We start from the raw sequence: 55,257 nt of genomic DNA, 5'->3' as shown, positions 1-55,257 counted from the left end.
TATATTACGCTTTCCTCCTTCAGAGTCAACCTCTTTTTCAGAAGTTTTTCTCCGGCGGTTCATCTTACTGAACCTTCCGACCCGGTGGCCTGTAAGCCGTTGTTCCGTGTCAGTGGAGGCGCATTATAGGGAGTTTCTGACGGGTGACAAGTGTTTATTGAAAAAAACTTTCTGACTGATTTAATTTCCAGCAAAAGCGGCAAAAACGCCCTGATTTCGGCTGATTTTCAACCAAACCGCCGCCTGATGCAGACATTTACGGATAATTGTGCAGAGAAAGAAGATGCTATTCTTGCTGATAATAATAAATCCCGACGCCCCTTGATGCTTTATATAGAAGAATAAGGATGCTCAATGATCAAATCCGCGCGCAGTATGGCCGGTCTTCCCTGGATTGCCGCAATGGCATTCTTTATGCAGGCACTGGATGCCACTATCCTGAATACCGCCTTACCGGCTATCGCGCAGAGTCTTGATCGTTCTCCGCTGGCAATGCAGTCTGCCGTTATCAGCTATACCTTGACCGTAGCGATGCTGATTCCGGTCAGCGGCTGGCTGGCCGACCGTTACGGTACGCGCAAAGTGTTTATCGTGGCGGTTTCTCTCTTTACATTGGGGTCGCTGGCCTGCGCGCTGTCAGGCTCCTTAAGCATGCTGGTGATTTCACGCATTGTGCAGGGCATTGGTGGTGCCATGATGATGCCGGTCGCCCGACTCGCGTTATTGCGTGCTTATCCGCGTAGTGAACTGCTGCCGGTACTCAACTTTGTCACCATGCCGGGTCTGGTCGGCCCGATTCTTGGCCCCATGCTGGGCGGCGTGCTGGTCACCTACGCCACCTGGCACTGGATCTTCCTGATTAATATTCCGATTGGTATCGCCGGCATTATCTATGCGCGGAAATATATGCCGGACTTCACCACGCCCCGCCGTCGCTTCGACCTGCTCGGCTTTCTGCTGTTTGGTTTAGGTCTGGTGCTGATAACCAGCGGCATCGAGCTGTTTGGTGAGAGGATTGTTGCCGGATGGATTGCGGCGGCGGTGCTGCTGAGTGGTATTGTGCTGCTTCTCTTCTATATAGGACATGCGCGTCGACACCCAATGCCGCTGATTGGTCTGCCGATGTTTAAAACTCGCACCTTCTCGGTTGGCATCATCGGCAATATAGCCTCGCGACTGGGAACCGGCTGTATCCCGTTTCTGATGCCGCTGATGTTACAGGTTGGTTTTGGCTACTCGGCGATTCTGGCAGGTTGCATGATGGCTCCCACCGCACTCGGCTCAATAGTCGCGAAATCCACCGTGACTCAGGTATTGCGCTGGTTCGGCTATCGCAAAACACTGGTCTCGATTACCGTCATCATTGGTCTGCTGATTACCACCTTCTCGCTGCAAACACCGGGAATGGGAGTCATGATGTTAGTCATTCCACTCTTTATATTAGGTATGGCGATGTCGACGCAGTTCACCGCCATGAACACCATTACCCTGGCAGACCTGACTGATGAGAATGCCAGCAGCGGCAACAGCATGCTGGCGGTCACACAACAGCTGGCGATCGGCTTTGGTGTGGCGGTCAGTGCTGCGGTATTGCGGATGTATGAGAATTTCGACGGCACCACCGTGCAGAACTTCCATTACACCTTCCTGACCATGGGAGTGGTGACTATGCTGTCTGCGCTGGTCTTTATGCTGCTGAAACCCGGCGATGGCCGTCATCTGATTGCCGATCGTGAAAAGCGCAGCAAGAAGGCTTAACGTTCAGCGACCGATGCACGCTCTACCAGTTCCGGCGTCAGCACCAGCGTTTGCTGGCTGGCGCCGGGATCGGCCAGCCGATGAATCAGCGTATCGATGGCCAGTTCCCCTAACTCATCTTTTGGCTGATGAATGGTGGTTAATGGCGGCGTCAGATAACGCGCCAGTTCAATATCATCGTAGCCGATGACCGCCACATCCTGCGGCACCGATAATCCGGCCTGATACAGCGCGTGATAAACCCCGACTGCCATGGCATCGTTGCTGGTAAATACCGCCTGCGGCACTTCACTCAACGTCAGTAACTGATTCATGGCGTTATAGCCGCCCTGAAACTCAAAATCACTGTCAACAATATAGCCGGGCAGTACAGGTAGCCCCGCCGCCGCCATTGCTCGCTTATACCCTTCAAGGCGCAATCGCGCCGGGGTTTTATCCAGCGGGCCAACAATACAGGCAATGCGGGTATAACCGCGCGAGATCAGATAGTCGGTGGCCATCTCGCCACCCAGCAACGAATTATCCTGAATAATGTCGCTGCTGCCTTCAAACGGTGCCCAGTCCATCATCACAGAAGGAATAGTGGGATAGCGATTCAGGATTTCGGCGGAAGGCAGATGGCTTTCAGTACACATAATTAGCAAGCCATCGACACGCTTTTGCAGCAATGTTTCCAGGCTACGGTTCATGCGCTCTTCATCGCCAGCGGTATTACACAGCACCAGGCTGTAACCGCGTTCATAGCAACTATTTTCTACCCCACGCACCACTTCCGCATAAAACGGGTTACTGCTGGCGGTAAGCAACATACCGATGGTACGGGTTTGATTGAGTTTAAGACTGCGCGCCAGCGCCGAGGGCGCATAGTTCAGTTGCCTGATAGCGGCATCGATTTTTTCGCGCACTGCGTCACTAACAAAACGATTGTTATTAATGACGTGCGAAACCGTAGAGGTAGAAACGCCCGCTAAACGGGCGACATCTTTCATCGTGGCCAACGAACTTACTCCTGCTGCTGCAAGAAGCTATCAATCTCTTCACGCCACGGAACGGAAGGCTGTGCACCGTGGCGCGTCACTGCAATTGCTGCCGCAGCATGGGCAAAACGCACGGCTTCTGCCATCGGCTGCTTTTCCAGCAGCGCGGTAAGCAATGCACCATTAAAGGTATCGCCCGCGGCAATGGTATCCACCGCTTTCACCCGGAAGCCTTCAATACGCTGACCTTGTCCGTTATCACTCAGCCAGACACCGCGACTGCCGAGGGTAATCAGCACTTTCCCGATCCCTTTGTTATGCAGCACCGCAGCGGCACGAGCGGCATCGTCATCAGTGCTGACAGGAATGCCGGTAAGAATCTCGGCTTCGGTTTCATTCGGCGTGATCATATCAACCAGCGACAGCAACTCATCGGAAAGCTGCGTTGCCGGTGCCGGATTCAGGATAACTTGTGTCTGATGCTGACGGGCAATGCGCGCGGCCGCCAGCACACTCTCCAGCGGCGACTCGAGCTGCATCAGCAACGCCGATGCATCGGCAATAGTTTGCTGATGAGCGGTGACACGCTCAGGGGTTAACGCCGCATTGGCACCCGCATGAATTGCAATCGAGTTTTCACCTTCACCATTGACGAAAATCAGCGCCACGCCGGTCGCGGTAGCTGCCACCGCTTCAACCGGCGTGATATCAATGCGGTCCGTTGCCAGCTGTTTACGCACACGCTCACCAATATCATCTTCGCCAACGCAGGCAATAAAGGCGATATCCGCGCCGCTGCGACCGGCAGCCACCGCCTGATTCGCGCCTTTACCGCCAAAAGCGACCTGATACTGCGTACCGATCACCGTTTCACCCGGACGAGGAAACTGCGCCAGATTAAGGATGTGATCCGCATTGATGCTGCCAAGAACAGCCAGTTTACCGGTTTTCGTCATAACTCAATCGTCCCAAAAAGTGCGCCACCAGATAAGGTGGCGCTGTGCCTGCTTTTCTTTGATTTATTTGGTGACCAGCTTCAGGTCTACCGGATTGATCGCCTGCACTTTTTCGCCTTTCAGCACTTTATCAGCGGTTTGCACACCGATAACGCCAATCTGCTCCGGCATCTGAGCCACGGTCGCGGCCAGTTTGCCGCCTTCAACGGCTTTCACACCGTCATCGGTACCGTCGAAGCCCACTACCACCACATCAGATTTACCGGCAGTTTGCAATGCACGCAGCGCGCCCAGTGCCATTTCATCATTCTGTGCGAAGACTGCCTGCACATCCGGGTGCGCGGTCAGCAGGTTCTGCATAACGTTCAGACCTTTAGTCCGGTCAAAGTCAGCAGGCTGGCTGGCAAGAATAGCGAATTTGTGCGCATCGGCGGCCTGTTTAAAGCCTTCACCGCGCTCACGCGCCGCAGAAGTACCGGCAATCCCTTGCAGTTCGATAATTTTGGCGCTTTCGCCTACTTTCTTCGCGATAAAGTCACCGGCCATTTTGCCACCGAAACGGTTATCGGAGGCGACATGACTGACAACCTTGCCCTGCGCCGCTACGCGGTCGAGGGTAATAACCGGGATATTCGCCTGGTTCGCCATTTTCACTGCGTTACCAACAGCATCAGAATCGGTTGGGTTGATCAGCACCAGCTTCGCGCCACGTACGGTCAGATCCTGCACATTAGCCAGCTCTTTCGCCGGGTTGTTCTGTGAATCCAGAACCACCAGGTTATAACCCAGTTTGTCGGCTTCTTTCTGTGCGCCATCCTTCAGTGAAACAAAGAACGGATTGTTTAATGTGGACACCACCAACGCAATGGTGTCTTTTGCCAGCGCGTTGGCGCTGAGGGTGGCGCTGAGCAGTACGGCAAGTGCAGTCAGTTTTTTCATTTTCATTATGTTATTTCCTGTCCAGGTATAGAGAGTTATTTACTGCTTTTGTTATCCACCAGCACCGCCAGCAAAATGACCGCTGCTTTAACGATCATCTGGTAGTAGGAAGAAACACCTAATAAATTCAGCCCGTTGTTCAGGAAGCCAAGGATCAGCGCACCAATTAGCGTACCGACAATCCGTCCTTTACCGCCTGCCAGGCTGGTACCGCCCAGCACCACTGCCGCAATCGCATCCAGCTCGTAACCCGTACCGGCCGTCGGTTGTGCGGAAGAGAGACGCGCGACTTCAATGCTCCCCGCCAGTGCCGCCAGCATGCCGCACAGTGAATAAACGATGATTTTTACCCGATTAACATTAATGCCGGACAGCTGAGTCGCCGCTTCATTCCCGCCTAACGCATAAATGTAACGACCTAAACGGGTGTGATGCAGCATGTACCATGCCAGCAAAAATACCCCGGCCATCAGCCAGATCGGCGTCGGAATACCCAACGGACGACCAATACCAAACCAGCCAAACAGATCGGCGTTCTCGTTAAAGCCGGTATTGACCGGGCTACCATTGGTATAAACCATGGTGACGCCGCGCAGCAGTAACATCATCACCAGCGTGGCGATAAACGCCTGCACCTTGCCTTTGGCGACAATCGTGCCGGTGATCGCGCCGATAAACGCGCCCAGCGCCAGCGAAGCCGCGACCGCCACCAGCGCATTCACCTCCAGCCCGACCAGCGATGCCGCCACCGCACCGGTCAGCGCTAATAGCGAGCCGACCGACAAATCGATACCGGAAGTAAGGATCACCAGCGTCATTCCTACCGCCATAATGGCGTTAACAGAGGTCTGCTGCAGAATGTTGAACAGGTTATTGACGGTAAAAAAGTTCGGGCTGAGGCTGGAAACGATCGCGATCAGCACCAGCAGGGCAATCAGCGACTTTTGCTCAAGCAGCCACGCTTTGCTAAAAAAGCGGCGACGTGCCGGTAAGGTTTGAGTACTCATAGATGTGCTAACTCCTCGCTGTGTTGCTTACCCACAGCGGCAGCCATAAGGGCTTCCTGCGTGGCTTGTTCAATCGGGAAATTGCCGCTCAGGCGGCCTTCATGCATCACCAGAATGCGATCGCTCATGCCGAGCACTTCCGGCATTTCCGACGACACCAAAATGATACTCAGCCCCTCTTCTTTAAACTGGTTGATGAGCTGATAAATCTCTTTCTTCGCCCCGACATCAACGCCACGCGTCGGTTCGTCGAGTATTAATACATTTGGTCGGGTCATCAGGCCGCGGGCGATCGCCACTTTCTGTTGATTACCGCCGGAGAGCAGGCCAATCGGCTGTTCCATCGACGGCGTTTTCACCTTAAACAGGCGAATAAAATCACTGACCGCCATGACTTCTTCGGCATGCTTCAGTCGCCCACCGGCGTGGCTGAAGTAGCGCAGCGCGGTCAGTGACATGTTCTCTTTCACTGACATGCCTAACACCAGGCCATCGCGTTTACGATCTTCGGAGATATAGACGATGCCATTGGATAAGCCCTGCTGCGGCGAGCGCGTTTGCACATCGCGACCATCAAGCGTCACTTTACCGCCGGTACGCGGCAGCGCACCGTAGAGCACTTTCATCAGTTCAGTCCGGCCCGCGCCCATCAGGCCCGCGATACCGAGAATTTCGCCTTTACGCAGGGTAAAGCTGACATTTTCCACACCCGGCCCGCTGAGATTCTCCACCTTCAGGCGCACCTCACCCGGAGCCTTATCAAGGCGCGGATACTGATCTTCCAGCTTACGACCCACCATCATCTCAATCAGCGACTCTTCGCTCAGGCTTTCAACTGTGCGTTCGGCGATAAACTGGCCGTCGCGAAATACCGTTACGTCATCGCAAATCTCAAAGATCTCTTTCATGCGATGCGAGATATAGACGATGCCGCAGCCCTGCGCTTTCAGCTCATTGATGACGCGGAACAGCGAGACCGTTTCGGTATCGGTCAGCGCATCGGTTGGTTCGTCCATCACGATCACTTTCGACTCAAAGCTGAGCACTTTGGCGATTTCTACCATCTGCTGATCGCCAATCGATAAATCACCGACCAACTTATGACTGTTAAAGCGCAGATTCAGCCGTTGCAGCAGCGCATCGGCGGCGGCATACATTTTCTTCCACTCAATGCGGCCAAAACGATTAACGAATTCGCGTCCGAGGAAAATATTTTCCGCGATGCTGAGCTGAGGAATCAGGTTAAGTTCCTGATGAATGATGCCAATCCCGGCTTCCTGCGAGGCTTTCGGACCACTAAAACGGGTCTCTTCGCCCAGCCACTGCAGCGAACCGGCATCGCGGGCATAAATCCCGGTTAGCACTTTCATCATGGTGGATTTACCGGCACCGTTTTCACCCACCAGCGCCATCACGCGGCCAGCATAGACCGACAGTGCGGCACCGGAGAGGGCTTTGACGCCCGGAAAAGATTTATCAATGCCTTTCAGTTGCAGTAACGGTTGCATGCCAGCCTCAGAAGGTCACGCCAGCGCACAGGATGACATTCGCATAGGGAGAACACTCCCCACTGCGAATGACCGCCTGACTACGCTGAGTCTGTTGTTTGAACTGTTCATGACTGGTGTAACTAATGGAGATAATATTTCCCTGAAGTTGTTGCACGTTTTCGAGCAGAGCGACCAGCTCGCTATGAAGCTGCGGATTGTGCTGCTTAATCTCTTCCGCAATGATGGCACTTTCTACCTGCATCTCTTTCGTTACGGCTTCAGTGACCTGGATAAAACCAGGAATACCGTGCGTCAGCGCTAAATCAATGCGTTGCGGGCCAGCAGGAATCGGCAGACCGGCATCGCCGATCACCAGGCTGTCGGTATGCCCCAGTCGGGACACCACGTAAGAAATATCAGAATTCAGTAAGCTGCCTTTTTTCATTTTCCACTCCAGAGCGAAACGTTTCGCTGACCGGCAGTGTAAAAAAAGCACAGCGGAAAACAACGGGGATATGAAAGAAGTGTGATCGCCATCGAAACGTTTCGCTGGCGGCAGGAAAAATTTGCCTTAGGCACTAAACCTAAGGCATTAACGTGGTGATTACAGCAGCTGACTCAGGTGCAGTTGCCCCATCAGTAAGTGATTGTCGGCATAGTCTACCGGTATCGCCACCACCGCCGGGCCCGCCACATCCATGGCTTTGCGCAGCGTTGGCTCCAGCGCATCGGCACTTTCTACCGCAAAACCCGCAGCGCCAAACGCCTCGGCATAGGCTTTAAAATCAATCGGGCCAAATTTTACTCCGGAAACCCGCTGATATTTCTTCTCTTCCTGCATTGCCACCATATTGTAGGCATCATCGACCCAGATAATGTGCAGGATATTCGCCTTCAGTCGCACCGCGGTTTCCAGCTCCATGCTCGACTGCATAAACCCGCCATCACCGGACACCGACACCACCTTACGGCTCGGATCAACCAGCCAGGCACCAATCGCCCACGGCAACGCCACGCCCATGGTTTGCTGGCCATTGGAAATCATAATCTGGCGCGCCCGGAAGCTATACAGGTAACGCGCTATCCAGATATGAAAACTGCCCATATCGACGGTCAGCGTGACATCACTGTTAATAATGTCCTGCATCGCCCGCACGATGCGCAACGGATGCAAGGCAAACTGACTGAGCTGATGGCCGCGAAGCGCCAGTAACTCACGTTGCGTCTGCCGATCTTGCAGGATTTCCGCCGACGCACTGCTGAGTTGCAGCGGCGCGTTGATGCGCCGCGCCAGTTTATCAAGCGTCGCGGCAATATCACCCACCAGCTCGGCATCCGGCAGATAGCAGTTGTCGGTTTCTGCTGGCATCACATCTATATGCACCAGCGTGGCGCTACCGCTGTTCCACATCGCCGGCTCATACTCCACCGGACTGTAGCCGACGGTAATAATCAGATCCGCCTGGCGCAGCAAACGGTCACCGGCCTGGTTGTTAAATAAGCCGACACGCCCGGCAAAGCGCGAAAAGTGTGACTGGCAAACCGCACCGGCCGCCTGATAAGTGCTGGTCACCGGAATATGGCTGCGCTCAAGCAGGCGATGCAACGCCGCAGCGTTATCCGGCTGGCTGGCCATTAATCCCAGCAGTATCACCGGGTTTTTGGCTTCAGCAACTTTACGGGATACGGCTTCAATGGCGCTGTCCGGTGCCGGGCCGAGCAACACATTGCCGCGATGATTCAGCACGTTGCCACGCACCGGCTGATCAACAATATCCTGCGGCAGGCTGACAAAAGCCCCGCCTGGCCGCCCTAGTTCGGCGCTACGAAAAGCATTGGATAACACTTCGCCCAGCGCATCCGGCGCAGTGACTTCAACCGCGTATTTGGTCACCGGCTGGAACATGCCGACGGTATTCATACTCTGATGGACCAGCTTGGCACTGTCCGCACGTTTTACCGCGCCGCCGATAGCCACCAGCGGATCGCCTTCTGAGGTGGCGGTCGCCATACCGGTAATCAGATTCGAACAGCCAGGACCGGAAGTGACCAGCGCCACGCCCGCTTTACCGGTCAGACGGCCTACCGCAGCGGCCATAAAGGCAGCATTCGCTTCATGGCGCACCGGAATGGTTTCAATGGTGGAGTCCACCAGCGAATCAAACACTTTATCGATTTTGGCACCCGGAATGCCAAACACCTGTTTCACCCCTTGCGCCTCAAGCTGCGCTACCACCAGATCGGCCCCATGGGCCCACTGCCGGATATCAGTCGCCGTTTTCATATGCTCTCCGTTTCTGGTCATTAGCTCTCAACGCTGCGGATAGCATCGTCAAGGTCATCGGGATTAAGGTTGGCTTGCAGGAAATCAGCATCCTCAGGCAGATCAATCACCAGCTTGCTGATCTCGCCAAAGGTCAGGATCCCCTGATGTAGCTGGTAATCAAGCACGTGGCCGCCGCCCTGACGATCCTCAGTAATAAAGTGCTCGTGGTAACCCGCAACATTGATTCCCTGCATATATTGCGGCGTGCGGAAACCGATCAGCACGCCGTTACGCTGGTTGAAATGGAAGGTCGGTTGCTGCTCAACCGCCTGCATCATCGGTTTGTACGGACGATGCTGACAGGGCACGGTGCGGGTATCCACCTGCGAAAAATGGCCTTCAAGACGCAGCGCGCAGAACTGGTTATCAGATTTAACCTGCTGATTAATGACCTGATGCACCTCTTCACGACTGGCTGACTGCGAAAAGGGATGGCGATACTGCGGGCGGAAAAAGGTCATCACCGCAAACGGCGTTTTTTGATCGTGACGGGCTTCATTAGCCGAACCGTCAGCGCGAAGCTGATACACCTCACGATCGAAGGCAATCAGTTCGCCATCAAGATGATTAAAGGTGCCGAGACCAAAATCGCCCTTCTTCAATAGATCGCCAATGGTGGTACTGCCTTCATACACGCCACTGAGCAGAGCACTCATTAAAGAGGTCTGATAGATAACACTTTCTGGCCTTTGTTGTTGCAATGCTGTGACGGTAGAACTGAGCTCTTCAGCACAGAAACAATCAGTTAGATGATGCTCCATTGTTTCTCTCCTGCATTAAATATTAGCAAACGTTAACTGAATATTGACTCGATTCAGCTCAACATACCAATATAGAACTCCCGTGACTTTGAGACGTTTTCGATATGGAACTGCGATATCTGCGTTATTTTGTAGCGGTGGCGCAAACGCGCAACTTCACCCGCGCTGCTGAAATGCTGGGCATCTCGCAGCCGCCGCTGAGTCAGCAAATCTTGCGGCTGGAGCGTGAAATTGGCACGCCGTTGCTGAAGCGACTGACGCGTGGCGTGGAGTTAACCGAAGCGGGCGAGGTGTTTTATGATGATGCCTGCCAGATTCTGGAACTGACCGGCAATGCGCTGGAGAAGGCAAAAGGTATCGCCCGCGGTGTGTCAGGGCAACTTTCGCTGGGATTTGCCTGTTCAATCGCCTTTCATTCGGCAATCTTCAACCTGCTACAGCAATTCCAGACGCGTTATCCGGCGATGCGGCTGCTGCCGCGTGAAGCCAATATGGCGACGCTGATGCATGATTTACAGGAAGGTTTACTGGATGCGGCTTTTGTACGTCTGCCTTGTGAAAGCAGCAAAGCGTTTAATCTGAAGATTATCGCCAGTGAGGCGATGCGCATTGTGCTGCCCGCGTCGCACGCGCTAAATCAGCAGAGCACACTGTCGCTGGCGCAGCTGGTGGATACGCCGATGATCACTTTTCCGCGTGAGCTGGCCCCCAGTCTGTATGAATCGATTATCAGCGCCTGTCTGCGCAGCGGTTTTCAGCCACAAACCGGGCCACAGTCGCCGCAAATCTCTTCCGCCATTGGTATGGTGGCCGCCGGTTTTGGCTTTGCGGTGGTACCGGCGTCACTGTGCTGCATCAACTTTCCCGGCGTCACTTTCCACCACTGCGACGATCCGGCACTGACGACGGATATTGCGCTGGCATGGCGCAAATGGGATCGCTCAGCATCGGTGCTGCATCTGGTGCAGACGCTCGATGCGCAAAGCCGGGCCAGCTAATGCCAGCCCGGCGCGCTGGCGTCGGTTACTGAATTTTACGGACTTGCTTCACATCCAGTTCAACCGAGTTGAAGTCTTTGTCCAGCTCACCCTGCAACTCCACTTTGTCGCCAGGCGAAACGGTCAGGCCATTCCAGCGCTTGTGATCAATCTCAACCGTCATGGTGCCGGTGGCGTCGCGGAAGGTGTAATCCTCATCACCGACACGTTTTTCGATATTACCGCGCAGGGTCACCCAGCTGTCATCCTTCATATCCTGCGCCTGTTTTACCGTCACGACGCTACCGTTCGGGCCAGTAAAGCCACCTTTCTGCACGGAGGCGGCCGGGGCATTAGGGTCGACAAACCCCCCGTTTTGCGCAGCAAGAACCGGAGTGGAAACCAGAGCGGCGATGGCTAATAAAGCGGCTGTCTTTTTCATATTATTCACCTCTAATCCATGTCGAGTTTGCAGCATTTTGCTGCGCGGTAAGTTGTCTTCGGAAGTGATTAAAACAAAAGGTTCTTAACAGGATCTTAAGAACCCTGTCCGGGACACTCAATTTTTTCATATTGAAGTAAATAGCCGATTTTCCGCGATCCTGCCTGTACAAACTGCCCTGCCTTTACGTATAAAAGCCGTTAATCACGCGATGCAAAGAGATGCCGATGAGAATTTTATTGATCGAGGATGACCGTCTGATTGGTGACGGCATTAAAGCCGGGTTGATCAAAATGGGCTTTAGCGTCGACTGGTTTTTATCCGGCAACGACGGCTTGCTGGCGCTGGATGCCGCCCCGTATGACGCGGTGGTGCTGGATCTTAGTCTGCCACAGATGGACGGGCTGGATATTTTGCGGCAGTGGCGCAAAAACGGTCAGGATGTGCCGGTGCTGATCCTCACCGCACGCGATGCGCTGGAGCAGCGGGTGGCCGGTCTGCAACAGGGAGCGGACGACTATCTGTGTAAACCGTTCGCCCTGAGCGAAGTGGCGGCACGCTTGCAGGCGCTGATTCGTCGTCGCCACGGTCAGCTGCAACCCACATTGCAACATGGCGGCGTCGCGCTGGAACCCGGTTCACGCACCGTGACGCTGCACGGCGAGCCGCTGGTTCTGAAATCACGTGAGCTGGCAATCCTTGAACTGTTGCTGATGAACCCTGGCCGGGTACTGACGCGCGCCCAGCTGGAAGAGAAGCTCTACAGCTGGGATGAAGATGTCTCCAGTAACGCGGTTGAAGTGCATATCCACCATCTGCGCAAAAAGCTGGGTAGCGAGTTTATTCGAACCGTGCACGGCGTCGGTTATACGCTGGGAGCGGCGGTATGAGACGCATGAGTCTGCGTTTACGTTTAATTATTGGCTTTATTCTGCTGACACTGCTGTGCTGGGGCGCAGCCAGTATTGAGTCATGGTATCAAACCCGTCATAAAATCAATGAGTTGTTTGATACGCAGCAGATGCTGTTTGCCAAGCGCCTTGCCACCATGAACCCGGAAGATCTCAGCCAGCAACCGCACTCGCTGCCGAAAACCAAAAAGATGGTGCGCCATCATCGCGGCGAACAGGAAGATGATGCGCTGGCCTTTGCGGTGTTTACCCGCGATGGCAAGATGGTGCTGAACGACGGCGATGACGGTAAAGATTTCCTGTTTAACTATCAGCAGAACGGCTTTACCGACGGCCAGCTGCGTGGCGATGACGATTTATGGCGCATGGTATGGCTGGCAACGCCCGATCAACGTTATGTGGTGGTCGTCGGCCAGGAGTGGGAATACCGCGATGATATGACGCGCGATATTGTGCAGACTAACCTGACGCCGTGGCTGTTTGCCCTGCCGGTGATGTTAGTCCTGCTGTTCTGGCTGGTTACCCGCGAACTGTCGCCGCTAAAACGCATCGCGTTGCAGTTGCAGCAGCGCTCACCGGATGACGGCTCACCGCTCACCACGCCGCATCTGCCGCAGGAAGTCAGGCCGATTGTCGATGCGCTGAATGCCCTGTTTGCGCGTATCAATCAGATGCTGCTGCGCGAACGCCGCTTCACCTCCGATGCCGCCCACGAGTTACGCAGCCCGCTGGCCGCGCTGAAAGTCCAGACCGAAGTGGTGCAGCTGGCACATGATGATCCTCAGATGCGCCATCATGCGCTGCAAAACCTTGATGCCGGTATCGATCGTGCCACCCGGCTGGTGGATCAGTTACTGACCTTATCGCGGCTGGATGCCGAAGCGACACTGGAAAACAGTCAGCGCATCGATTTCCAACAGTTATTACAACAGGCGGTTATCGATCACTATAACAAAGCGCAGCAGGTCGGAGTGGAATTAAAACTGCATCTGCCGTCCGAAGCGGTAGAACGTAACGGCCATCTGTTACTGCTTACGCTAATGACACGCAACCTGCTGGATAACGCCATTCGTTACAGCGACACCGGCAGCACGGTGGATATCACTCTGCGCAACAACGGATTTGACGTGGCCGACAATGGGCCGGGGATCAGCGAAGAGGATTTGGCGCGAGTTGGTGAACGTTTCTGGCGACCACCGGGACAGGAGAAGTCGGGCAGCGGTCTGGGACTGTCGATTGTCACCAATATCGCCGAGCTGCACGGCATGCACGTGCATTTTGCTAATCGTCCTGAGGGTGGATTTATTGCGGTGGTTAGCTGGAATTAAGTCGTTTATTCCAGGGGCGGCGTTTTCGCCGCCCCCATCATAAAACCGTTAAATCTCGACCTGGGTTCCCAGCTCAATCACCCGGTTTGGCGGAATCTCAAACTGGTCCGGCGCACGCAGTGCATTGCGTTGCAGGGCGAGGAACAGTTTGCCGCGCAGACGCATATACCATGGACGATCACCGATAATCAGTGATTCGTGCGACATAAAGAACGAGGTTTCCATCATCCGGCAGCTCAGTCCTTCCAACCCGCAACGGTGGAAAATCTCTTCGACATTCGGCGTTTCGCGCCAGCCGTAACTGGCCACCACTCGCCAGAAGGTCGGCGAAAGCTGTTCAATCGTCACCCGGCGGATGTTGTGAACATATGGCGCATCTTCGGTACGCAACGTCAGTAACACCACCCTTTCATGCAGCACCTTGTTATGTTTCAGGTTATGCAGCATGGCAAACGGAATCACATTCAGCGCACGCGACATATACACGGCGGTGCCCGGCACACGCACCGGCGGCGATTTCTCCAGCGAGGCAATCAGCGCTTCCAGTGAGTTACCGTGCTCGTGCATCCGGCGCAGCAGGCGGAAGCGCTCGCTTTTCCAGGTGGTCATAATCACAAACATCACCAGCGCCAGGCAGAGCGGCAACCAGCCGCCGGAGAAAATTTTCACCAGGTTGGCGGTGAACAGCGGCACATCAATGCACAGCATCGCCACCAGAATCAGCCCCACCGCAAAACGGTTCCAGTGCCAGTTTTTTATCGCCACGGTACAACTAAGGATTGAGGTCAGCACCATGGTGCCGGTCACCGCGATACCGTAAGCCGCCGCCAGGTTACTGGAGTGCTCAAAGCTGATAATCACAATCACCACCGCAAAAAACAGCAGCCAGTTGATCACCGGAATATAGATCTGACCGGATTCGTTCTCAGAGGTGTGAATAATGCGCATTGGCGGCAGATAGCCCAAACGAACCGCCTGACGCGTCAGGGAGAACACCCCGGAGATGACCGCCTGCGAGGCAATCACCGTTGCCAGCGTTGCGAGGATCAGCATCGGGATTAGCGCCCACTCGGGAGCCAGCAGGAAAAACGGGTTTTTAATCGCCTCAGGATGTTTCAGCAGCAGCGCACCCTGACCAAAGTAGTTCAACGCCAGCGACGGCACTACCACGGTAAACCACGCCAGCCGGATTGGGAATTTGCCGAAGTGGCCCATATCGGCATACAGCGCTTCCACACCGGTAATCGCCAGCACCACCGCGCCCAGTGCGAAGAAAGAAACCTGTTTATATTCAATGAAGAAGTGAATCGCCCATGACGGATTCAGCGCCTGCAAGACTTCGGGATTACCGAGAATCCCCCGCACACCCAGTACCGCCAGCACGATAAACCACAGCAACATGACCGGCGCAAACAGCTTGCCGACCATACCGGTACCGTGTTTCTGAATCACAAACAGCAGCGTCAGTACCGCAATCGACAGCGGGACGATGTAAGCATCCAGTGAAGGCGCGGCAATTTCCAGCCCTTCAATCGCCGACATCACCGAGATTGCCGGGGTAATCACCACCTCGCCATAAAAGAAGCTGCCGCCAATCAGCCCGATAATCACCAGAAACGCGGTCGCCCGGCCACCGGTATTACGGCCCGCCAGCGACATCAGGGTTAAAATCCCGCCTTCACCGGCGTTATCGGCACGCATCACATAGCTGAGATACTTCAGTGAAACCACCAGCACCAGCAGCCAGAAAATCAGCGAGAGGAACCCAAATACCGCATCGCGTTCCACACCAAAGCCAAACTGGCCGGAGAGACATTCGCGTAAGGTATACAGCGGACTGGTACCAATATCGCCATATACCACGCCGATCGCCGCCAGCGTGACGGCACCAAGGGACTGCTTCTTGTCAGAACTCATAGTTTTATCTTTTGTTGAAGCGGAGTGACGCGGGAATGCGCAGGGTCCAGACCATCAAAACCCGCACAGTATGCACGAAATGCCATAAAAACCTACCTCTGGAAACCGTCCGGAAATTTCAAATAACGTGCATCTTCACCCTTTCACGATAAAAAAGCTGACTGCTATCAAGTCTTTCAAGCATGATAGCCAGTAGTGTTTGCACTCGCCTTTAACGCGAGACACAGCCTGGACATAAAGGATGATTTACTGATTATGGCTCAACCACATTTACTGGCAGAGAGAATTTCACGCCTCAGCAATGCGTTAGAGAAAGGATTGTATGAGCGTCACCACGCCATACGTCTCTGCCTGCTGGCCGCATTAAGCGGTGAGAGTGTGTTTCTGCTCGGCCCGCCCGGCATCGCCAAAAGCCTGATTGCCCGCCGTCTCAAGTACGCCTTTCAACATGCCCGCGCCTTTGAATATCTGATGACGCGCTTTTCCACCCCGGAAGAGGTGTTTGGCCCGCTGTCGATTCAGGCGCTGAAAGATGAAGGGCGCTATCAGCGTCTGACCAGGGGCTATCTGCCCGATGCGGAAATTGTCTTTCTGGATGAGATCTGGAAAGCCGGTCCGGCAATCCTGAATACCCTGCTAACCGCGATCAACGAACGGCGCTTTCGTAACGGCGACAAAGAAGATGCCATCCCGATGCGCCTGCTGGTGACCGCATCCAACGAGTTGCCGGAAGCGGACAGCGGGCTGGAAGCGTTGTACGATCGCATGCTGATTCGCCTGTGGCTGGATAATGTGCATGAGAAGCAGAACTTTCGCAGCATGCTGACCCACCAGCAGGATGAAAACGTCAATCCGGTAGCCGAAAACCTGTGCATCAGCGACGACGAATACCGCGAATGGCAGCAAGGTATCACCCGGGTTTCGCTACCGGACAATGTGTTTGAGCTGATCTATCAGTTGCGTCAGCAGCTGGAGAACCTGCCGGATGCACCTTATATCTCTGACCGCCGCTGGAAAAAAGCCATTCATCTGTTGCAGGCCTGCGCCTTCTACAGCGGACGTAACGCCATTGCGCCTATCGATTTGATTCTGTTAAAAGACTGCCTGTGGCACGACGTTGAATCGATGAAGCTACTCGATCGCGAAATCGACACGCTGATTACCCAGTATGCCTGGCAGCAGCAGCCGTTACTGATCAAATTACAGCAGATTGGTGCCCGCCGCCTGGCGTTGCAGCAACAGCAAAGTATTGAGCAGGCGATCAAGCTGGAAAAACATGGCGGCATGTTCAGCCGCAAGCCGCATTACGAACTGCCCGCCGCGCTCAGCGAGGATCAGTTAACCCTGATGCTGCAAAAACCGCTGATGTTGCATGATATGCAGGTCACCCATGTGGTTATCGCCCGCGAAACGCTGCATCACTGGCTGCAAAAGCCGGGTGAGATTCGCGGCAAACTGAACGGTATCGGCTTTGCCCAGACGCTGGATATGCAGGTGGATGGGAATGACTGCCTGACATTGCGCGATGTCAGTCTGCAAGCCTCGCGCCTGATGCTGCCGGGTAAACAACAGACCGCGATGCCGGAAGAGATTGCACAGGCGCTGGATGAGCTGGATAACCAGCTGCGCGGCCAGCGCACCCTGTTCAGCCAGCACCAGCGCTGCCTGTTTATCAGCGACGACTGGCTGGCGCGTATCGAAACCAGCTTGCAGGACGTGGCGGAACAGCTGAAACAGGCGCGTAAATGATCTCGCTGGAGACGCTCAGCACGCTGCTGTCGATCGGTGAAGGTGAACTGATTGAAGAGCTGATCCTGGTGCTGCTGGCGTCGCCACAGCTGGCGCTGTTTTTTGAAAAATTTCCGCGGATGAAAAATGCCCTGCTGCGCGATCTGCCGCGCTGGAAGGCGGAGATTCTGGAAAACCTGAAAACCACCCCGGTGCCCGAAGCGCTGGAAAAAGAGTTCGCGCTGTTTCAGCAATATCAAACCTTCAGCACCGCGCAATTCTGCCAGCAGCTGGCACCGCTGCTGGTGGAGCTGGACAGCCTACAGTCCCCGTTTACCGAACAAGCAAACGCCCTGATTTCCCACAGCGAGAGCGCGAATCTGAGCCAGGCACAACACACGCTGTTCTTACAACGCTGGCGCTTAAACCTGACGTTGCAAACCCTGACGCTCAATCAACAGCTGCTGGAACAGGAGCGCGAGAAGCTGCTGGCGGAACTGCAACAACGGCTGGCGATCAGCGGACAGCTGGCACCGGTACTGGCGGATGACGACGAAGCCGCCGCCGGGCGTTTATGGGATATGAGCGCCAGCAAGTTACAGTACGGCGACTATAAACTGATTGTGCAGTACGGTGACTTTCTCGCTCAACAACCGGAGTTACTCAAGCTGGCAGAACAGCTTGGCCGCAGCCGTGAAGCCAAATCAGTACCGTCACAGGATGCGCCAATGGAAAGTTTCCATCAGCTGGTGCATCAGCCCGATAACGTGCCGGAAGAGGTCAGTGGCCTGCATCAAAGTGACGATGTGCTGCGCCTGCTGCCTCCGGAACTGGCGACGCTTGGCATCAGCGAGCTGGAGATCGAGTTTTATCGTCGGCTGGTGGAAAAGCGGCTGCTGACGTACCGCCTGCAAGGTGATGCCTGGCATGAAAAAATCACTCAGCGTCCGGTCACCCACCAGCAACATGAAGATCAGCCGCGCGGGCCATTTATCGTCTGTGTCGATACGTCTGGCTCAATGGGCGGATTTAATGAACGTTGTGCTAAAGCGTTCTGCCTGGCGCTGCTGAAGGTGGCGCTGGCCGATAAACGCCGCTGCTACATTATGCTGTTTGCCCATGACGTGGTGGGCTATGAGCTGACCAGCGATGACGGCATCGCGCAGGCGATTCGCTTTCTCAGCCAGCGCTTTCGCGGCGGCACCGATCTGGCGGCCTGCCTCGACGCGGTGGTAAAACGAATGGAAGGCAGTCTCTGGCAGGAAGCCGATGCGGTGATCGTGTCCGATTTTATTGCCCAGCGCCTGCCGGAAACACTGATTAAAACCATTAAGCAGCGCCAGATACAGCAACAGCAACGCTTTCATGCGGTGGCGATGTCCGCGCATGGCAAGCCGGGCATTTTGCGAATTTTCGATCATATCTGGCGTTTCGACACCGGACTTAAGAGCCGCCTGCTGCGCCGCTGGAAACGTTAAGAAACATTCCGGCAAAGCTTATTTGCTATAGTCATAAATTACCCTTGCGCCAGTTGGCAACCCGGGAGCAAAAAGTGACTCAGCAACCACAACACAGCAATGCAGGCTTACCTTTACCGACCCGCACGTTACTTTTAAGCGGCAACAATGTTGAACAGAAACGTCAGGAGATCCTCGATTACTTCAGCCAGACCTGGCAGCTGTATGAGGATCTGTTCGACTGCCTCGCCGATCGACGCGCCTGGTTTACTAAGGCGATCTCCTTACGACATCCGCTAATCTTCTACTTTGGCCATACGGCGACTTTCTATATTAATAAACTGATGGCCGGTCAGTACCTTGAACGGCGTATTGATGACAGTATCGAAGCCATGATGGCGATTGGCGTCGACGAAATGAGCTGGGACGATCTTGATACCAGCCACTATCCGTGGCCAACCGTGGAAGAACTGCGTGACTATCGCGGTAAAGTCAAAACCACTGTCAGCGAATTTATCAAAACTATGCCACTCACCCTGCCAATTGACTGGAACAGTCCGGCGTGGGTGATTTTAATGGGCATCGAGCACGAACGAATTCATCTGGAAACCTCCAGCGTGCTGATCCGTCAGCTGCCGGTTGAGTGGGTTACGCCGCAGCCACACTGGCCGGTGTGCCCGCAGGCACGCCACAATCGCCATGAGGTACCGCAAAACAGTCTGCTGTCGGTGGCGGCGGGTTCGGTCACGCAGGGTAAGCGCGACGATACCTATGGCTGGGACAACGAGTACGGCACGCTGCACAGCGATGTCAAAGCGTTTAAAGCCAGCCAGATGCTGGTCAGTAATGCTGAGTTCTGTACCTTTGTCGCCGCAGGCGGTTATCAGCAGCAACAGTGGTGGGATGATGAAGGCTGGGGCTGGCGTGAGTTTGCCGCTGCGGATAAACCGACCTTCTGGGTCGGCGATATTACGCAACCCGATCAGCTAAAACTGCGTCTGATGGCTGAAGAAGTGGCAATGCCGTGGGACTGGCCGGCTGAAGTTAATCAGCTGGAAGCTGCGGCGTTTTGCCGCTGGAAGGCCGGGGAAACCGGCAATTCTGTTCAGTTACCCAGCGAAGCGGAATGGTATCTGTTGCGTGAACAGCTGGCTGGCGATCAGCCGGACTGGCAACAGGCACCGGGCAATATCAATCTGGCTTACTGGGCCTCTTCCTGCCCGGTCGACTGCTTTGCTCAGGGCGAATTCTTTGACCTGATCGGCAATGTCTGGCAATGGACCACCACCCCGATCAACGGACTGGAAGGCTTTAAGGTTCATCCGCTGTATGACGACTTCTCGACGCCGACCTTTGACGGTAAACATTCTCTGATTAAAGGTGGCAGCTGGATCTCCACCGGCAATGAAGCGCTGAAATCCTCACGCTATGCCTTCCGCCGCCATTTCTTCCAGCATGCGGGATTCCGCTATGTGGTTTCCTCCCATCAGGAGAAGATGACGCTGAATCCGTATGAAACTGACAGTATGGTGTCGCAGTACCTCGATTTTCAGTATGGCCCGCAATACTTTGGCGTACCGAACTACGGCAAGGCGCTGGTGGATATCGCCTGTCAGTTGACCGACAGACGTGGCCGCGCACTGGATATCGGTTGCGCCACTGGCCGCGCCAGCTTCGAACTGGCACGTCACTTCGACCAGGTCGTCGGCATGGATTACTCCGCACGCTTTATTGACGTGGCATTACAGCTCACCAGCGGCGAAGATTTCCGTTACGTCACTCAGGAAGAGGGTGAGCTGGTGGAATACCGTCAGGTGCGGCTGAAGGATTTCGATCTCGGCGCGGAACAGGCCAGCCGCATTCAGTTCGTACAGGGCGATGCCTGTAATCTGAAACCGCAACAGGATCATTACGATCTGGTGCTGGCCGCCAATCTGATCGACCGTCTGCGCCAGCCAGCGCGTTTTCTTCAGGACATCACCACCATGCTGCGCGCCGGTGGGATATTAATGCTGTCATCGCCTTACACCTGGCTGGAGGAGTTCACCGCGAAAGAGAACTGGCTGGGAGGCATCCGCGAAAACGGTGAGGCCCTGACCACTTATCAGGCGTTGCAACGTCTGCTGGCCGCCGATTTTGAAGAGATGGCTCCGGCGCAGGATGTGCCGTTTGTGATTCGTGAAACCGCGCGTAAATATCAGCATAGCGTGGCGCAGTTAACCGTCTGGCGTAAACGATAATCCCTCTGTCACAGCCTGCCTCTGCGGGCTGTGATCCCTTCCCCTTCGCTACCGCAACTATTAACCTGTGCTGAAATGGCCGATAATCGTTAACTGGTCTTACTATCCCCCTCACCGGAGTTGAACGTGGCGGACAATCTGCAAATAGATAACCTCGATCGCGGCATTCTTAATGCGCTGATGGATAATGCGCGTACCGCCTATGCCGAGCTGGCAAAGCAATTCAACGTCAGTCCTGGCACTATCCACGTGCGGGTAGAGAAGATGAAACAGGCAGGAATCATTAAAGGTACGCGGGTGGAGATCGACCCAAAGCATCTGGGATATGACGTGTGCTGTTTTATTGGCATCATCCTGAAAAGCGCCAAGGACTATCCTTCTGCACTGGCGCGACTGGAAAGTCTTGATGAAGTGGTGGAAGCCTACTATACCACCGGCCATTACAGCATCTTTATTAAGGTGATGTGCCGATCGATTGACGCGCTGCAACAGGTGTTGATCAATAAGATCCAGACCATCGATGAGATACAGTCCACCGAAACCCTGATCTCGCTGCAAAACCCGATAATGCGCACCATTAAGCCCTGAACGGTGTACAACTTTATCCACTTATGATCTAAACTCCCTGCCCGCAACGGCGTTATCTGCGCCGTTTAAGCTGATTCAGAAAGACCCTGCTTTTCCACAGGTAGATCACAACGTGATCACAGCGTACAATGCCCCCCTTTATCGTTCAGGGATCGCATCATGGCCGACATTACCTTAATCAGTGGCAGCACCTTAGGCAGCGCAGAGTACGTTGCTGAACATCTGGCAGAAAAACTGGAAGAGGCAGGCTTTACGACCGAGACTTTACATGGCCCGGAGCTGGCGGAACTGCCACAGCAAGGTGTCTGGCTGGTCGTGACGTCAACCCATGGTGCAGGCGAGCTGCCTGACAATCTGCAACCGCTGTTTGAAGAAATAGAAGAGCAGCAACCCGACCTGTCGGCGGTGCGTTATGGTGCCGTGGGCATTGGCAACCGGGAATACGATCTGTTCTGCGGTGCAATAGATAAGATGGACAACCTGTTAACCGCACGTGGTGCTAAACGGATCGGTGACCGTCTGGATATCGACGTGATGGAACATGAGATCCCCGAAGATCCGGCTGAGGTATGGGTCGGGAGCTGGAAATCGCTGATTTAATCGCCTTAAAGGGGGGCAGCTGAGCCTCTTTTTGCTGCTGTTAAGACTTTTTTTTGCCGGATCCTCGTTTTTTTATACTTATTTTGTGCAATTTAACGGCGATCGTTTGTGGATAACTACTGTATTGACCCCCTAATAACCGGTTGTTATCCCAAGAACAACGTTGTTCACTCTTTGAGCCTGTGTATAACCTGCCATTTAGATCCCAGCTTATACTGAAAAGGATCACCGATCATTCACAGCAATCGATCGTTGCTAATCACTTGATCGCCTTGATCAAAAAACGCTTATCCACAGAGATCGTCGATCCTAATAAGAGATCTAATAAAGAGATCCTTAAATAAAAAAGATCTTTCTTTTTAAACCCTGACGATCCCGGTGCTTTCGCCATCGGCTAAAGTTGAGTAGAATCCACGCCCCAGGGAAATCTCCCTGACCGTCCAATCGCGAGGTGCAGTACCATGTTCTATCCAGATCCTTTTGACGTCATCGTAATCGGTGGTGGTCATGCGGGAACAGAAGCCGCGATGGCTGCTGCCCGAATGGGTCAACAAACCCTGTTGTTAACCCACAACATCGACACGCTGGGACAAATGTCCTGTAATCCGGCGATCGGTGGCATCGGCAAGGGACATCTGGTTAAGGAAGTGGATGCACTGGGTGGCCTGATGGCGACCGCCATCGATCAGGCGGGCATTCAGTTTAGGATACTAAACGCCAGCAAAGGCCCGGCGGTACGGGCAACCCGTGCTCAGGCTGACCGCGTACTGTATCGCCAGGCGGTTCGCACCGCGCTGGAAAACCAGCCAAACCTGATGATCTTCCAGCAGGCCGTGGAAGATCTGATTGTCGAAAACGATCGTGTTGTCGGCGCAGTGACCCAGATGGGCCTGAAATTCCGCGCCAAAGCCGTGGTGCTGACGGTCGGTACTTTCCTTGACGGCAAAATTCATATCGGACTGGATAATTACAGCGGTGGCCGTGCTGGCGATCCGCCATCCATTCCGCTGGCGCGTCGACTGCGTGAATTACCGCTGCGCGTGAGCCGCCTGAAAACCGGGACTCCGCCGCGTATCGACGCGCGCACCATCGATTTCAGCGTACTGGCACCCCAGCACGGTGACAATCCGATGCCGGTATTCTCGTTTATGGGCAATGTGTCTCAGCATCCACAACAGGTGCCTTGCTACATCACCTATACCAACGAAAAAACCCATGACGTGATCCGTAATAACCTCGATCGCAGCCCGATGTATGCCGGTGTTATCGAAGGAATTGGCCCACGTTACTGCCCGTCTATCGAAGACAAAGTGATGCGCTTTGCCGATCGTAACGCGCACCAAATTTTCCTTGAGCCGGAAGGCTTAACCAGCAACGAGATCTACCCGAACGGTATCTCCACCAGCCTGCCGTTTGACGTGCAGATGCAAATCGTCCACTCGATGCAGGGCATGGAAAACGCGCGTATCGTGCGTCCCGGCTATGCGATCGAGTACGATTTCTTCGATCCTCGCGATCTGAAACCGACGCTGGAAAGTAAATATATCAACGGCCTGTTCTTTGCCGGTCAGATCAACGGCACCACCGGTTACGAAGAAGCCGCGGCGCAGGGTCTGCTGGCAGGACTGAATGCGGGCCGCCTCTCCGCTGATAAAGAGAGCTGGGCGCCGCGTCGTGATCAGGCGTATCTCGGCGTGCTGGTGGACGATCTTTGCACCCTCGGTACCAAAGAACCGTACCGCATGTTCACTTCACGTGCCGAATATCGTCTGATGCTGCGTGAAGATAACGCCGATCTGCGACTGACGGAAGCCGGTCGCGAGCTGGGTCTGGTCGATGATGCCCGTTGGGCGCGTTATAACCAGAAACTGGAAAGCATCGAGCTGGAACGTCAGCGTCTGCGTGATATCTGGGTGCACCCGAAATCCGCCAGTGTCGACGAGATCAATAGCGTGCTGAGCGCCGGTCTGACTAAAGAGGCCAGCGGTGAAGATTTACTGCGCCGTCCTGAAATGACTTACGAAAAACTGATGAGCCTGAGCCTGTTTGCGCCGGCACTGAGTGATGTGCAGGCTGCCGAGCAAGTTGAGATCCAGGTGAAGTACGAAGGTTACATTGCCCGTCAGCAGGAAGAGATTGATCGCCAGCAGCGCAATGAGAATACCCTGCTGCCTGCCACGCTCGATTATCATCAGGTTACCGGTCTGTCGAACGAAGTGATCGCCAAACTTAACGATCATAAACCGGGTTCTATCGGCCAGGCTTCGCGTATTTCCGGTGTGACCCCGGCTGCGATCTCGATTCTGCTGATTTACCTGAAAAAACAGGGTTTGCTCCGTAAAAGCGCCTGACGCTGGCAAAGAGCGGCGAGAACGCCGCTCCTGCAACAGAATCCTGTAAGGGCGCCGTTCTCGTCGCCCCTATTCAGACAACAAATATTGACGGAACCTGCTGTGATTAACCAACTTTCCTCCCTGCTCAACGCCGCCAACATTTCCCTGTCCGATCAGCAAAAGCAACAGCTGGTGGGCTACGTTGAGATGCTGCACAAGTGGAACAAAGCCTACAACCTGACCTCGGTACGTGAGCCTGAACAGATGCTGATACGCCATATTCTCGACAGTATTGTGGTCGAGCCGCATCTGCAGGGGAATCGTTTTATTGATGTCGGCACCGGACCAGGGCTGCCAGGCGTGCCGCTGGCCATCGTGCGACCTGATGCCCATTTCACTCTGCTGGATAGCCTGGGTAAGCGTGTGCGTTTCCTGCGCCAGGTGCAGCATGAGCTGAAACTGGAGAACATCGAGCCGGTACAGAGCCGGGTGGAAGAGTTCCCTTCAGAGCCGCCTTTTGACGGTGTGATCAGCCGCGCGTTTGCTTCGCTGAATGATATGCTGAGCTGGTGTCATCACCTGCCGGGCAAAAATGGTGCATTTTATGCGCTGAAAGGCGTGCTGCCAGGCGATGAAATTTCGGCATTACCCGACGGTTTTCGCGTGACAGAGACCGTGCGTCTGAAGGTTCCGCAGCTGGAAGGTGAGCGTCATCTGGTGATTATTAAGGCGAATTAACCCTTTAGTTAGTTGGGACATTGCTGCATGCCCTGTTTCGCGTAAAGTGCATGCTGTACAATAAAACGCCGGTCGTTCATTTTTCGCAAAAAAAATTTGTCGGCGATTCAGATTTGATCAGGTTAAATCGACCAACAGAAATTATCAGACATGGTCAGTTACATTTAACGTTAATGTCACATTCTATTATCATGATTATCACTTTTAGCGGATTGTTAAAGTGATTAGATAGTCACGCATGAAAATATATCTGCATTATAAGTTGGCGTGAGTAATGTGATTATCGACATTGAAAGTTTGCTGGCGATGTCAATATAAGCTTTTAATCGATCTTAATTGCCGTTTTCAAATTATTTTACGATAACTGTCTGTTTTTATAGTTATTTATTATTCGTGTTTCTACTGTTTTAGTAAAAAAACCGTATAATATTTCGCCATTACATTACTGATTTGTGATCTGAAGCACGCTTTATGAGCAAGGCGTCGGGCTTATTACGACAAATTTACTTCGGTTTACCGTTCTTTGCGCTTTTGAAAAATAGGGCCTCAGAAAGAAATTTAAATAATTGTTCACCTTTTCTCTACTTATCGATTGAAATCGCAGGTGCGCCCCGTATAATTTGCTCGTTTTTTGCTGCTTGACTCAAATGAGTAAAGGCAGTTTTATACGGCACGCGACATACCCCGAACGGGGCAGGGGAGTTAAGCGTCATGTCAGTGTCTCTTTACAGTTTGAAATTTGCCCGGACCGTGCTGCTTATTCAGCTGGTGACTTTTGTCGTAATCGGACTGCTGTTCACTCTGAAAGATATCACGTGGGGCGCATCTGCCATCGCCGGTGGACTGGCAGCCTGGCTGCCTGGCGTGTTTTTTATGATTTTAGCCTGGCGCCTTCAGGCGCAAACACCCGCGAAAGGCCGTGTTGCCTGGAGCTTCGCCATCGGTGAAGTGTTGAAGGTGTTTGCCACGATTATTCTTCTTGTCGTGGCGCTGGGTGTGTTCGGCGCGGTATTTATGCCGCTCGGGCTGACGTGGTTATCGGTGCTGGTTGTGCAGATACTGGCACCGGCTGTAATTAACAACAAAGGGTAAGAGGCATCATGGCTGCAGGAGAAATCTCTACTCCGCAAGATTACATAGGTCACCACCTGAATAACCTTCAGCTGGACCTGCGTACTTTCGAGTTAGTGAACCCGCACGACGCGCCCGCGTCTTTCTGGGTATTAAATATCGATTCCATGTTTTTCTCCGTGGTGCTGGGCCTGCTGTTCCTGGTACTGTTCCGTAAAGTGGCGAAAACGGCCACCAGCGGTGTTCCGGGGAAATTCCAGACTGCTATTGAACTGGTGGTAGGTTTTGTCGACGGTAACGTTCGCGACATGTACCACGGTAAAAGCAAGCTTATCGCTCCGCTGGCCCTGACGATTTTCGTCTGGGTGTTCCTGATGAACTTCATGGATCTGCTGCCTATCGACCTGCTGCCGTACATCGGTGAGCATTGGTTCGGTCTGCCAGCACTGCGTGTTGTCCCTTCCGCTGACGTTAACGTCACGCTGTCGATGGCACTGGGCGTATTTATTTTGATTCTGTTTTACAGCATCAAGATGAAAGGCATCGGCGGCTTTACTAAAGAGCTGACCCTGCAACCCTTTAATCACCCGATCTTCATCCCTATCAACCTGATTCTTGAAGGTGTGAGCCTGCTGTCCAAACCGGTTTCTCTCGGTCTGCGACTGTTCGGCAACATGTATGCGGGTGAATTGATCTTTATCCTGATTGCCGGTCTGTTGCCGTGGTGGTCACAGTGGGTTCTGAGTGTGCCTTGGGCCATTTTCCACATCCTGATCATTTCGCTGCAGGCTTTCATTTTCATGGTCTTAACGATTGTCTATCTGTCGATGGCATCTGAAGAACATTGATTTTTTTCTCAACACTACTGCGTTATAACTGAAACAAACTGGAGACTGTCATGGAAAACCTGAATATGGATCTGCTGTACATGGCTGCCGCTGTGATGATGGGCCTGGCGGCAATCGGTGCTGCGATCGGTATCGGCATCCTCGGAGGCAAATTCCTGGAAGGCGCTGCGCGTCAACCGGATCTGATTCCTCTGCTGCGTACGCAGTTCTTTGTTGTCATGGGTCTGGTGGATGCAATCCCGATGATCGCTGTTGGTCTGGGTCTGTACGTGATGTTCGCTGTCGCGTAGTAACAGATTGTTCATCGGCAACACGTTAAATGTTGAGCGATGAACGGATTCTGCAGGTTGTCTATGATGACGGCAGATAAAGTTAACTTAACAAGAGGCATTGTGCTGTGAACCTTAACGCAACAATCCTCGGCCAGGCTATCGCGTTCGTCCTGTTTGTCCTGTTCTGCATGAAGTACGTATGGCCGCCGATTATGGCTGCCATCGAAAAGCGCCAGAAAGAAATTGCTGAAGGCCTTGCTTCCGCTGAACGTGCCAAAAAAGATTTGGATCTCGCGCAGGCTAATGCGACCGACCAGCTGAAAAAAGCGAAAGAAGAAGCTCAGGTAATCATTGAACAGGCTAACAAACGCCGTTCTCAGATCCTGGACGACGCCAAAGCTGAGGCTGAGCAGGAACGTAGCAAGATCGTGAACCAAGCGCAGGCAGAAATTGATGCTGAGCGTAAACGTGCACGTGAAGAGTTGCGTAAGCAAGTCGCGATGCTGGCTGTTGCCGGCGCCGAGAAGATCATTGAACGTTCCGTGGATGAAGCTGCTAACAGCGACATCGTAGATAAACTGGTCGCTGAACTGTAAGGAGGGAGGGGCTGATGTCTGAATTTGTAACTGTAGCTCGCCCCTACGCCAAAGCAGCTTTTGACTTTGCTGTTGAGCATCAAAGTGTCGATCGCTGGCAGCAGATGCTGGCGTTTGCCGCTGAAGTGGCAAGCAATGAACAGATGGCAGAACTTCTCTCCGGCGCACTGGCGCCGGAAGCTACGTCTGCATCTTTCAATGCAATCTGTGGTGATCAACTCGACGAAGCAGGCCAAAACCTGATTAAGGTAATGGCAGAAAACGGACGTTTACAAGCGCTCCCGGATGTTCTGGCTCAGTATATTCAACTGCGTGCCGCATATGATGCGACCGCTGAAGTTGAAGTCATCTCCGCCAGCACTCTGAGTGACGAACAGCTGACTAAAATCAGCACCGCGATGGAAAAACGTCTGTCACGCAAAGTTAAGCTGAATTGCAAAATTGATAAGTCTGTAATGGCAGGCGTTATCATCCGCTCGGGTGATATGGTGATTGATGGCAGCGTACGCGGCCGTCTTGAGCGTCTGGCAGACGTCTTGCAGTCTTAAGGGGACTGGAGCATATGCAACTGAATTCCACCGAAATCAGCGAACTGATCAAGCAGCGCATTGCTCAGTTCAATGTCGTGAGTGAAGCTCACAACGAAGGTACTATTGTATCTGTAAATGACGGTATCATCCGCGTACACGGCCTGGCCGATGTCATGCAGGGTGAGATGATTGCCCTGCCGGGTAACCGTTATGCTATCGCACTGAACCTCGAGCGTGACTCGGTAGGTGCAGTCGTGATGGGCCCATACGCTGACCTTGCCGAAGGCATGAAGGTTAAGTGTACTGGCCGTATTCTGGAAGTTCCTGTCGGTCGTGGCCTGCTGGGCCGCGTGGTGAACACCCTGGGTGCACCCATTGATGGCAAAGGCGCCATTGATAACGACGGCTTCTCGCCAATCGAAGTGATTGCACCAGGCGTTATCGAACGCCAGGGTGTTGACCAGCCTGTACAGACTGGTTACAAATCCGTCGATGCAATGATTCCAATCGGCCGTGGCCAGCGTGAGCTGATCATCGGTGACCGTCAGACCGGTAAAACCGCGATGGCGATCGATGCGATCATCAACCAGCGTGATTCCGGTATCAAATGTGTGTACGTGGCTATCGGCCAGAAAGCGTCCACCATTTCTAACGTGGTTCGTAAGCTGGAAGAACACAACGCGCTGGCTAACACCATCGTTGTGGTTGCTACCGCATCAGAATCTGCTGCACTGCAATACCTGGCACCATATGCCGGTTGTGCGATGGGCGAATATTTCCGTGACCGTGGTGAAGATGCACTGATCGTATACGATGACCTGTCTAAACAGGCTGTTGCTTACCGTCAGGTTTCCCTGCTGCTGCGTCGTCCACCGGGTCGTGAAGCATTCCCTGGTGACGTGTTCTACCTCCACTCCCGTCTGCTGGAGCGTGCATCTCGCGTTAACGCTGAGTACGTTGAAGCATTCACCAAAGGTGAAGTGAAAGGTAAAACCGGTTCTCTGACTGCTCTGCCAATCATTGAAACCCAGGCTGGTGACGTTTCTGCGTTCGTTCCAACCAACGTAATCTCGATTACTGATGGTCAGATCTTCCTGGAAACCAACCTGTTTAACTCCGGTATTCGTCCGGCAGTTAACCCGGGTATCTCGGTATCGCGTGTTGGTGGTGCTGCTCAGACCAAGATCATCAAGAAACTGTCCGGTGGTATTCGTACCGCGCTGGCACAGTATCGTGAACTGGCTGCGTTCTCTCAGTTCGCTTCTGATCTGGATGAAGCAACCCGTAAACAGCTGAGCCATGGTCAGAAAGTGACCGAGCTGCTGAAGCAGAAACAGTATGCACCAATGTCTGTTGCACAGCAGGGTCTGGTATTGTTCGCTGCTGAGCGTGGCTTCCTGAATGACGTCGAACTGGCGAAAATCGGTAGCTTCGAAGCAGCGCTACTGGCTTACGCGGATCGCGATCACGTCGAGCTGATGGCTGAAATCAACCAGTCGGGTAACTATAACAACGAAATCGAAGCGAAGCTGAAAGGCCTCCTCGAAACGTTCAAAGCAACCCAGTCCTGGTAACGTCTGGCGGCTTGTCCTTTTAGGGCAGGCCGCAAGGCTTTGAGGAGAAGCTTATGGCCGGCGCAAAAGAGATACGTAGTAAGATCGGAAGCGTCCAGAACACGCAAAAGATCACCAAAGCGATGGAAATGGTCGCCGCCTCCAAAATGCGTAAATCGCAGGAACGCATGGCGGCCAGCCGTCCTTATGCAGATACCATGCGCAAAGTGATTGGTCACATTGCGCTTGGTAATCTGGAGTACAAGCACCCTTACCTCGAGGAGCGCGACGTTAAGCGCGTCGGCTACCTGGTCGTTTCTACCGACCGCGGGCTTTGTGGTGGTTTGAACATTAACCTGTTCAAAAAATTGCTGGCTGATATGAAAGCCTGGGCTGATAAAGGCGTCGAGAGTGATCTGGCGATTATCGGTTCCAAAGGTCTGTCATTCTTCGGCTCTGTAGGCGCTAACGTGGTTGCTCAGGTCACCGGTATGGGAGATAAACCTTCTGTATCCGAACTGATTGGCCCGGTAAAAGTTATGCTGCAGGCTTACGATGAAGGCCGCTTAGATAAGCTGTTTATCGTCAGCAACAAATTTGTCAACACCATGTCTCAGTCTCCTCAGATCACTCAGCTGCTGCCATTACCTCCGGCAGAAGACGAAGGCGATCTGAAGAAGAAGACCTGGGATTACCTGTATGAGCCGGATCCGAAAGGGCTGCTGGATACTTTACTGCGTCGCTATGTAGAGTCTCAGGTTTACCAGGGTGTTGTAGAAAACCTGGCCAGCGAGCAGGCCGCGCGTATGGTGGCGATGAAAGCTGCAACCGATAACGGCGGTAACCTGATCAAAGAGCTGCAGTTGGTATACAACAAAGCTCGTCAGGCCAGCATCACCCAGGAACTTACCGAGATTGTCTCGGGGGCCTCCGCGGTTTAACCAGGTATACCCAGGGAACTGAAGTGGCAGCAGAGCGCTAAAGCTGATGAAAGTCAGTATGTTACGCCGCTGTCGCTTGAGTGAAGCTGGGTATAAACGAATTAGGTAGAGGATTCAAGATGGCTACTGGAAAGATTGTCCAGGTTATCGGCGCCGTGGTGGACGTCGAGTTCCCTCAGGACGCAGTACCACAAGTGTACAGCGCCCTTGAGGTTCATAATGGTGATGCTCGTCTGGTGCTGGAAGTTCAGCAGCAGCTGGGCGGTGGCGTGGTTCGTACCATCGCTATGGGTTCCTCAGACGGCCTGAAGCGCGGTCTGACTACGGTTGACCTTGAGCACCCAATCGAAGTACCAGTAGGTACTGCAACACTCGGCCGTATCATGAACGTGCTGGGTGAGCCGATCGATATGAAAGGCGACATCGGTGAAGAAGAGCGTTGGGCTATTCACCGTCCGGCCCCTTCCTACGAAGAGCTGTCCAGCTCTCAGGAACTGCTGGAAACCGGTATCAAAGTAATCGATCTGATGTGTCCGTTCGCTAAGGGCGGTAAAGTCGGTCTGTTCGGTGGTGCGGGTGTTGGTAAGACCGTAAACATGATGGAGCTGATCCGTAACATCGCGATCGAGCACTCAGGTTTCTCGGTATTTGCTGGTGTGGGCGAGCGTACCCGTGAAGGTAACGACTTCTACCACGAAATGACCGACTCCAACGTTATCGATAAAGTATCCCTGGTGTATGGCCAGATGAACGAGCCGCCGGGTAACCGTCTGCGCGTTGCACTGACCGGCCTGACCATGGCTGAGAAATTCCGTGACGAAGGTCGTGACGTTCTGCTGTTCGTCGACAACATCTATCGTTACACCCTGGCCGGTACAGAAGTATCTGCACTGCTGGGTCGTATGCCATCTGCAGTAGGTTACCAGCCGACTCTGGCAGAAGAGATGGGCGTGCTTCAGGAGCGTATTACCTCCACGAAGACCGGTTCCATCACTTCCGTTCAGGCGGTATACGTACCTGCGGATGACTTGACTGACCCATCTCCAGCCACCACCTTTGCGCACCTTGACGCAACCGTGGTTCTGAGCCGTCAGATCGCTTCTCTGGGTATCTACCCGGCAGTTGACCCGCTGGATTCCACCAGCCGTCAGCTGGATCCGCTGGTTGTTGGTCAGGAACACTACGACACCGCGCGTGGCGTACAGTCCCTGCTGCAGCGTTATCAGGAACTGAAAGACATCATCGCCATCCTGGGTATGGATGAGCTGTCAGAAGAAGACAAACTGGTGGTAGCACGCTCTCGTAAGATGCAGCGCTTCCTGTCCCAGCCGTTCTTCGTGGCAGAAGTCTTCACCGGTTCTCCAGGTAAGTATGTGTCGCTGAAAGATACCATCCGTGGCTTTAAAGGCATCATGGAAGGTGAATTCGACCATCTGCCAGAGCAGGCTTTCTACATGGTAGGTTCCATCGAAGAAGCCGTGGAAAAAGCGAAGAAACTGTAATAACAGTTTCCCAGGAGGTTAGATATGGCTATGACTTATCATCTGGATGTGGTCAGTGCAGAGCAACAAATGTTCTCTGGTCTGGTACAGAAAATCCAGGTGTCAGGTAGCGAAGGTGAACTGGGTATTTTCCCTGGTCACGCCCCGCTGCTCACCGCCATTAAGCCTGGTATGATTCGTATCGTTAAACAGCACGGCGAAGAAGAGGTGATTTACCTCTCCGGCGGCGTGCTGGAAGTGCAGCCAGGCTCGACTACCGTGCTGGCTGACACGGCGATTCGCGGAACAGATCTCGACGAAGCGCGAGCGCTGGAAGCGAAACGCAAAGCGGAAGAGCATATGAACAGCTCTCACGGCGATGTCGACTACGCTCAGGCATCGGCTGAACTGGCCAAAGCGATCGCCAAACTGCGCGTTATCGAGTTGACCAAGAAAGCGATGTAACCCAGGCTTTATGTCTTAAGATGCCAGTCAGTTATCTGACTGGCATTTTTTTTGTCTGTGTCCGGCGGCTTTGCTGGTTACTTTCAGTTAGCAAGCTAATTTCGTTGCGAGAAAAATGTAGTAATCTACCCCCTAAACCGCTTTACTTTCGTTTATCAAAAGAATGCTCAGGATGTGTATGTCAAACAGCGCGATGAGCGTGGTTATTCTTGCTGCCGGCAAGGGAACCCGCATGTATTCAGACCTTCCTAAAGTCCTGCATACTCTGGCAGGGAAACCGATGGTTCAACACGTCATTGATGCGGCAAAGCATCTTGGCGCACGCAACGTAAACCTGGTTTATGGCCATGGTGGCGATCTGCTTAAATCCACGCTGTCAGATGATTCACTGACCTGGGTACTTCAGGCCGAACAGCTGGGTACCGGCCATGCGATGCAGCAGGCAGCTCCGCACTTTGCCGATAACGAAGATATTCTGATGCTGTACGGCGATGTACCGCTGATCTCGGTAGAGACGCTGGAGCGTTTACGCAGTGCCAAACCGCAGGGCGGCATTGGGTTACTGACGGTAAAACTGGATAATCCAACCGGCTATGGTCGCATTATGCGTACTGATGGTGATGTGGTAGGGATTGTCGAGCAGAAAGATGCTAATGCTGAGCAACTGGCGATTAACGAAATCAACACCGGTATCCTGATTGCCAACGGTGGCGATATGAAACGCTGGCTGGGCAAGCTCACCAACAACAATGCGCAGGGTGAGTACTATATCACCGATATTATCGCCCTCGCCCACCAGGAAGGCCGCAAGATTGAAGCGGTGCATCCGGCGCGTATCAGCGAAACCGAAGGCGTGAATAACCGCCTGCAACTCTCTGCGCTTGAACGAGCATATCAGGCCGAGCAGGCAGAAAAGTTGCTGCTGGCAGGCGTGATGTTGCGGGATCCGGCGCGCTTTGATTTGCGCGGTAATCTGCAACACGGTCGTGATGTGATCATTGATACCAATGTGATCATTGAAGGTCAGGTACAGCTGGGTCATCGCGTCAAAATTGGCGCTGGCTGCATCATTAAAAACAGCGTGATTGGCGATGATTGCGAAATCAGTCCTTACAGTGTCGTGGAAGATGCTGAACTGGCTGTCGCCTGTACCATCGGGCCATTTGCGCGTTTGCGTCCGGGCAGCGAACTGGCAGAAGGCGCGCACGTCGGCAATTTCGTCGAGATGAAAAAAGCGCGACTGGGTAAAGGTTCAAAAGCGGGCCATCTTAGCTATCTCGGCGATGCAGAGATCGGTGCCGGCGTGAATATTGGAGCCGGTACTATTACCTGCAACTACGACGGCGCGAATAAGTTTAAAACCGTGATTGGCGATAATGTCTTTGTCGGCTCCGATACCCAGCTGGTGGCACCGGTCACGGTGGCCAGTGGCGCAACAATCGCGGCGGGTACCACGGTAATGAAAGATGTTACGGCGGCTGAACTGGTCTATAACCGTAAAGAGCAGAATCATAAAGCGGGCTGGCAGCGTCCGGTGAAGAAGAAATAACGCCATATTAATCAGGCGGTGTTATTACCGCCCGTCACACCGCAGTACAAAAAACATAATACTCCCCACTCTACAAGGCTCGGGGAATCCGCAGGTTCGATGCGCAGGCACGTAAATCGTCGGAAAAATCAGGTCACAAGACAACGCAGATGGCGCAGAAACGCCATCCAGTCAGGAAATTAACTATGTGTGGAATTGTTGGCGCTGTAGCGCAACGTGATATTGCAGAAATCCTTATCGAAGGTCTGCGTCGCCTGGAATACCGTGGATATGACTCTGCGGGTCTGGCGGTCGTCGATCAGCATGGCCATGTAACGCGTTTGCGTCGCCTGGGTAAAGTACAAAAGCTGGCCGAGGCCGCAGAGGAAACTCAGCTGGTGGGCGGGACCGGTATCGCGCATACCCGCTGGGCAACGCACGGTGAACCTTCCGAAGCCAATGCGCACCCGCATATTTCAGAACATATCATCATTGTTCACAACGGCATCATTGAGAACCATGAGCCGCTGCGCGCCTTGCTGATTGAGCGTGGCTATCGCTTTGCTTCAGAAACTGACACCGAAGTGGTGGCGCATCTGGTGCACTGGGAGCAGAAACAGGGCGGCACACTGCGTGATGTGGTGCTGCGTGTCATCCCACAGCTGCGCGGTGCTTACGGCATGGTCATTATGGACAGCCGCGATCCGTCGGTGGTGATTGCTGCGCGCTCCGGAAGCCCGCTGGTGATTGGCCGTGGCGTCGGTGAGAACTTTATCGCTTCTGACCAGCTGGCACTGTTGCCGGTTACTCGTCGCTTTATTTACCTCGAAGAGGGCGATATTGCTGAAGTGACGCGCCGTGATGTGACCATTGTCGATCGTCACGGTGAAACCGTCCAGCGTCAGGAAATTGAATCCAAAGTGCAGTATGACGCCGGTGATAAAGGCATCTACCGTCACTATATGCAGAAAGAGATTTATGAACAGCCAGTGGCGATCAAAAACACCTTAGCCGGTCGTTTCAGCCATGGGGAAGTTGATCTCTCTGAACTGGGTGACAATGCCAATACGCTGTTAAGCCAGGTTGAGCATATCCAGATCGTGGCCTGTGGGACCTCGTATAACTCCGGTATGGTGTCACGTTACTGGTTTGAAGCGCTGGCCAACGTGCCGTGCGATGTGGAAATTGCCTCTGAGTTCCGCTATCGCAAATCAGCGGTACGCAAAAACAGCCTGCTGATTACCCTGTCGCAATCGGGTGAAACCGCCGATACGCTGGCGGCACTGCGTCTGTCAAAAGAGCTGGGTTATCTCGGCTCGCTGGCCATCTGTAACGTCGTGGGCTCTTCGCTGGTGCGAGAGTCTGACCTGGCGCTGATGACCAAAGCTGGCACCGAAATTGGCGTGGCATCGACCAAAGCCTTTACCACTCAGCTGACCGTGTTACTGATGCTGGTGGCGAAGTTAGGTCGCCTGAAAGGGGTTGATGCGCAGATTGAACACGATATCGTGCATGGTTTGCAGGCATTGCCAAGCCGTATTGAGCAGATGCTGTCTCAGGATAAGCTGATTGAATCGCTGGCTGAAGGTTTCTCTGATAAACATCATGCTCTGTTCCTTGGCCGTGGCGATCAGTATCCGATCGCGATGGAAGGCGCGCTGAAGCTGAAAGAGATCTCCTATATTCATGCTGAAGCTTATGCGGCGGGTGAACTGAAGCACGGTCCGCTGGCATTGATCGATGCGGATATGCCGGTCATTGTGGTGGCACCTAATAACGAGCTGCTGGAAAAACTGAAATCGAACATTGAAGAAGTGCGCGCGCGTGGTGGTTTACTCTACGTGTTTGCCGATCAGGATGCCGGCTTCAGCGACAGCGAAGGGATGAAGATTATCTCTCTGCCACACGTTGAAGATGTGATTGCTCCGATCTTCTACACCGTGCCGTTGCAGCTGTTGTCTTATCATGTCGCGCTGATTAAAGGCACTGACGTCGATCAGCCGCGTAACCTGGCGAAATCGGTTACCGTTGAGTAACTGAATTTTCAGACAAAAAAACGCCGGCCAATGGCCGGCGTTTTTAATCAACGGGCAATAATCAGTCATTCATTATTGGTCAGGCTGTTGCCACAGCGCCTGGACATCTTTTGGGCTCCAGTGAACCACTGACGGGTGCGACTGGAGGCAACGATCTTTTTTACCTTCGAACATCACCACCTGATCCGCCTGATAATGTACCATTACCGCTTTTCATATAGGCTTCAGAAAAAATGCCGCTATTCTGCGTTCCTTCCAGTACGTATACGACCTGACGAGCAGGAGAGTCGATTAGCGCACCATGACTAAAAGCCAGTGAGGTTACTGACATTCCGGCGCCGCCAAAAAAATGGCTTATAATTTCTTTTTTTAGGCATAATATAAAAAAACCATAAAGTATAAAATGTATCGTTATTATTTATTGAGTCATTATTAAAATAAACCAAAATAATCCTTGGAGATTGCAGATTTAACTGCTCTCAGGGGTGATGTAATTTTTATTTAATTACTAAATTGAAGGGTTATATAATAAATGTAAATTCCTGCTAACAAGAGGATGGCTTTTATAATGACCGCAGTGAAATCAGTTACCGTCGAGGAACTCATTTATAGAAAAATGCCGGCCACTGACCGGCATTTTTTTGCTACGACTTACTTAACCGCCCAAATATTGGGATACTGATCCGGTTGATTGCCGACAGTCCACTGTTTCGCGCTATAGTTTTTTCCTTTATAACTGACGTTATTGCCGCTGATATAAGTCATTGATGTATTCCACTCAACAACCTGTGCTGGATCAGCCAGTTTCCAGGCATCACTGCTGCCAGGTTGAGACTGATTCCAGTAACCCGCAACATACCTGACGCCATTCAGGATAACTTTATCGCCCGAGACATAAGTCTTACCTTGCTGCCACTGTGGGTACTCATCAGAACCGCCGTCGTTATTGTCTTTAACGGTTACGGTCACGCGATTTGAATGGGTTGCGCCGTTTTTCCCGGTTACCGTCAGTTCATATACCGCTGTGCCGGTGGTATTTGCCGGAATCAGGGCGCGCACCACCGGTTTTTTGGAAGAGGACACCCATATACCCCCTTGTTGCTCCTGCAACCAGAACGTGCCCTGACCACTCACCACCTTCCAGCGGTAAGAAAGAGCATTACTGCTTTGGGAACCATCAAGGGTGTAGGCTGCGGAAGCATCGCTGGTACTCTTCACTTCAAAGTTTGCAGGGACAATCGCGATCGGTGCGTTAGCAGGCCCCTCTACCGACAGCACTGCCGAGCGGCCGGTCTCGTTCAGGAAAATAGCGTTATTTCGCGGTTGCTGCGGATTGAAAGCAATGCTGCCGGAGGCGCTTTTCTGGCCGATCAGCACCAGATTGGAGTGGTCGCGGTTGATTTGCGTTGCCAGTTCGCTAATCCAGTTGCCTGCAACATTGCTGGCGGTAATCGGCTTGCTGATTTTAACCAGATCGTCACCTCGGGTTCCGCCCATTAAACGGAAGATAACAGTATCACCGATTGCCGGAGCCTGATTGGTGGTGAATTTAGCGTATTCATACCATTCAACCGGCGCGGGATCTTCAATCGGGTCCGGCTCTGGCGTCGGAGGGATGATATCGCTGCCGCGTGAGGTAATCACCACATCGCTACAGCCGTAGAAGCCTTCATTACCCTGGTCCACTCGTTGCCAGCGACTAAAAATGACTGCCCGGCCAGTACGATCGGCCGGAATTTCGACATTGAAATCCTCATATCGGGTATAAGACGGTTTCATACCTGAGGTCGGCGAGGTGTTTTCGGCAGCGGTAAAGATACCGAGCAGTTCTACATCATCCCAGCCAATAACTTTTTTCGTTGGGTCGACGCTCTTTTTATTAATATAAATTTCAGTAAACGATTTAACATGTGTCTGTGTATAACCATAGCGCATGTTTACCTTACCGTTGGCATCTGGCTTAAGCACTGCCGTTTTCCATTTGTCGCTGGCCATATTAAAGCCGGAGCCTTTAGTGATACCGCTGCACAGCAAATGGCCGGGAATGGCTTTTCTGGCTTCAGCCGCACTGTGATCGCCGCCAACAAACCCGGTCAACTCCTGCCAGGTATAAATTGACTGACCACCATCATTACTCTTATTGCTGGCCTCTTTACAGATACCGGTCAGTGGCCCTTGTTGTATACATGATACCTGGCGAGCAGGCGGATCGATCATTGCACCATGACCGAATGCCAGTGAAGTGGTGGCAAGCCCTGCGCCAGCAACCAGAACGAGGGCTATTTTATTTTTTATCGACATAATATTAATTTCATCCATGATAGTTAAAATCAGAGGCATTCTTATTTTAGTAAGTTTTTTAAGGAATAAGAAATATCCTGATTGCTCGGGGAAAATATAAAATAAAATGGCAATCCAGTTATTTAAATTAACTATATAGCAATAAGAAACATCTCGCGCATTTACAGAATTATTGATTGTTATCGGATAAATGTGATTGGAGTATGATTAATTTAGCTGGCGGGGCAATTGGTCTTCAGCAGAAACTTCGCTCTGTACAGCCTGCGTGCTGTAATAAAACTGTCACAATTAGTACATTTTAGTGTCACCAAACTGTCCTATTTTCCCTCCTGCAGCAATACATAATCTTATTAAAACGGCACTGAGCCTGACTTTTTACTCCCCCGGAGGGAATATGACACTGATGCATAGCACCTTAGCTCGAATCGTCGCAGCAACCGTTTCTTTGAGTGCAGCTTCTGCGATGGCAGCAGCAAGCCTGACTGGCGCGGGCGCGACCTTCCCGGCGCCGGTGTATGCCAAGTGGGCTGATACCTATCAGAAACAGACTGGTAATAAAATCAACTACCAGGGTATTGGTTCATCGGGTGGTGTAAAACAGATTATTGCGAAAACCGTTGATTTCGGTGCTTCTGATGCGCCACTGTCTGACGAAAAACTGAATGCAGATGGCCTGTTCCAGTTCCCGACGGTGATTGGCGGTGTGGTAATGGCAGTCAATATTCCGGGCCTGAAATCGGGTGAGCTGGTGCTGGATGGCGTGACTCTCGGTGATATTTACCTCGGTAAAATCAAAAAGTGGAACGATGCCGCTATCGTTAAGCTGAACCCGGGTGTAAAACTGCCTGATACCAATATCGCGGTGGTTCGCCGTGCTGATGGTTCCGGTACCTCATTCGTGTTCACCAGCTATCTGGCGAAAGTTAACGAAGAGTGGAAATCGAAAATTGGTGCGGGTTCAACCGTAAACTGGCCAACGGGTCTGGGTGGTAAAGGTAACGACGGCATCGCCGCCTTTGTACAGCGTCTGCCTGGCTCAATTGGTTATGTTGAGTACGCTTACGCCAAGCAGAACAACCTGACTTATACCAGGCTGATTAGCGCCGACGGTAAGCCAGTCAGCCCAACCGAAACCAGCTTCAGCAATGCGGCGAAAGGCGCAGACTGGAGCAAAACCTTCGCTCAGGATCTGACTAACCAGAAAGGTGATGAGTCATGGCCAATTACCTCCACCACGTTCATTCTGCTGCATAAATCTCAGGCCAAACCTGAGCAGGCGGCTGAAGTGCTGAAGTTCTTTGACTGGGCATATAAAGACGGCGCGAAAGAAGCGAATGCGCTGGATTACGCGACCTTGCCAACAGAAGTTACCGATAAGATTCGTGCAGCATGGAAGACCAATATCAAAGACAGCTCGGGTAAAGCGCTGTACTAACAAGGTTTACCGGGGGCGGATAACGATATTCAGCCCCTTACTTCGGGCGGCAGTGTTGTCGCCCCTGTAATTTCAAACGTCGAGAATTCTATGGCTGCTACCAAGCCGACATTCAAAGCCCCCGGCAAACAGGGCGATATCCTCTTCAGTGCGCTGGTAAAACTGGCTGCGCTGATTGTGCTATTGCTACTGGGCGGCATTATTGTCTCACTGATCATCGCCTCCTGGCCTAGCATTGAAAAATTCGGTTTCGCCTTCCTGTGGACCAAAGAGTGGGATGCGCCAAACGAGAATTTCGGTGCGCTGGTACCAATTTACGGCACGCTGGTCACCTCATTTATTGCCTTGTTGATTGCCGTACCGGTCAGCTTTGGTATCGCACTGTTCCTGACCGAACTGGCGCCAGGCTGGCTGCGTCGTCCGCTCGGCGTGGCGATAGAACTGCTGGCGGCGATCCCCAGCATCGTTTACGGCATGTGGGGCCTGTTTATCTTTGCCCCGCTGTTTGCCGAATATTTCCAGACGCCGGTAGGCAATGTGCTCTCAGGTGTGCCTATTGTCGGTGCGCTGTTTGAAGGCCCGGCCTTTGGGATCGGTATTCTTGCCGCCGGTGTGATCCTTGCCATCATGATTATTCCGTATATTGCCTCGGTCATGCGCGATGTTTTTGAGCAGACGCCGGTGATGATGAAAGAGTCTGCTTACGGCATTGGCTGCACCACCTGGGAAGTGATCTGGCGCATCGTGCTGCCGTTCACTAAAAACGGCGTGATTGGCGGCGTGATGCTCGGTCTCGGACGCGCGCTGGGTGAAACCATGGCGGTGACCTTTATTATCGGCAATACCTATCAGCTCGACAGCGTTTCGCTGTTTATGCCGGGTAACAGTATTACCTCGGCACTGGCGAATGAATTCGCTGAAGCCGAGTCCGGCCTGCATACCGCAGCGCTGATGGAACTGGGTCTGATTCTGTTTGTGATCACCTTTATCGTGCTGGCCTGCTCGAAACTGATGGTTATGCGTCTGGCGAAAAGTGAAGGAGCGCGCTCATGACCACTATTGAAATGCAGGCGCGCGCCGAGCTGGATGCCTCTCGTCGCAAGATGCAGTCATGGCGGCGGATGAAAAACCGCATTGCGCTGACCTTATCCCTGCTGACTATGGCTTTCGGGCTGTTCTGGCTGGTGTGGATTCTGTTTTCCACTGTAACCCGCGGCATCGATGGCATGTCGCTGGCGCTGTTTACCGAAATGACGCCACCGCCTAATACCGCAGGGGGCGGGCTGGCCAACGCCTTCGCTGGCAGTGGCCTGTTAATTCTGTGGGCAACAATATTCGGTACGCCGTTAGGAATTATGGCCGGTATTTATCTGGCCGAGTATGGGCGTAAATCCTGGCTGGCCGAAGTGATTCGTTTTATTAACGATATCCTGCTTTCTGCCCCGTCGATTGTGGTTGGCCTGTTTGTTTACACCATCGTGGTGGCGCAGATGCAGCACTTCTCCGGCTGGGCCGGGGTGATTGCACTGGCGCTGTTGCAGGTGCCGATTGTTATCCGTACCACCGAAAATATGCTGAAGCTGGTGCCAGACAGCCTGCGTGAAGCGGCCTACGCCCTTGGCACGCCGAAGTGGAAAATGATTTCCGCGATAACGCTGAAAGCGTCCGTCTCCGGCATTATCACCGGTGTGCTGTTGGCGATTGCGCGTATTGCCGGTGAAACCGCGCCGCTGCTGTTTACCTCATTGTCGAACCAGTTCTGGAGCACCGACATGATGCAGCCGATTGCCAACCTGCCGGTCACCATCTTTAAGTTCGCCATGAGCCCGTTTGCCGAATGGCAAAGCCTGGCCTGGGCAGGTGTGCTGATTATTACGCTGTGTGTGCTGTTACTGAACATTCTGGCACGTGTCATCTTTGCTAAGAGCAAACATTAATTGAACAGCGCGGCTACGGCGGTGCTGAATAAGAGAGAAAGAGAATGAGTATGGTCAATAACGCTCCCGGGAAAATGCAGGTTCGCGATCTGAATTTCTACTACGGGAAATTCCATGCCCTGAAAAACATCAACCTGGATATCGCTAAAAACCAGGTGACGGCATTTATCGGCCCATCGGGCTGCGGTAAATCCACCCTGCTGCGCACCTTTAATAAAATGTACTCGCTGTATCCCGAGCAGCGTGCAGAAGGTGAAATCCTGTTGGATGGCGAAAATATTCTGACCGCTAACCAGGATATTGCCCTGCTGCGCGCCCGTGTCGGCATGGTCTTTCAGAAGCCGACGCCGTTTCCCATGTCGATTTATGACAATATCGCTTTCGGTGTACGTCTGTTTGAAAAACTGTCGCGTGCCGATATGGATGAACGCGTACAATGGGCATTGACCAAAGCGGCATTGTGGAATGAAACCAAAGACAAGCTGCATCAGAGTGGCTACAGCCTCTCCGGTGGTCAGCAACAGCGTTTATGTATTGCGCGTGGCATCGCCATCCGCCCGGAAGTGCTGTTGCTTGATGAGCCTTGCTCGGCACTCGACCCGATTTCAACCGGGCGTATTGAAGAGCTGATTACTGAACTGAAGCAGGATTACACCGTGGTGATTGTGACGCACAATATGCAGCAGGCAGCACGCTGTTCCGATCACACCGCGTTTATGTACCTCGGCGAACTGATTGAATTCAGCGATACCGATACGCTGTTTACTAAGCCGCGCCAGAAGCAGACGGAAGACTATATTACCGGGCGTTACGGCTGATTTGACTGGAGACAACATGGATAACTTAAATCTGAACAAACATATCTCCGGCCAGTTCAATGCCGAGCTGGAGCATATTCGCACTCAGGTGATGATCATGGGTGGCATGGTTGAGAAACAGCTCACCGATGCGATTACCGCGATGCACAATCAGGATGGCGAGCTGGCAAAACAAGTGATTGAGGGCGATCACAAGGTCAATATGATGGAAGTGGAGATTGATGAAGCCTGCGTGCGCATCATCGCCAAACGTCAGCCAACCGCGATAGATTTACGCCTGGTGATGGCGATTATCAAGACTATCTCTGAACTGGAGCGTATTGGTGACGTTGCGGAAAAAATCAGCCGCACCGCGCTGGAGAAATTCGGTCAGCAGCATATGCCGCTGTTGGTGAGCCTGGAGTCGCTGGGCCATCATACCGTGCAAATGCTGCATGACGTACTGGATGCCTTCGCGCGGATGGATCTGAATGCAGCCATCCAGATCTATCGTGAAGACAAGAAGGTCGATCAGGAGTACGAAGGCATCGTTCGTCAGCTAATGACTTATATGATGGAAGATCCCCGTACCATTCCCAGCGTACTGACAGCGTTATTCTGCGCCCGCGCGATTGAGCGTATTGGCGACCGCTGCCAGAATATTTGCGAAATTATCTTCTATTTCGTCAAAGGTCAGGATTTCCGCCATGTTGGCGGCGATCAGCTTGACCAGCTGCTGGCTGGTGAAGACGGTGGCAGTAATCCCGCATAATCCCTTCGAGGCCGGACTTCCGGCCTCTGCTTTATCCCTTCATTCCTTAATTCCTGCAAAATTTAAATATTCTCAGGCTAAAATATCTTTATCACTAGCACGGAATGATTACTTTATTTATAAGATTATTCTTTGGTGGTATTAGATAGCGCCTGATCTAATGTAAATTTAATATCAGTTAAGTAAATTAACCTTAATTACCTGTCGGGGTTGTTGTTTCTGAATAACATCTCACGGCTGAGCTGATTTATGTATGTGAGTTTAATTTTTACTAATGCCATGATTTTCATGTTTATTTTATTATCTCCACGGGAGATGAGTAGGCCTTTTATAATCTTAAATTGAGATTGTGTAAATATTTCACCGGCGGTTCTGCGTCAGGTGAACTAATTGACGGAAATAAGTCAGATACCTACACTGGCCCCGGTTACACTTCTTAATACTTTTATAAAATTTAAACCAGGAAATGAATGTGAAAAAGATTATTAAAAAAAGTTTGCTGGCACTGGTTATTGCCAGTGCGCTGCCGGCAGTGCACGCTGCCGATAAGAGTGCAAATACTGATGTGTCGAGCCAGGTAGAGAAAGACGTTTTAGTTACGGAGAAACTGGACGTTAACCTTGCAGAGCAACTAGGGGTGGATGGTAGCTCTTCGGTGACAGTGACCAAAGCCGGAGCCAGCAGACTGAATATTCATTTCAGTGAGGTTAGCCTGCAACCTGGTGCTTATCTGCGTATCTCGTCAGCGGACGGCAAACAGACGGAAATCATCAACCACGCGGCGCTTTATGACGGCAGTGGTGAAAGTTTTGACTCCATGACCATCCAGGGTGATAGCGCGCTGGTACAACTGATTTATCCGGATCGCAACAGCCGCCAGGTGCATAACGATCGTGTAATTATTTCTGATTTCAGTTATTCACTGGCCAATAATAATGAAAGAGCGATTATTGGTGACAATCAGATGGTTGATGCCATTTGCTATGAAAACACCAAGCCTGGTTTATACAAAGGCAGCCTGGCTATGATGAGAATATACGTTCATGAGCAGGGCGCGAGTTACGGCTCAGGTTTCAATCTGGTTGGCAATTATATGGTGATGACGAGTAATCAAGTTGCCGGTGGTGTCGGGAATAAATCTCATTTGCTGGAGTATAACTTCCAGAGTGATAGCTGTAACTCAGATAAGCGGTCAGATTATCTGGGGATTCGTACTGAAAAAGTCATCGCGTCTGGAGGCGGCGGTGCAAATGACTACGCGGTTTATCAGGTCGATTCGCTGGCATGGATGGAAGCAGGAATCCAGTCAATATTCGGTAACCTGGCACTGAATCCTGCGGCGGAGAAATTGCCGGTGGGTACACCAGTGTATATTCCGCAACATCCAGTCTGGGCAGGGTTGAAAAAGATAGCCGACCGCCATGATGATGGGGATGCTTGTAAAATTGTAAGCGGTGGTAGCGATAGCGTTGCACATTTCAATTGCGATAGTTCAGGTTCAGTATCAGGCGCACCGGTTATGGCACAGGTCGACAATACGGTAGCGGCGATCCACAGCGTTGCGCAAGGAAACTCTGGTCCAAGCGCCGCGTATGTTTACAATCAGATTAAATCGACCATGCCATGGACAAACAATCCGAGTTTCGCGGTTGTGGGCGAAGGGAAATTGAGTGTAGCTAATCGCAGTCAGACGCTCAGTGTTCCTGCTGAGCCAGTGGTTATGCGGTCGAATGCGGATGTGAAGCTTGCCGCGCTGTACAACAATCGTCTGAAGCACTTTGGCAGCTACTCGCTGTTTGAGGCGAGACTGCGCGCAACAGGCGGCAGCATTGAATCGGTGAATGTTCGTATGCAGCTGCGCACCCCATGCGGCCTCACGGATTTAAATGCCTCACAAACCTGCGGCACTGCCGGTACACGTCAACTTGAGATGAATGTATTGCCTCAGGATAACGCTCTGCTTACGTCTCCGGCGTATAGCGGCTGGATGACGTTGCGCGTGACAGATCGTCAAAATAATCAGCTGGTGAGCAACCTGGTGATGCCATATAACTTCACCAACTATGATCCGTTTACTTCGCCATTTACCCCAGGTACTCAGGTCACTACGGTGAATATGACCGGTCAACACCTCGAAACACCGCGGGTGACTCACAAGAGTAATTTTGGTTTTGTTGCTGTCCATCCGGGCCAGGGACCACTGGCCACCACCACTGCTACCAGCGGTGAATCAACGACAATTCAGGTGCCGCTGAAAAATGCGAAGGGTGAAGTGAAGCTGGTGAATTTAAGTGCATTGCGCAAATTCGGCTGCACATCAGGCAGTGGAATCATGAACTCTGTGGCTGGCTGTGGTTCGACCCCAGCTTCCGCATATCTGGATCTGCGTTTCTGGTACGGTAATAACCCTGGTCTGCCGGCTGGCCGTTATACCGGTATGCTGCCACTGATAGAGAAAGGTGATGGTGTTGAACAGGCGATGTTAGTGAACATTGATATCAACATTTAATCTGAAAGATAGTGTTAAGGGCGGCGTGATTGCCGCCCTTTTTTACTTAAGCAGTAATCGACCAGCCACGCGCCTGCCATAACGCTGGTAGCTGTGTCAGATCATCAAACGCCGTGACCAGCGGATGATCGAGCGGCTGATTATGGGCGTCGGCACAGTAGTAAAACACCGGAATCCCCGCGGCAATCCCGGCCTTCGCACCGGCTTCAGAATCATCAACCAGAATGCAATTCTCGATCGGCACCTGCATCTTTTCTGCGGCGTGGAACATCAGATCAGGATCGGGTTTCCAGCGCGCAATATCGTAGCCGCTGTACAACCGGTCATCAAAATGCGACAGCATCCCGGTCAGGCCAAGTGAATGCTGCATTTTCTTCACCGTGCCGTTAGAGACCACACACATCGGGACTTTTATCTTTTCAAGTAACTGTTGCGCACCCGCAATCGGCTTCAGTTCGGCATCAAACAGTCTGGCGACTTCCTGACGATAGGCGGCTTCCAGTTCATCGACCGGAGCATCCAGCTGATGCTGAGCACAGACATCGTCGATAATGTCATACAGCTTCACGCCTTTGTATTTTTCGAACATCTCCTGCAAAGATAACGTCACGCCATACTGCGCAAAGGTATTTACGTAAGATTGGGTGCAGATCAGCTCACTGTCGACCAGCGTACCGTCGCAATCAAAAAACACACATTCAATACTCATCGCGCCTGTCCTTAATGTCTGAAGATGTCACTCCACTTTAACTAACTGTGTCAGGAATGCGACCTGCAAATGTCAATTACGGTTAACGGCAGCGATAAACCGGTAAAAAGAGCGCAATCGGTTGCGAAAAATCACCGTAATCCGCATCAAAAAGCGGCGTTTTGGTATAGGATAGCCGTCGACAATCTTTCCATTCGTTCGGAATCTGATAATGAGCAAACAAGGTATATTGCAGCGCCTGTTTAAACTGCAAGAGCATGGCACAACGGTACGTACCGAAGTGATCGCGGGTTTCACCACCTTTCTGACCATGGTGTATATCGTTTTTGTGAACCCGCAGATCCTCGGTGTCGCTGGCATGGATACGCAAGCGGTGTTTGTCACCACCTGTCTGATTGCCGCGTTCGGCAGTATTCTGATGGGGCTGGTGGCTAACTTACCGGTGGCGCTGGCACCGGCGATGGGGCTGAATGCCTTCTTTGCCTTTGTGGTTGTGGGCGCGATGGGCGTTTCATGGCAGACCGGTATGGGTGCTATTTTCTGGGGCGCGGTTGGTCTGCTGCTGCTGACCATTTTCCGCGTGCGCTACTGGATGATTGCCAATATCCCGATGTGCCTGCGTGTGGGTATCAGCAGCGGTATTGGTCTGTTGATTGCGATGATCGGACTGAAAAACGCCGGTATCGTGGTGCCCAATAAAGATACGCTGGTGGCGGTGGGTGATCTGACTTCACACAGCGTGCTGCTGGGTGCGCTGGGCTTCTTTATTATCGCCATTCTCGCCTCGCGTAACATTCACGTGGCGGTGCTGGTATCGATTGTGGTGACCACGTTGATCGGTATGGCGCTAGGAGATGTGCAGTATACCGGCTTCTTCTCTGCGCCACCGTCGGTGACATCGGTTATTGGTCAGGTTGACCTGGCGGGTTCGCTGAATATCGGCATGGCCGGGATTATCTTCTCTTTTATGCTGGTGAACCTGTTTGACTCTTCCGGCACGCTGATTGGCGTAACCGATAAAGCCGGTTTAGCCGATGAAAATGGCAAGTTCCCACGCATGAAACAGGCACTCTATGTCGACAGCGTCAGCTCAGTAGCCGGTTCATTTATCGGTACTTCTTCCGTTACCGCCTACATTGAAAGCTCTTCTGGGGTTTCCATCGGTGGCCGTACCGGGCTGGTAGCCGTGGTTACCGGTCTGTTGTTCCTGCTGGTGATTTTCCTGTCGCCACTGGCGGCGATGGTGCCAGCCTATGCCGCTGCCGGTGCGCTGATTTACGTGGGTGTGCTGATGACTTCCAGCCTGGCTCGCGTTAAATGGGACGATCTGACCGAAGCGGTACCGGCATTTGTTACTGCCGCAATGATGCCATTCAGCTTCTCAATTACCGAAGGTATCGCGCTGGGCTTTATTTCTTACTGCGTAATGAAGGCGGGTACCGGGCGCTGGCGTGAAATCAGCCCATGTGTCATCGTCGTGGCGCTGCTGTTTGTACTGAAGATTGTGTTTATCGACGGGCACTAAATCGTCCGGCGATAACGGTTAACTGACTGGCGGCTGCAGAGTGATTCTGCGGCCGTTTTTTTTAATGCTGCAGCTGTCGCTCTTGCGGCATGCTGGTCAGGCGCAGCGCCCGCGGCCCGATATTGGATTTATTCACTTCGATATCGCGCAGAGCTTGCCAGCTGTTAGTCTCATCAAACTCCCACAGGCGCAGACGATTGGTGCCCGGCGACAGCGCGCACGACCACACCAGCAGCGGATCAACATCGCAAATCGCCTGAATATCGGGGAAGGCGGCTGAACGCAGACGACCGGAGGCGGGATGAAGACGCAAGGAGTCGATATCGCGCTGTCCTTCACCGGTCAGTTTCAGCACGCTCTGGCGCAAGGTCCAGAGCTGAGTTGCCGCCTCAACAGGATCATGTTGGGCATTAATCCACGCCTTTTCACCTGACGAAAGGCGCTTAAGCTGGCTTTCCACGGTCTGGCGGCTGTGCGCGCGGACGATTTCCATATCAAGCCCGGCGCGGCCACCTTCTTCTGCCAGTAACACGCCGATCTGATTGCCGGCATAGGCGATGCTGAAATCGGGCAAATCGGGATCGGCAAAACAGGGGCGGCCACTGCTCATGGTGATCAATGCCGGGAGTTGTTGTATGCCATAAACACGTAGCATCAGTTCGGCCAGCAGCACGCGAGCAGCAAGAAAACGCATGCGACGTTTTTCGTTATGATTCCAGGAATCTTCTATTAATTTCTGGGGCAAACGCTGTAAACGTGCCGGGTTCTGGACGAGCGTCCAGCGTACAAAATGACTTGCCATCTGTCGCTCCGTGAAAATGGTCGGATAATCATCCACCCCATTGTAAGAATTTTCTGAAGTAATTTCACGGCTCTTTCTGTCTGGTTACTGAATTTAGGATTAATGTCAGGGCGCACGGGCGGAACGGCGTTTTTATCGGAGACAACAGCGTCTCGTGCAGCCTGAAGCAGGCGCTGCTGCCAGCGAAAGCATTTGGATACGGATTCTGAGTAAAAAGACGTGTTTAAGTCAGTTTCTGTCCTGATTAAAAATCATCCCTTTTATCCTTGGCAAAATGTCGGGGAGATATTTCAAAAAGCCCTCTTTTTCTATAAATAATCTCAGTTAACGACAGATTTAATAGATTGAACTAAATGATATTGCAGTGATTAAACTTTATTTTTCTTTCTGATAACTTTTTGGGATAGAAATAAGCTTCTGGATATTCCTGTTAATAGGGTAACGGTTATGAAGCAAAATAGAGTGGGGTTTAACGGTGAACGGCGGGATCCGATTAGCGGGACGACACATTTGGGTAACGGCTACCGGGGATATAATCCGGTACTGAGGTGCTTTCATTGTCCGGACAGCCTGACTCCTTTCGGTGCTGGCGGAATAAATCCTTATGCGTACTGTGCAGGCGACCCGATAAACCGGTCTGATCCGAGTGGACATCACAGTATCCCTGGCTGGCTGGGAATTTCTGCGGGCATCGTCCTTGGGGTGTTATTTACGCCACTATCGGCGGGCTCATCTCTGGCTTTATCACTTTCAGCACTCTCCGTGTTATCCGGGATAGCGTCCACGTGCCTGGCCATGGCACAACAGTTTTTAGAAAAGTCAGACCCGAAAACGGCAGCGGCACTGGGGTGGGCCGCGCTGGCAACAGGGATACTCAGCGGGCTAAGTTCGGCAGCGCTTTCCCGGACAGCGGTGGGGGCAAAATCACTGTCAGGTTTGCTAAAAGGTAGCAGTAACCGGCCGTTTGGCGGGCTGACGATGGAAGGAGAAGATGGCGGCAGAGCTTCAACGGTAAGCGCTATTACCCATGTTAATGTCAGTCATACAGAAAAAACCGTCGCTCAAACACTTCAATCATTTGCGCAAAAACACCCTGACGATTTCAGGCTAGTGCTGAATTATTTATCTGGCAGAGAGTTAGACAGGCTTCGTGCCACATCCACAACCCTGCTGCGGGAAGTTGAAAGTCACTTACAGGATCTTTCGGTCGTTTTGCCGGAAAGAAATTTAGGAAGAATCTCCGTGGTCTCACTCAATTCAGCGGAATTAACAGAAGTTGAAGATATTAACCCTCTGTATCTTTCACGAGTGAGAGAGATTGCTTTGGGAGTGAGCCCCTTTACAACGCCCTCGCAATTATACAGAGCGGGCATCAATCCTCTGTCTGATGAATTGATGCTTACCTATGGTATAGATGCTTATGATAAAGATATTCCCATAGAAAAAATCTTTGGCGCACGGGGTTTGAACACATCAGATTTATGGATAAATGCTGACCATGCCGATAATTTATTCCGGGATGCGTTTTGGAGCCAGTTCCGCTAACCCGATGAAAAGAAGGGTTGTGGACGCAAATTCCTCGTAACGGTACAGTGCCACATAACCGGAATCGCCGAATTCCATCTTCAGTTCTTTCAGCGCCGGTCGTCCGGCAAAAGGTCGTAAGTATGGCTATAAAAAACCCGCATTAACAGTCTGTTAATGCGGGTTGGTGGACGCTAACTAACCTGGGCTTATGTCAGGTTATTTACCAATACAGAAGCTGGAGAAAATGCGCCCCAGCAGATCATCAGAGGTAAATTCGCCGGTGATTTCACTTAACGCCTGCTGCGCCAGACGCAGCTCCTCTGCCAGCAGTTCTCCGGCCCAGGCGCCTAACAGCTGATGTTTACCCTGTTGTAAGTGCTGTGCGGCCAGCTCCAGCGCCTGCAAATGGCGACGACGCGCGAGGAAACCGCCTTCCATATTGCCGGCAAAGCCCATGCTCTGTTTCAGATGGTCGCGTAGCAGGTCTATGCCCTCACCGGTGCGCGCCGAAAGTCGAATAAGTGAGTGGTTGTTCACTTCGGTGATACCCAGCGCCTCTTCGGTGACGTCGGCTTTATTACGCACCACAGTCATCGGCAGGCTGGCAGGCAGTCGGGCGATAAAATCTGGCCAGATTTGCGCCGGTTCCGTTGCATCGGTGGTGGTGCCATCAACCATAAATAGCACGCGATCGGCCTGTTCAATCTCTTTCCACGCCCGCTCGATGCCGATACGTTCAACTTCATCACTGGCTTCACGCAGACCAGCCGTATCAATAATATGCAGTGGCATGCCGTCGATATGGATATGTTCGCGTAATACATCGCGCGTGGTACCAGCGATGTCAGTAACAATTGCCGCTTCACGACCAGCTAATGCATTGAGAAGACTCGATTTTCCTGCGTTAGGGCGTCCGGCAATCACCACTTTCATCCCTTCACGCAGCAGGCTGCCCTGACGCGCTTCGGCACGTACCGCATCGAGGTCGGCAATCACCGTATGTAGCTGCGCTTCGATTTTGCCGTCCGACAGGAAGTCGATCTCTTCATCCGGGAAGTCGATAGCCGCTTCGACATAGATTCGCAGGTGAGTAAGTGCTTCCACTAAATGGTTAACGCGCGCGGAAAAAGCCCCCTGCAACGAGTTCAGTGCCGAGCGTGCGGCCTGTTCTGAGCTGGCGTCGATCAGGTCGGCAATGGCTTCGGCCTGGGCTAAATCGAGTTTATCATTCAGGAAGGCGCGTTCAGAAAACTCACCGGGCTGGGCAATACGTACGCCGGGCAGTGCCACAATGCGCTTCAGCAGCAGATCAAGGATGACCGGGCCGCCGTGGCCTTGCAGCTCCAGCACGTCTTCGCCAGTAAAGGAGTTTGGGCCAGGGAACCACAGCGCGATGCCCTGATCGAGCGCGTGACCTTCGGCGTCGCGAAACGGCAGATAGTCGGCGTAGCGGGGTTTAGGCAGTTTGCCCAGCAGCTGTTGCGCGACCTCGGCCGCTTTCGCGCCAGAAACGCGCAGGATACCGACGCCGCCGCGTCCCGGAGGTGTTGCCTGGGCTACGATCGTATCGCTATGGCTCATGTTTAACTCTCTGTTTGATGCAAAAAATAAGGCGGTCAATTGACCGCCTTATGATAACCATTGTGCTGATTTTTAGCACGGAAACGGTGCCGCATATAGCAAGGGCGGCGAAAACGCCGCCCTTACGAGTCTTGCAGTCATTCGTACCGAATTACGCTTTCTTCTTGTCGCGGCTATGCAGGCCACGTTTTTCCAGGCCGCGATAAATCAGCTGCTGCTGGAGAATGGTGACCAGGTTGCTGACGATGTAGTACAGCACCAGACCTGACGGGAACCACAAGAAGAACACGGTGAAGATGACCGGCATAAAGGTCATGATCTTCTGCTGCATCGGATCGGTCACCGTGGTCGGTGACATCTTCTGAATGAAGAACATCGTCACGCCCATCAGGATCGGCAGGATGTAGTACGGATCTTGTGCTGAAAGGTCATGAATCCACAGCGCGAACGGCGCATGACGCAGTTCCACCGAGCCCATCAGCATATAATACAGCGCCAGGAAGATTGGCATCTGGATGATCAGCGGGAAGCAGCCACCCAGTGGGTTAACCTTCTCAGCTTTATACAGCGCCATCATTTCCTGACTCATGCGCTGCTTGTCATCACCTAAACGCTCACGCATCGCCTGCGTTTTTGGTTGCAGCATGCGCATTTTCGCCATCGAGGTGTACTGCGCTTTGGTCAGCGGGTACATGATGCCGCGCACGATAAAGGTAATGATGATAATTGAGACGCCCCAGTTACCAACAAAGCTCTGGATAAACTTCAGCAGTTTAAACAGCGGCTGAGAGATAAACCATAACCAGCCGTAATCCACGGTCAGATCGAGATGAGGAGCAACTGCCGCCATCTTGTCCTGAATTTCCGGGCCAACCCACAGGGTTGCTGCAAGGTTCTGCTGTGAACCTGGCGCGATGGTGACTGGCGTTGATTTGTAGCCCACTGCTGCCACACCGTTACCCAGATTAGTGGTATACAGCGTGTTGTTACCGGCGGTACGTGGAACCCATGCGGTAGCAAAGTATTGCTGCAGCATCGCGACCCAACCGTTAGGGGTTGAGGTGCTCAGGTTTTCGTTATCGGCAATGGTATCAAATTTGTATTTTTCATACTTCTCTTCGCTGGTGGAGTAAGCCGCACCGCGGAAAGTATGTAATGCAAAGTTGTTGCTACCGGTATCACGATGTTTAGGTAAGTCGATAGTCTGCTTCAACTGACCAAACATGGCGACTTCCAGCGGCTGCTGCGTGGCGTTGTTCACCTGATAATCGACGCTAATCGCATATTCACCGCGCTTCAGAACGAAGGTTTTGGTGTATACCGCGCCGTTTTCCGCAGTGTAAGTCATCGGGATACGCAACTCGCTCTGACCTTCGGCCAGCTCGAAGTGATCCTGCTCGGAGGTAAACAGCGGACGTGCACCATTGGCTGGGTTATCCGGGCCGTTACGACCTGTCAGGCCGCTTTGCGCCTGGTACAGGAAAGACGGTGTGGTTTCCAGCAGCTGGAAAGGCTGTGAAGAACCCAGTTTGTCCGGGTAAGTCAGCAGCTGAGCCTGCTCGATATCACCACCGCGAGTGTTGATATTTAAAGACAGGACATCGGTCTTAACGGTGATCGTCTTGCCCTGACCGCTGGCAGGAACGCCCTGATTGGCGGCATCACCGGCAGCGCTGGTCGTGTTCTGTGTGGTCTGGGTTTGCTGTGGCTGCGGAGCGTTGTCCGTCTGCCAGGCTTGCCAGATCATAAAAGACACGAACAGAAAAGCGATGAGAAAAAGATTGCGTTGCGAATCCATCGTTAATGTTCTCTGTTATCGTCGGTTTTTGGCGGCACCGGATCGTCGCCACCCGGGTTCAAAGGGTGGCATTTTAATACGCGTTTCATCGTCAACCAACTGCCTTTTATCATTCCAAACCTGCGCAATGCCTCAATACCGTATTGAGAACAGGTAGGATGAAAGCGACAGTGGGGTCCTAACAGCGGACTGATGACGCGTTGATAGACGCGAATCAGCGCAATCAGGAGCCGCGAGCCAGGCGACAGTGACGACGCCATAATTTCTCCAACGCTTCCGCCAGCGCACGATTATCCAGTTCAGCCACCCCTTTCTTCGCCACTACCACAAAATCCATTGCGGGGAGTTCGTGTTGTCGCAGGCGAAAGCTTTCGCGGGTCAATCGCTTGATCCGGTTACGCTCATGCGCACGCTTAACATTTTTTTTAGCGACGGTAAGACCGATGCGGGGATGCCCCAGCTGATTAAGGCGGCCGAGAATAGTAATTTGCGGCATGCCAGCCCGTTGTGGCTGCTGGAAGACGAAAGTGAAATGAGTGGGAGTTAACAAACGTAACTCCCTGGGAAATGCGAGCTTAACCACTCAGGGTTAGCTTTATTACTTAGAAACGGTCAGACGAGAACGGCCTTTAGCACGACGACGTGCCAGGACCTGACGACCATTTTTAGTTGCCATACGAGCACGGAAGCCGTGAGAACGGTTGCGCTTCAGTACGGACGGTTGAAAAGTGCGTTTCATGGCGATTTCTACCTAAACTTGAAAAAAATTT

The 55,257-nt window shown here is 52.7% G+C and carries 51 protein-coding genes and 1 pseudogene; 33 read left to right on the top strand and 19 right to left on the bottom strand.

Annotated elements, in window-relative coordinates; genetic code table 11:
• The first annotated feature begins 150 nt into the window (after window positions 1-150).
• Complete coding sequence (locus NG42_RS16905; protein WP_052901209.1) at window positions 151-345, top strand: hypothetical protein; 195 nt, start codon at window positions 151-153, stop codon at window positions 343-345.
• Window positions 346-354: 9 nt separating this feature from the next.
• Window positions 355-1,758, top strand: coding sequence for a multidrug transporter subunit MdtD (mdtD, locus tag NG42_RS16900; protein ID WP_052901206.1), 1,404 nt, complete (start codon window positions 355-357; stop codon window positions 1,756-1,758).
• On the opposite strand, the gene rbsR is transcribed toward mdtD, so the two are convergent.
• The 8 genes from rbsR to budA all read right to left on the bottom strand — a co-directional run bounded on the left by rbsR (window position 1,755) and on the right by budA (window position 10,214).
• Entirely contained in the window at window positions 1,755-2,756 is a 1,002-nt protein-coding gene (rbsR, locus tag NG42_RS16895; protein ID WP_206541915.1) for a ribose operon transcriptional repressor RbsR, read from the bottom strand. The two genes, mdtD and rbsR, sit on opposite strands and share 4 nt — an antisense overlap.
• A 5-nt stretch (window positions 2,757-2,761) precedes the next feature.
• A complete protein-coding gene (gene rbsK, locus NG42_RS16890; RefSeq protein WP_052901201.1) occupies window positions 2,762-3,691 on the bottom strand; it encodes a ribokinase in 930 nt (309 codons plus the stop codon).
• Between the two features lie 63 nt (window positions 3,692-3,754).
• Entirely contained in the window at window positions 3,755-4,636 is an 882-nt protein-coding gene (gene rbsB, locus NG42_RS16885; RefSeq protein ID WP_156322123.1) for a ribose ABC transporter substrate-binding protein RbsB, read from the bottom strand.
• A 29-nt stretch (window positions 4,637-4,665) separates the two neighbouring features.
• A complete protein-coding gene (rbsC, locus tag NG42_RS16880) occupies window positions 4,666-5,637 on the bottom strand; it encodes a ribose ABC transporter permease (RefSeq protein WP_052901198.1) in 972 nt (323 codons plus the stop codon).
• The gene (gene rbsA, locus NG42_RS16875; protein ID WP_052901196.1) at window positions 5,634-7,145 is read right to left on the bottom strand and encodes a ribose ABC transporter ATP-binding protein RbsA; all 1,512 of its coding nucleotides are present in this window, start codon (window positions 7,143-7,145) and stop codon (window positions 5,634-5,636) included. Before rbsA ends, rbsC begins: the two co-directional genes overlap by 4 nt.
• Before the next feature lie 7 nt (window positions 7,146-7,152).
• A complete protein-coding gene (gene rbsD / locus NG42_RS16870; protein ID WP_052901192.1) occupies window positions 7,153-7,572 on the bottom strand; it encodes a D-ribose pyranase in 420 nt (139 codons plus the stop codon).
• A 159-nt stretch (window positions 7,573-7,731) separates the two neighbouring features.
• Window positions 7,732-9,411: an acetolactate synthase AlsS gene (gene alsS, locus NG42_RS16865; protein ID WP_052901189.1), complete on the bottom strand. Its 1,680-nt coding sequence runs from the start codon at window positions 9,409-9,411 to the stop codon at window positions 7,732-7,734.
• A gap of 20 nt (window positions 9,412-9,431) precedes the next feature.
• Window positions 9,432-10,214 (bottom strand): acetolactate decarboxylase, encoded by a 783-nt coding sequence (gene budA / locus NG42_RS16860; RefSeq protein WP_052901186.1) that lies wholly within the window; start codon window positions 10,212-10,214, stop codon window positions 9,432-9,434.
• Window positions 10,215-10,318: 104 nt separating this feature from the next.
• Between budA and NG42_RS16855 the strand changes: the two genes are divergently transcribed.
• On the top strand, window positions 10,319-11,212 hold the full coding sequence (locus tag NG42_RS16855) for a LysR family transcriptional regulator (RefSeq protein ID WP_052901183.1): 894 nt from the start codon (window positions 10,319-10,321) through the stop codon (window positions 11,210-11,212).
• Window positions 11,213-11,237: 25 nt separating this feature from the next.
• On the opposite strand, the gene NG42_RS16850 is transcribed toward NG42_RS16855, so the two are convergent.
• Window positions 11,238-11,633, bottom strand: coding sequence for a YgiW/YdeI family stress tolerance OB fold protein (locus NG42_RS16850; protein WP_052901180.1), 396 nt, complete (start codon window positions 11,631-11,633; stop codon window positions 11,238-11,240).
• Window positions 11,634-11,860: 227 nt separating this feature from the next.
• Here NG42_RS16850 and qseB point away from each other — a divergent pair, with 227 nt between their 5' ends.
• Window positions 11,861-12,523, top strand: coding sequence for a quorum sensing response regulator transcription factor QseB (gene qseB / locus NG42_RS16845; RefSeq protein ID WP_052901178.1), 663 nt, complete (start codon window positions 11,861-11,863; stop codon window positions 12,521-12,523).
• Window positions 12,520-13,872, top strand: coding sequence for a quorum sensing histidine kinase QseC (qseC, locus tag NG42_RS16840; RefSeq protein ID WP_052901175.1), 1,353 nt, complete (start codon window positions 12,520-12,522; stop codon window positions 13,870-13,872). Before qseB ends, qseC begins: the two co-directional genes overlap by 4 nt.
• Window positions 13,873-13,920: 48 nt before the next feature.
• Here qseC and kup read toward each other — a convergent pair whose 3' ends face one another.
• On the bottom strand, window positions 13,921-15,789 hold the full coding sequence (kup, locus tag NG42_RS16835; protein ID WP_052901172.1) for a low affinity potassium transporter Kup: 1,869 nt from the start codon (window positions 15,787-15,789) through the stop codon (window positions 13,921-13,923).
• Between the two features lie 255 nt (window positions 15,790-16,044).
• Here kup and ravA point away from each other — a divergent pair, with 255 nt between their 5' ends.
• The 18 genes from ravA (at window position 16,045) to glmS (ending at window position 36,794) form a co-directional block, all read left to right on the top strand.
• Window positions 16,045-17,538 (top strand): ATPase RavA, encoded by a 1,494-nt coding sequence (gene ravA / locus NG42_RS16830; RefSeq protein WP_052901169.1) that lies wholly within the window; start codon window positions 16,045-16,047, stop codon window positions 17,536-17,538.
• Window positions 17,535-18,995 (top strand): ATPase RavA stimulator ViaA, encoded by a 1,461-nt coding sequence (viaA, locus tag NG42_RS16825; protein WP_052901165.1) that lies wholly within the window; start codon window positions 17,535-17,537, stop codon window positions 18,993-18,995. Before ravA ends, viaA begins: the two co-directional genes overlap by 4 nt.
• Before the next feature lie 74 nt (window positions 18,996-19,069).
• Window positions 19,070-21,214 carry a 5-histidylcysteine sulfoxide synthase gene (ovoA, locus tag NG42_RS16820; protein WP_052901162.1) on the top strand — a complete coding sequence of 715 codons (2,145 nt, stop codon included), beginning with the start codon at window positions 19,070-19,072 and terminating at the stop codon, window positions 21,212-21,214.
• Between the two features lie 126 nt (window positions 21,215-21,340).
• A complete protein-coding gene (asnC, locus tag NG42_RS16815) occupies window positions 21,341-21,802 on the top strand; it encodes a transcriptional regulator AsnC (protein ID WP_052901159.1) in 462 nt (153 codons plus the stop codon).
• Window positions 21,803-21,961: 159 nt separating this feature from the next.
• Window positions 21,962-22,402, top strand: coding sequence for an FMN-binding protein MioC (mioC, locus tag NG42_RS16810; protein WP_052901156.1), 441 nt, complete (start codon window positions 21,962-21,964; stop codon window positions 22,400-22,402).
• Between the two features lie 461 nt (window positions 22,403-22,863).
• Entirely contained in the window at window positions 22,864-24,753 is a 1,890-nt protein-coding gene (gene mnmG / locus NG42_RS16805; protein ID WP_052901153.1) for a tRNA uridine-5-carboxymethylaminomethyl(34) synthesis enzyme MnmG, read from the top strand.
• A gap of 102 nt (window positions 24,754-24,855) precedes the next feature.
• Window positions 24,856-25,473 (top strand): 16S rRNA (guanine(527)-N(7))-methyltransferase RsmG, encoded by a 618-nt coding sequence (gene rsmG, locus NG42_RS16800; protein ID WP_052901150.1) that lies wholly within the window; start codon window positions 24,856-24,858, stop codon window positions 25,471-25,473.
• Between the two features lie 711 nt (window positions 25,474-26,184).
• Complete coding sequence (atpI, locus tag NG42_RS16795; protein WP_052901147.1) at window positions 26,185-26,565, top strand: F0F1 ATP synthase subunit I; 381 nt, start codon at window positions 26,185-26,187, stop codon at window positions 26,563-26,565.
• Between the two features lie 8 nt (window positions 26,566-26,573).
• The gene (gene atpB, locus NG42_RS16790; RefSeq protein ID WP_052901145.1) at window positions 26,574-27,392 is read left to right on the top strand and encodes a F0F1 ATP synthase subunit A; all 819 of its coding nucleotides are present in this window, start codon (window positions 26,574-26,576) and stop codon (window positions 27,390-27,392) included.
• Between the two features lie 50 nt (window positions 27,393-27,442).
• The gene (atpE, locus tag NG42_RS16785; RefSeq protein ID WP_003849523.1) at window positions 27,443-27,682 is read left to right on the top strand and encodes a F0F1 ATP synthase subunit C; all 240 of its coding nucleotides are present in this window, start codon (window positions 27,443-27,445) and stop codon (window positions 27,680-27,682) included.
• A 107-nt stretch (window positions 27,683-27,789) separates the two neighbouring features.
• Complete coding sequence (gene atpF, locus NG42_RS16780; RefSeq protein WP_052901142.1) at window positions 27,790-28,260, top strand: F0F1 ATP synthase subunit B; 471 nt, start codon at window positions 27,790-27,792, stop codon at window positions 28,258-28,260.
• A gap of 14 nt (window positions 28,261-28,274) precedes the next feature.
• Complete coding sequence (gene atpH, locus NG42_RS16775; RefSeq protein ID WP_052901139.1) at window positions 28,275-28,808, top strand: F0F1 ATP synthase subunit delta; 534 nt, start codon at window positions 28,275-28,277, stop codon at window positions 28,806-28,808.
• A gap of 14 nt (window positions 28,809-28,822) precedes the next feature.
• On the top strand, window positions 28,823-30,364 hold the full coding sequence (gene atpA / locus NG42_RS16770) for a F0F1 ATP synthase subunit alpha (RefSeq protein ID WP_052901136.1): 1,542 nt from the start codon (window positions 28,823-28,825) through the stop codon (window positions 30,362-30,364).
• A 53-nt stretch (window positions 30,365-30,417) separates the two neighbouring features.
• Complete coding sequence (gene atpG, locus NG42_RS16765; protein ID WP_052901133.1) at window positions 30,418-31,284, top strand: F0F1 ATP synthase subunit gamma; 867 nt, start codon at window positions 30,418-30,420, stop codon at window positions 31,282-31,284.
• Window positions 31,285-31,403: 119 nt separating this feature from the next.
• Window positions 31,404-32,786, top strand: coding sequence for a F0F1 ATP synthase subunit beta (gene atpD, locus NG42_RS16760; RefSeq protein ID WP_052901130.1), 1,383 nt, complete (start codon window positions 31,404-31,406; stop codon window positions 32,784-32,786).
• A 24-nt stretch (window positions 32,787-32,810) separates the two neighbouring features.
• Window positions 32,811-33,230, top strand: a complete 420-nt coding sequence (locus tag NG42_RS16755) for a F0F1 ATP synthase subunit epsilon (protein WP_052901127.1) — start codon at window positions 32,811-32,813, stop codon at window positions 33,228-33,230.
• Between the two features lie 178 nt (window positions 33,231-33,408).
• Window positions 33,409-34,779 (top strand): bifunctional UDP-N-acetylglucosamine diphosphorylase/glucosamine-1-phosphate N-acetyltransferase GlmU, encoded by a 1,371-nt coding sequence (gene glmU, locus NG42_RS16750; protein WP_052901124.1) that lies wholly within the window; start codon window positions 33,409-33,411, stop codon window positions 34,777-34,779.
• A 185-nt stretch (window positions 34,780-34,964) separates the two neighbouring features.
• Entirely contained in the window at window positions 34,965-36,794 is a 1,830-nt protein-coding gene (glmS, locus tag NG42_RS16745) for a glutamine--fructose-6-phosphate transaminase (isomerizing) (RefSeq protein ID WP_052901121.1), read from the top strand.
• Window positions 36,795-36,866: 72 nt separating this feature from the next.
• On the opposite strand, the gene NG42_RS23780 is transcribed toward glmS, so the two are convergent.
• A complete protein-coding gene (locus NG42_RS23780; protein ID WP_277619653.1) occupies window positions 36,867-36,998 on the bottom strand; it encodes a carbohydrate-binding protein in 132 nt (43 codons plus the stop codon).
• A gap of 447 nt (window positions 36,999-37,445) precedes the next feature.
• On the bottom strand, window positions 37,446-39,095 hold the full coding sequence (locus tag NG42_RS16740; protein WP_162231036.1) for a lytic polysaccharide monooxygenase: 1,650 nt from the start codon (window positions 39,093-39,095) through the stop codon (window positions 37,446-37,448).
• A gap of 394 nt (window positions 39,096-39,489) precedes the next feature.
• Here NG42_RS16740 and pstS point away from each other — a divergent pair, with 394 nt between their 5' ends.
• The 6 genes from pstS (at window position 39,490) to NG42_RS16710 (ending at window position 46,545) form a co-directional block, all read left to right on the top strand.
• Window positions 39,490-40,530, top strand: a complete 1,041-nt coding sequence (gene pstS, locus NG42_RS16735) for a phosphate ABC transporter substrate-binding protein PstS (protein WP_052901115.1) — start codon at window positions 39,490-39,492, stop codon at window positions 40,528-40,530.
• 90 nt (window positions 40,531-40,620) lie between these two features.
• Window positions 40,621-41,583 (top strand): phosphate ABC transporter permease PstC, encoded by a 963-nt coding sequence (gene pstC / locus NG42_RS16730; RefSeq protein WP_052901112.1) that lies wholly within the window; start codon window positions 40,621-40,623, stop codon window positions 41,581-41,583.
• Complete coding sequence (gene pstA / locus NG42_RS16725) at window positions 41,580-42,467, top strand: phosphate ABC transporter permease PstA (protein ID WP_052901109.1); 888 nt, start codon at window positions 41,580-41,582, stop codon at window positions 42,465-42,467. Before pstC ends, pstA begins: the two co-directional genes overlap by 4 nt.
• A 44-nt stretch (window positions 42,468-42,511) precedes the next feature.
• Window positions 42,512-43,285: a phosphate ABC transporter ATP-binding protein PstB gene (gene pstB, locus NG42_RS16720; RefSeq protein WP_052901108.1), complete on the top strand. Its 774-nt coding sequence runs from the start codon at window positions 42,512-42,514 to the stop codon at window positions 43,283-43,285.
• A gap of 16 nt (window positions 43,286-43,301) precedes the next feature.
• On the top strand, window positions 43,302-44,036 hold the full coding sequence (gene phoU, locus NG42_RS16715; RefSeq protein ID WP_052901106.1) for a phosphate signaling complex protein PhoU: 735 nt from the start codon (window positions 43,302-43,304) through the stop codon (window positions 44,034-44,036).
• A 472-nt stretch (window positions 44,037-44,508) separates the two neighbouring features.
• Complete coding sequence (locus NG42_RS16710; RefSeq protein ID WP_156324271.1) at window positions 44,509-46,545, top strand: trypsin-like serine peptidase; 2,037 nt, start codon at window positions 44,509-44,511, stop codon at window positions 46,543-46,545.
• A 46-nt stretch (window positions 46,546-46,591) separates the two neighbouring features.
• Here the strand turns inward: NG42_RS16710 and yieH are convergent, their stop codons facing one another.
• A complete protein-coding gene (gene yieH / locus NG42_RS16705) occupies window positions 46,592-47,254 on the bottom strand; it encodes a 6-phosphogluconate phosphatase (protein WP_052901100.1) in 663 nt (220 codons plus the stop codon).
• Window positions 47,255-47,323: 69 nt separating this feature from the next.
• Here yieH and NG42_RS22925 point away from each other — a divergent pair, with 69 nt between their 5' ends.
• Both NG42_RS22925 and NG42_RS16700 read left to right on the top strand, forming a co-directional pair.
• Window positions 47,324-47,500, top strand: a complete 177-nt coding sequence (locus NG42_RS22925; protein ID WP_162231035.1) for a hypothetical protein — start codon at window positions 47,324-47,326, stop codon at window positions 47,498-47,500.
• Window positions 47,466-48,779 (top strand): NCS2 family permease, encoded by a 1,314-nt coding sequence (locus NG42_RS16700; RefSeq protein WP_052901098.1) that lies wholly within the window; start codon window positions 47,466-47,468, stop codon window positions 48,777-48,779. Before NG42_RS22925 ends, NG42_RS16700 begins: the two co-directional genes overlap by 35 nt.
• Before the next feature lie 61 nt (window positions 48,780-48,840).
• Here the strand turns inward: NG42_RS16700 and NG42_RS16695 are convergent, their stop codons facing one another.
• The gene (locus tag NG42_RS16695; protein WP_052901095.1) at window positions 48,841-49,581 is read right to left on the bottom strand and encodes a 4'-phosphopantetheinyl transferase family protein; all 741 of its coding nucleotides are present in this window, start codon (window positions 49,579-49,581) and stop codon (window positions 48,841-48,843) included.
• 447 nt (window positions 49,582-50,028) lie between these two features.
• Here NG42_RS16695 and NG42_RS23590 point away from each other — a divergent pair.
• Together NG42_RS23590 and NG42_RS16690 are read left to right on the top strand one after the other, a co-directional pair.
• A pseudogene (locus tag NG42_RS23590) lies at window positions 50,029-50,175 on the top strand (RHS repeat-associated core domain-containing protein); the annotation flags it as partial.
• A gap of 201 nt (window positions 50,176-50,376) precedes the next feature.
• Complete coding sequence (locus NG42_RS16690; RefSeq protein WP_052901092.1) at window positions 50,377-51,126, top strand: hypothetical protein; 750 nt, start codon at window positions 50,377-50,379, stop codon at window positions 51,124-51,126.
• Between the two features lie 198 nt (window positions 51,127-51,324).
• Here NG42_RS16690 and mnmE read toward each other — a convergent pair whose 3' ends face one another.
• The 5 genes from mnmE to rpmH form a co-directional block, all read right to left on the bottom strand.
• Window positions 51,325-52,689, bottom strand: a complete 1,365-nt coding sequence (gene mnmE, locus NG42_RS16685) for a tRNA uridine-5-carboxymethylaminomethyl(34) synthesis GTPase MnmE (protein WP_052901089.1) — start codon at window positions 52,687-52,689, stop codon at window positions 51,325-51,327.
• Window positions 52,690-52,840: 151 nt separating this feature from the next.
• Window positions 52,841-54,487 (bottom strand): membrane protein insertase YidC, encoded by a 1,647-nt coding sequence (yidC, locus tag NG42_RS16680; protein WP_052901086.1) that lies wholly within the window; start codon window positions 54,485-54,487, stop codon window positions 52,841-52,843.
• A 2-nt stretch (window positions 54,488-54,489) separates the two neighbouring features.
• Window positions 54,490-54,747, bottom strand: a complete 258-nt coding sequence (yidD, locus tag NG42_RS22140; RefSeq protein WP_072133237.1) for a membrane protein insertion efficiency factor YidD — start codon at window positions 54,745-54,747, stop codon at window positions 54,490-54,492.
• Complete coding sequence (rnpA, locus tag NG42_RS16675; RefSeq protein WP_052901083.1) at window positions 54,711-55,070, bottom strand: ribonuclease P protein component; 360 nt, start codon at window positions 55,068-55,070, stop codon at window positions 54,711-54,713. The genes yidD and rnpA overlap by 37 nt, the downstream gene beginning before the upstream one ends.
• A gap of 15 nt (window positions 55,071-55,085) precedes the next feature.
• A complete protein-coding gene (gene rpmH / locus NG42_RS22135; RefSeq protein WP_003849659.1) occupies window positions 55,086-55,226 on the bottom strand; it encodes a 50S ribosomal protein L34 in 141 nt (46 codons plus the stop codon).
• Between the last annotated feature and the right edge of the window lie 31 nt (window positions 55,227-55,257).

It is taken from the genome of Winslowiella iniecta (assembly GCF_001267535.1).
GTDB classification, from domain to species: Bacteria; Pseudomonadota; Gammaproteobacteria; order Enterobacterales; family Enterobacteriaceae; genus Erwinia; species Erwinia iniecta.
Note: the sequence above shows the minus strand (reverse complement) of the source record. Positions and strands in the feature narration are given on the sequence as shown.

Excerpts from the sequence above, each read along its gene's own strand:
- mdtD (WP_052901206.1), top strand. The coding sequence starts at position 355 with ATGATCAAATCCGCGCGCAGTATGGCCGGTCTTCCCTGGATTGCCGCA.
- rbsK (WP_052901201.1), bottom strand. The coding sequence starts at position 3,691 with ATGACGAAAACCGGTAAACTGGCTGTTCTTGGCAGCATCAATGCGGAT.
- rbsB (WP_156322123.1), bottom strand. The coding sequence starts at position 4,636 with ATGAAAATGAAAAAACTGACTGCACTTGCCGTACTGCTCAGCGCCACC.
- rbsC (WP_052901198.1), bottom strand. The coding sequence starts at position 5,637 with ATGAGTACTCAAACCTTACCGGCACGTCGCCGCTTTTTTAGCAAAGCG.
- rbsA (WP_052901196.1), bottom strand. The coding sequence starts at position 7,145 with ATGCAACCGTTACTGCAACTGAAAGGCATTGATAAATCTTTTCCGGGC.
- rbsD (WP_052901192.1), bottom strand. The coding sequence starts at position 7,572 with ATGAAAAAAGGCAGCTTACTGAATTCTGATATTTCTTACGTGGTGTCC.
- alsS (WP_052901189.1), bottom strand. The coding sequence starts at position 9,411 with ATGAAAACGGCGACTGATATCCGGCAGTGGGCCCATGGGGCCGATCTG.
- budA (WP_052901186.1), bottom strand. The coding sequence starts at position 10,214 with ATGGAGCATCATCTAACTGATTGTTTCTGTGCTGAAGAGCTCAGTTCT.
- NG42_RS16855 (WP_052901183.1), top strand. The coding sequence starts at position 10,319 with ATGGAACTGCGATATCTGCGTTATTTTGTAGCGGTGGCGCAAACGCGC.
- NG42_RS16850 (WP_052901180.1), bottom strand. The coding sequence starts at position 11,633 with ATGAAAAAGACAGCCGCTTTATTAGCCATCGCCGCTCTGGTTTCCACT.
- qseB (WP_052901178.1), top strand. The coding sequence starts at position 11,861 with ATGAGAATTTTATTGATCGAGGATGACCGTCTGATTGGTGACGGCATT.
- qseC (WP_052901175.1), top strand. The coding sequence starts at position 12,520 with ATGAGACGCATGAGTCTGCGTTTACGTTTAATTATTGGCTTTATTCTG.
- kup (WP_052901172.1), bottom strand. The coding sequence starts at position 15,789 with ATGAGTTCTGACAAGAAGCAGTCCCTTGGTGCCGTCACGCTGGCGGCG.
- ravA (WP_052901169.1), top strand. The coding sequence starts at position 16,045 with ATGGCTCAACCACATTTACTGGCAGAGAGAATTTCACGCCTCAGCAAT.
- viaA (WP_052901165.1), top strand. The coding sequence starts at position 17,535 with ATGATCTCGCTGGAGACGCTCAGCACGCTGCTGTCGATCGGTGAAGGT.
- mioC (WP_052901156.1), top strand. The coding sequence starts at position 21,962 with ATGGCCGACATTACCTTAATCAGTGGCAGCACCTTAGGCAGCGCAGAG.
- mnmG (WP_052901153.1), top strand. The coding sequence starts at position 22,864 with ATGTTCTATCCAGATCCTTTTGACGTCATCGTAATCGGTGGTGGTCAT.
- atpI (WP_052901147.1), top strand. The coding sequence starts at position 26,185 with ATGTCAGTGTCTCTTTACAGTTTGAAATTTGCCCGGACCGTGCTGCTT.
- atpB (WP_052901145.1), top strand. The coding sequence starts at position 26,574 with ATGGCTGCAGGAGAAATCTCTACTCCGCAAGATTACATAGGTCACCAC.
- atpE (WP_003849523.1), top strand. The coding sequence starts at position 27,443 with ATGGAAAACCTGAATATGGATCTGCTGTACATGGCTGCCGCTGTGATG.
- atpH (WP_052901139.1), top strand. The coding sequence starts at position 28,275 with ATGTCTGAATTTGTAACTGTAGCTCGCCCCTACGCCAAAGCAGCTTTT.
- atpA (WP_052901136.1), top strand. The coding sequence starts at position 28,823 with ATGCAACTGAATTCCACCGAAATCAGCGAACTGATCAAGCAGCGCATT.
- atpG (WP_052901133.1), top strand. The coding sequence starts at position 30,418 with ATGGCCGGCGCAAAAGAGATACGTAGTAAGATCGGAAGCGTCCAGAAC.
- atpD (WP_052901130.1), top strand. The coding sequence starts at position 31,404 with ATGGCTACTGGAAAGATTGTCCAGGTTATCGGCGCCGTGGTGGACGTC.
- NG42_RS16755 (WP_052901127.1), top strand. The coding sequence starts at position 32,811 with ATGGCTATGACTTATCATCTGGATGTGGTCAGTGCAGAGCAACAAATG.
- glmU (WP_052901124.1), top strand. The coding sequence starts at position 33,409 with ATGTCAAACAGCGCGATGAGCGTGGTTATTCTTGCTGCCGGCAAGGGA.
- glmS (WP_052901121.1), top strand. The coding sequence starts at position 34,965 with ATGTGTGGAATTGTTGGCGCTGTAGCGCAACGTGATATTGCAGAAATC.
- NG42_RS23780 (WP_277619653.1), bottom strand. The coding sequence starts at position 36,998 with ATGGTACATTATCAGGCGGATCAGGTGGTGATGTTCGAAGGTAAAAAA.
- NG42_RS16740 (WP_162231036.1), bottom strand. The coding sequence starts at position 39,095 with ATGTCGATAAAAAATAAAATAGCCCTCGTTCTGGTTGCTGGCGCAGGG.
- pstS (WP_052901115.1), top strand. The coding sequence starts at position 39,490 with ATGACACTGATGCATAGCACCTTAGCTCGAATCGTCGCAGCAACCGTT.
- pstC (WP_052901112.1), top strand. The coding sequence starts at position 40,621 with ATGGCTGCTACCAAGCCGACATTCAAAGCCCCCGGCAAACAGGGCGAT.
- pstA (WP_052901109.1), top strand. The coding sequence starts at position 41,580 with ATGACCACTATTGAAATGCAGGCGCGCGCCGAGCTGGATGCCTCTCGT.
- pstB (WP_052901108.1), top strand. The coding sequence starts at position 42,512 with ATGAGTATGGTCAATAACGCTCCCGGGAAAATGCAGGTTCGCGATCTG.
- phoU (WP_052901106.1), top strand. The coding sequence starts at position 43,302 with ATGGATAACTTAAATCTGAACAAACATATCTCCGGCCAGTTCAATGCC.
- yieH (WP_052901100.1), bottom strand. The coding sequence starts at position 47,254 with ATGAGTATTGAATGTGTGTTTTTTGATTGCGACGGTACGCTGGTCGAC.
- NG42_RS22925 (WP_162231035.1), top strand. The coding sequence starts at position 47,324 with ATGTCAATTACGGTTAACGGCAGCGATAAACCGGTAAAAAGAGCGCAA.
- NG42_RS16700 (WP_052901098.1), top strand. The coding sequence starts at position 47,466 with ATGAGCAAACAAGGTATATTGCAGCGCCTGTTTAAACTGCAAGAGCAT.
- NG42_RS16695 (WP_052901095.1), bottom strand. The coding sequence starts at position 49,581 with ATGGCAAGTCATTTTGTACGCTGGACGCTCGTCCAGAACCCGGCACGT.
- NG42_RS16690 (WP_052901092.1), top strand. The coding sequence starts at position 50,377 with ATGGCACAACAGTTTTTAGAAAAGTCAGACCCGAAAACGGCAGCGGCA.
- mnmE (WP_052901089.1), bottom strand. The coding sequence starts at position 52,689 with ATGAGCCATAGCGATACGATCGTAGCCCAGGCAACACCTCCGGGACGC.
- yidC (WP_052901086.1), bottom strand. The coding sequence starts at position 54,487 with ATGGATTCGCAACGCAATCTTTTTCTCATCGCTTTTCTGTTCGTGTCT.
- yidD (WP_072133237.1), bottom strand. The coding sequence starts at position 54,747 with ATGGCGTCGTCACTGTCGCCTGGCTCGCGGCTCCTGATTGCGCTGATT.
- rpmH (WP_003849659.1), bottom strand. The coding sequence starts at position 55,226 with ATGAAACGCACTTTTCAACCGTCCGTACTGAAGCGCAACCGTTCTCAC.